This window comes from Synechococcus sp. MIT2312 (assembly GCF_059772315.1).
The window spans coordinates 867683-923482 of the sequence record NZ_CM186281.1 but is presented as its reverse complement, the minus strand read 5'-3'; the positions used below and the strand labels follow the sequence as shown (position 1 = coordinate 923482).

Sequence of the window (55800 nt, the reverse complement as noted above, 5' to 3'; positions counted from 1 at the left end):
CAGGTTGTGGGTTCCGTCATCCAGCTTGGCTGGCCCACGCAGGATGCGCTCCAGGCTTCCTGTGCTGCCAACGTTGATCCGGGTGCCGCGGGGCAGTACCGGACTCGGAGTGGCCATCCCCCAGTGAAAGCCACGGCCGGGTGCTTCGTCTGCGCGGGCGATCGGTGAGCCGATCATTACGGCATCAGCTCCACAGGCGATGCATTTGCAGATGTCTCCGCCAGTCACAATGCCGCCGTCGGCGACGATGGGAACGTACCGATTGCTTTCTTTCTGGTAGTCCTCGCGGGCTGCGGCGCAGTCCGCCACCGCTGTGGCCTGTGGGATTCCAACGCCCAGAACACCTCTGGAGGTGCAGGCTGCTCCAGGGCCGATTCCCACCATCACGGCAGCTGCGCCGGCGCGCATCAGCTGAAGAGCGACGTCATAAGTCACGCAATTGCCGATGACGACGGGAACTCCCAGGTCCCGACAGAGGGCTTCAAGGTCGAGTGTCTCCTGGCCCTCAGGGCCGACGTGATTCGTCGACACCACCGTGGCCTGCACAAAAAAGAGATCGGCTCCTGCGTCGGCGATCGCTTTGCCGAAGCGCAAGGCTGCGACCGGAGTTCCGCTGACAGCGGCGATTCCACCCTGGGCCTTGATGTCCTGGATGCGCTTGCGAATCAGGGACTCCTGCACCGGCTGGCTGTAGATCTCCTGCATCAGAGGAACGAACTCGTCCTTGCCAACGGATGCGATGCGATCGAGAACGCTGTTCGGGTCTTCGTAACGGGTCTGGACTCCCTCCAGGTTGATCACACCAAGCGCTCCCAGCCTGGAGAGATTGACGGCCATACCCACATCCACGACGCCATCCATGGCGCTGGCGATGATTGGGATCTCGCGTTCGATTCCTCCGATCGACCAGCTGGTGTTGGTCACCTCCGGATCCACGGTTTTGCCGCCAGGCACCAGTGCGATCTCATCGATGCCATAGGCCCGGCGTACAACTTTCGAGCGTCCGAGCTGAATGTCCACCGCAGGAGCTAACAGAGTCGGATCAAGCTACCAATCGATGCTTCGCGCTTCGTGACGATGCGGTTCAGGACTTTGAGCTCCCGCGCAAGCTGGTCCAGAGATCGTTCACGTTGGTCGAAATCTTTTTCCGCTCTTCAGCGCGGATCAAGCGAGTTGCTGCAAACCAGACTGCATAAAAGGTGCCGACCAGTTGAAACAGTCGGGGAGCCAGTGGAATCGTGGCGATGGCGTCGAGGATTCCTCCATAGATCCTCATCGTCAAGATGACGACAATCAGCCCGCCGAGCAGAAACAGAGGCTGGCGCAGGCTCTGCCATTGATCCTGAAGGTTGTTGGCTTCAAAGAACTGCTTGATGCGGTTGGACAGCAGATCCCATTCACCGCCGCCTGCTTCAGCGCTGCTGTCTGCAGGTGCCTGGGCTGGAACGCTGATGCGTTCTGCGATCGACGGTGAGGCTGGTGGTGTGACGGGTTTTGCGGCTGGTTCTGGAGCCGCTGGTGTCTCATCAACAGTTGTCTCAGCAACTGTTGCCTTGGAGGGTGCAGAAGCAGCAGTTTTGGACTCTGCAGCAACTGGGATTGACTCCGCCTCAGCTCCTTGGTCAGTGATGTCGCCCAGAGCCGGAAGATCCGGATTGGTGGATTCGGCAGGAGCCTGCGTTTCGGAGGGCTTGTCGGACGACATCGACTTCAGTCCAAGTGGCGAGGCCAAAGCGTAAGGGCCTGATCCGTGATTGATCCCACACAGACAGCAAAAGGTGACGCATTTGGTGTCATCCGATCGCGCATCCGCGATAAAGTGACAGGCGATCTACAGGTCTTGTATGGCGGATTCAGTGGGGCCCGGCAGCGGCGGTCCCGGCGATTCCGACGATCGGATCATCCAGACGGACCTGCGCAACGAGATGTCGCGCTCGTATCTCGAATACGCGATGAGCGTGATCGTCGGCAGAGCTCTGCCTGACGCCCGCGATGGTCTCAAACCTGTCCATCGCAGGATTCTCTACGCGATGTACGAGCTGGGCCTCACCAGCGACCGTCCTTACCGCAAGTGTGCGCGTGTGGTGGGTGAAGTGCTCGGTAAATATCACCCCCACGGAGATACAGCGGTCTACGACGCACTGGTGCGGATGGCCCAGAGCTTCTCCATGTCGATGCCCCTGATCGACGGGCATGGCAACTTCGGCTCGGTGGACAATGATCCTCCAGCCGCCATGCGATACACCGAATCGCGGCTGCAGGCACTCACGACCGACTCTCTGCTCGAAGACATCGAGGCGGAGACCGTCGATTTCATTGACAACTTTGACGGTTCGCAGCAAGAACCCACGGTTCTGCCATCACGGATCCCTCAGCTCTTGCTCAATGGCTCGGCCGGAATCGCCGTGGGCATGGCGACCAACATTCCCCCCCACAACCTGGGAGAGCTGATTTCTGGTCTTCTGGCCCTGATCGAGAATTCCGAGATCGGCGACCAGGAGCTGATGGCCCTGATCCCAGGCCCGGATTTTCCAACCGGAGGCCAGATCCTGGGTCGCACCGGAATCAAGGAGACCTATCTCACTGGTCGCGGCTCGGTGACCATGCGCGGTGTGGCCGGCATCGAAACACTCGAGGTGCCCGGCCGTCCTGATCGCGATGCGGTGATCATCACCGAACTCCCTTATCAGACCAACAAAGCAGCGTTGATCGAGCGCATTGCCGAGATGGTCAATGACAAAAAGCTGGAGGGAATTTCCGATATCCGCGATGAAAGCGATCGCGACGGCATGCGCATCGTCGTGGAGCTGCGCCGCGATGCCTACCCGCAGGTGGTGCTGAACAATCTCTACAAGCTCACTCCTCTGCAGAGCAACTTCAGCGCTTACATGCTGGCGCTTGTGAATGGTGAGCCGATCCTGCTCACACTGCGCAAGATGCTCGAGGTCTTTCTCGACTTCAGGGTCGAGACGATCGAGCGCCGCACGCGTTACCTGCTGCGCAAGGCCGAGGAACGCGATCACATTCTTCTGGGTCTGCTGCTGGCCCTTGACCAGCTCGATCCGATCATCGCCCTGATCAGGGCGGCCCCCGACACCGCCACAGCTCGTCAGCAGCTGCAGGACCGTCATGGTTTGAGCGAGGTGCAGGCGGACGCGATCCTGCAAATGCAGCTGAGGCGACTCACTGCTCTTGAAGCTGACAAGATTCGCTTAGAGCATGAGGATCTTGTTGCCAAGATCGCCGACTACAAAGATATTCTCGGTCGTCGGGAGCGGGTCTTCGGTCTGATTCAGGACGAACTCCATCAGTTGAGGGATCGTCATGCCGTTCCGCGCCGTACCGAGATTCTCGACCTGGGTGGCGGCCTCGAAGATATCGATCTGATCGCGAACGAGCGGTCAGTCGTGCTGGTGACCGAAACGGGTTATCTCAAGCGGATGCCGGTGAGTGAATTTGAAGCCACCAGTCGGGGCACGCGCGGTAAGGCAGGCACCAGAAGCCAGGGTGAAGATGCGGTCAAGCTGTTCATCGGCTGCAACGACCACGACACCCTGTTGTTGTTCAGCGACCGAGGTGTGTCGTACGCCCTGCCGGCGTATCGCGTCCCTCAATGCAGCCGAACGGCCAAGGGAACACCTGTGGTGCAGTTGCTGCCCATTCCCAGGGAGGAGGCGATCACATCGCTACTGGCGGTGTCCGAGTTCAATGACGACACCGATCTGTTGATGCTGACTCAGGGCGGATTCATCAAACGAACCCGCCTGTCGGCGTTCAGCAACATCCGCTCCAATGGTCTGATCGCCATCGGTCTTGAGGATGGTGATGCGCTCACATGGGTACGGCTCTCCGTCCCCGGCGACAGTGTGCTCATCGGCTCGAAAGCCGGAATGACCATTCACTTCCGCCTCAGTGACGATGAATTGCGTCCTCTGGGCCGCACCGCCCGTGGTGTTCGCTCAATGAATCTGCGGGCAGGCGATGAACTGGTGAGCATGGATGTGCTGCCCGTGGAGCTTGCCGATCAGATCGCCGCCAGTTCCGACGACGGTGATGACGAAGGCACCCCTGCCAGTGAGGGCCCCTGGGTACTCGTAGCCTCGGCTGCGGGCCTCGGTAAGAGGGTTCCGGTGACTCAATTCCGTCTGCAGAAGCGGGCTGGAATGGGTCTGAGGGCCATGAAATTCCGCACGGATGCTGATCAGCTGGTGGGGCTGAGCGTTCTTGGAGCAGGGGAAGAGTTATTGCTGGTGAGTGAAAAAGGGGTGATCGTCCGGACCAGTGCCGATGCCATCCCTCAGCAATCACGAGCAGCCACGGGCGTTCGCCTTCAGAAGCTCGACAAGGGTGATCGCCTCCTGAAGGTGGTGCTGGTTCCCCCGGAAGCCGAGACGCATGAGCTTGATGACGCCTCAGCCGACTCTGATTCCAGTGAGGCTGTCGACGTCAACTCAGAGAGTGCACCGGCGGACAGCTGACCTTGGCTAGCTGCGTTGATGTGCTGGTGCTTGGGGGCGGTCCAGCCGCCCTCTGTCTTGCTTCCGAACTGCACCAGCGCGGAGTTGCTGTTCAGGGCCTGGCTCCCGAGCCTGTGGATGCACCATGGCCCAACACCTACGGCATCTGGGTCGATGAGTTGAAGGCCCTCGACCTTGAGCATCTGATTGAGCATCGCTGGAGCGACACGGTCAGTTACTTCGGAGCTGGTGGTTCAGAGGCCGCAGATCAACCGCTGGTTCACGGCATCGACTACGGCTTGTTCGATCGGGCTGGCCTACAGCGCTATTGGCTGAAGCGGGCCGATGGCGTGGTCTGGCATCAGGACTCCGCCGAACGGGTCGAAGCAGGAGCAGAGCACACCCTGGTGAGCTGTGTCTCCGGCGAAGTGCGCAAGGCCAGGCTTGTCATTGATGCATCCGGTGCGAGCAGTCCGCACATCCGCAGACCTGATCAGGGACCGGTTGCTGGGCAGGCCGCCTATGGCGTCGTGGGGCGTTTCTCAGAGGACCCCATCAGCCGCGGACGTTTCGTGTTGATGGATTACCGCAGCGACCATCTCAGTGAGATGCAGCGTTTGGAGCCTCCCACATTTCTCTATGCAATGGATCTCGGTGATGGGGTGTTCTTTGTTGAAGAGACCTCACTGGCCTTGGCACCGGGAGTTCCCTACGACGTTCTCCAGCAGCGACTCAAGCAACGCCTCGCGCATCGCGGGGTTCAGATCACAGAAGTCCTCCATGAGGAGTTCTGTCTGTTTCCGATGAATCTGCCGCTGCCTGATCGCAGTCAGCCAGTGCTGGCCTTCGGTGGTGCCGCGAGCATGGTGCACCCGGCATCGGGCTACATGGTGGGGTCTCTGTTGCGTCGGGGCCCTGGATTGGCTGAAGCTGTGGCGGCCCTTGTGGCTGACCCGTCGCTCGGATCAGTCGATCTTGCGCGGCGTGGCTGGCAGGCGCTCTGGCCCACGGAACTGGTGCTGCGCCATCAGCTGTATCAGTTTGGTCTGGGGCGATTGATGGGATTCAACGAACAGCTGCTGCGCCGCCACTTCGCAACCTTTTTCTCGCTGCCGCGGGAGTATTGGTTCGGGTTCCTGACCAACACCCTGCCGCTGCCACGCCTGATGGGCGTGATGCTGCGACTGTTTGCCCTGTCCCCATGGCAGCTCAGGCGAGGTCTTGTGCTGGGAGTCGCGCAGCGGCAGGCGCCACGCTTCAGGCGTTGAGGCTGCTCCAGTCAGCCGGCTGAATCAAGGGGAAGAGAGCGTCTTCCTCCTCCAGCTCTTCTAGCCATCCTTCCGGCAGCGTCTCCCGGCGCTCGATTGCGGCGATCAAGCGCCAGAAGCGTTGGAGGTGACGCTCGATCCGCTCTCGGGCCAATTCCGTTGTGGTGCCGGCCCTGAGAATGAAACTCCAGTCCGAAGACTGAGCCAACAGCAGTTCCCGTCCGGCCTGATGCAACAGACGAAGATCAAGCTCGCTGCCCACACCGCGGCTGCAGCGATCCACCATGACTCGACCTGCTCGGCTCCATTCAGGAATGATCCAGGCGTTGGTTTCGTTGAGCCAATAATCATGAAAGCCACCCCTGCCCCAGCTGGATGGACAGGGATCGCAGACCTGAAGATTCGGTTGGGCATCCAGGACGCCACGCAGACTGGTGAATCGGATGTTCTGTTCCGGGGCCTGTTTGAACAGTTCGGCCAGAAAACCCGGACCTTCAAACCACCAGTGGCCGAAGAGCTCGGCATCGAAGGGTGCCACGAGCAGAGGTTCGATGGTCATCCCGGCGCTGAGCTGATCGAGCTGCCGCCGTCGGCCCTCCAGGAAATGCTGGGCATGGTCACGGGTGCGTGCGATGGCCCGTTCGGGCTGATAGGGCTGTTTGCCATCCAGGCCACCGGCAGGATCGCTGACGCGGTGCAGTTTCAGTCCCAACGGACGCTGGGCCGGCAAACCCATGGCTTCGATCTGTTCGGGGGGTAAATCCCAACCCAGATCCCGGTGAAATTCCCGGTACCAGGGATCGCCTGGATAGCCATCCTTTGCAGACCAGACTGGAAGGGTGGCATCACTGTCGCGACCGAAGAAGGCCACTCCCTGGCGGCTCACAATCGGTGCATACACCCCATAACGCGGACGGGGTTGGGCATGCAGAAGTCCGTGGCCATCGAGGACGGCGTAGCGCAGTCCTGCATCGCGCATCCAGCGATCCAGTCCTTCGTAGTAAGCGCATTCGGGCAGCCAGATGCCAAGAGGCCTCTCTCCCAGCAATCTGTGGTGCTCTCTAACGGCAGTTCGCAACTGGGCACGCACAACCTCCGGGTGCTCTCTCAGCAGAGGTAGATACCCATGGGTCGCCCCACAGGTGAGCAGATCAAGAACGCCCCGGCGCTGGAGTTCTGAGAAGCGTGGAATCAGGTTGCCGTCACAGCGCTGCCAGGCTGCGAGGTGGCGTTGGAAGCTGCTGGTCAGATGCTCCGCTGCCGCTCGTCGGTCGTCCGGGGCATGGCGTAAAAGATTGAGTCGCGCTTGGATCCAGGCGGGAAAACGCTGTCTGAGAGTGGGATCCGCCAGTAGTGACAGCAGTGTCGGCGACAGCCCCATGGTCAGCTGTGGTGTTTGCCCAGGATCAGCAGCAGCTCTTTCGAGCGTCTCCAGCAGGGGTAGATAGCACTCGATCAGAGCCTGGAAGAACCAGTCCTCTTCAAGCGAGTGAGCTTCCGCGCCGCGGACGAACGGCAGATGGGCGTGCAGAACAAGAGCCAGTGCCCCGTTGGCCACTTTTCCGTCCCATCAATCGTGTGAATGTACCGGGATTCCGGGCGGGATCTACAAGATCGCCACTGGCTTACTCGCTTAGAGTGGACTTACCCATAGTCATTCCGACTAAATCGCGTCGAGGCTTTTGCCATGGCCCACGACCCAGGCCGCGTTTTGATCTTCGACACCACCCTCAGGGATGGTGAGCAATCCCCTGGAGCCAGTCTCAACCTTGAGGAGAAACTGGCGATCGCGCAGCAGCTGGCTCGACTGGGCGTCGATGTGATCGAGGCGGGTTTTCCCTTCGCGAGTCCTGGGGATTTCGCAGCTGTCCAGCGCATCGCCCAGCAGGTCGGTGGAGAACAGGGGCCTGTGATCTGCGGGCTGTCGCGGGCATCAAAAGGCGACATCAAGGCCTGCGCGGACGCGGTGGCTCCGGCCCCACGCAGACGAATTCATACGTTCATCGCAACGAGCGATATTCACCTTGAGCACAAGCTGCGCAAAAGTCGCAAGGAGGTGCTGGCCATCGTCCCCGACATGGTGGCTTACGCCCATTCCCTGGTCGATGACGTTGAGTTCTCCTGCGAAGACGCAGGACGCAGTGACCCTGAATTTCTTTACGAAGTCATCGAGGCAGCGATCGCTGCCGGTGCCACCACCATCAATATTCCCGACACGGTCGGCTACACCACACCGACGGAGTTCGGAGCGCTGATCGCGGGCATTGATCGCCATGTTCCCAATATCGGCGAGGCGGTGTTGTCTGTTCATGGACACAACGATCTCGGTCTCGCCGTCGCCAACTTCCTAGAGGCTGTCAAGAACGGTGCGCGACAGCTCGAATGCACGATCAACGGCATTGGTGAGCGAGCCGGTAATGCTGCTCTTGAGGAGCTGGTGATGGCGTTGCATGTGCGCCGTCGTTATTTCAATCCATTCTTTGGCCGCGATGCGGACTCGCCGACTCCACTCACCGCGGTGCGCACTGAGGAGATCACCAAAACCTCACGCCTGGTGTCCAACCTCACCGGCATGGTGGTTCAGCCCAATAAGGCGATCGTGGGCGCGAACGCTTTTGCCCATGAATCGGGGATTCACCAGGACGGTGTTCTTAAGAATCGGCTGACCTACGAAATCGTCGACGCCCGCACGGTTGGGCTCAGTGACAACCGCATTTCCCTGGGCAAGCTCAGTGGTCGCAGTGCGGTGCGCGCTCGTCTTGAAGAGCTGGGCTACGACCTCAGTCGTGAGGATCTCGATGATGCCTTCGCTCGTTTCAAGGACCTTGCCGATCGAAAGCGCGAAATCACCGACCGCGACCTTGAAGCCATTGTCAGTGAGCAGGTTCAGCAGCCGGAGGCCCGGTATCAGCTGAAGCTTGTGCAGGTGAGCTGCGGCAGCAGCCTCAGTCCCACCGCCACGGTCACCTTGGCGGACGAGGATGGCAAGGAGCAGACCATGGCATCCATCGGCACCGGTCCGGTCGATGCCGTGTGTCAAGCACTCAACGGTCTTGCCGGGGTGCCCAATGAGCTGGTGGAGTTCTCCGTAAAATCTGTGACCGAAGGCATTGATGCCATCGGTGAGGTGACCATCAGGCTGCGCCGCGATGGTGAGTTGTATTCAGGCCATTCCGCCGATACGGATGTGGTTGTGGCTGCGGCTCAGGCCTTCGTCAATGCTCTGAATCGTCTGGTGGCTGGGTCTGCACAACCGGCTCTGCATCCTCAGAGGGACACTGCAGCTTTAGCTGCCCGCCCCACCCTCTGACCCGATGCAGTCCTCCGTCACTCGAGACCCAGCTGGCAAAGCTGGGCTTCGTGCCGGGCCTTTGCTCCAGCTGTTGCTGCTGATTCTGCTGGCACTGCTGGTGCTCATACCCCTTCTGTGGTTGGTCAGCACCTCACTGAAGGGCCCTGCAGAGGATATTTTCACCAGTCCCCCAGCCCTGCTGCCCTTACAACCCAGTCTTGACGCTTATGAAAGGCTGTTTCGAGACAACCCTCTGGGGCGCTATCTCTTCAACAGCACCGTGGTCAGCTTGTTGGCTGTGGTGGCCAATCTGCTGTTCTGCTCCCTGGCTGCCTACCCCCTGGCGCGCATGCGCTTCACAGGGCGTGGATTGGTTCTGGGGTTAGTCGTTGCCACCATCCTGATCCCGTTTCAGGTGGTGATGATCCCCCTCTATCTGCTGATGGTGCAGCTGGGTTTGCGCAACACCCTGATGGCTCTCGTGATCCCTCAGGCCGCAACCGCCTTCGGCTTGTATCTGCTTCGTCAGAGCTTTCTCGGGGTTCCAGCAGAGCTGGAGGAAGCCGCCCGCATGGATGGCTGCAGCAAGCTCGGCGAGTGGTGGAACGTGATGATCCCAGCCGCGCGAGCTGATCTGATCACGCTGGCCATGTTTGTGTTCATCGGAACCTGGAGCGATTTCCTCTGGCCACTGGTGATCCTGGATGACCCTCAGCTGTTCACGCTGCCGCTGGGTCTGCAGCAGCTGGCCAGCAGTTTTTCCCTCGATTGGAGAATTGTGGCCGCAGGATCTGTGGTTTCAATCCTTCCCGTGCTGCTGTTGTTCATCCTTTTGCAGCGCTTCATTCTCCCCAGCGCCAGCGGCGATGCCGTCAAGGGCTGAGGATTGGCCATTGGGATGAGGGCAGTTGAGATGACGGCTGTTGAGATGACCTCCGTCCGGGTGGTTCTGTTCGCTCGATGTCCCGGTTGTCTTGAAGGTCGACATTCGGATTGGCTGGGAACGGGGTCTCAAGCCTGTTCCAGAGGGCCCGTTCCCGTTCACCGGATGCACGCTGCCAGCTTTCCAGATTGCTGATCTGCCTCTGCAGCGTTTGTTGTCGTGTCTGCAGGACCCCCAGCTGCTGTTCGATCAGTTCTTGGTTTCCGCCTCTGTCGCGCAGCTCGGCACGTTCGAGTCCCTCGAGCTGCTGCGCCAGATCCTCAATGGTGCGGCTCTGTTGTTGCAGGGACTGCCAGAGAACAATGAACAGCACCAGCAGGAATGGAAATCCAGCTGCGGGGATGATGATCCAGAGCCGATCACGCATTGCTCTCTGGGATGGCTCAGTTGCAGCCCTGAACGGAAATGCGGTAGCTGAATCCTGTTGAGTTGGGATCGCTGCCCGCACCGATCTTGAAGTTCACCTGGTTGACCTGTTTGCCCTGGGGAACCGTGAATGGTCCGAACTGCTTGCCTGTGCCGATTGGCGGAGTCATGGATTCCTTCACCACGCGAAGATTGCTGCCGTCAGTGAATTTCAGGAATGCTTCCACTGGATATGTGCCGCTGGCTGTGGAGTCGGCTGTGAAGAAAAGCTTGAAGCTGCTGTAGGGAGCATTGACGGCAAAGTCAGTGTTCCAGTTGGTGCGGCCGATCAGCTTTTCTCTGCTGACCCGTTTTTTAACGATGTTGCTGCTGCCATTGCCTCCGACAGGGGGGAGGAAGTTGCAACCAGCCTGTGCCGCTGATAAGCCGGCTTCAAGGCTGATCAGGCCAGCACTGAGGCCGATCAGAGCAGTCGTGAAACGTTGGGTCCTCATGGTCTTCAAAAGTCCTTCGCGATGTCTAGCAATGGTCTGGTGGAATGGAGTTGTGATCACTGCACGCTGCTGTTCATGTCTCTTCAGGATCTCGATACCCTTCTCGAGCAACGTCATCAGGAGAAGGCGCTGGCGCAGCGCCTCTCGGAGCCGGTGTCTGTTGAAACCTTGATCGAACTCGGTCGTGAGCGCGGCCTTTCAATCAGTGAAGATGATGTGATCAACGCTCAGTTAAGGGAAGATTCCGCTGCTCCATCCGCTGAGCTGCAGAGGCGTATGGCTGATGAATCACGACGCCTCAGGCATTTTATCCAGGGTTAACTGAAAATCAAATTGCTATCTTGTTTTCGTGCACTAAATAATTGCGTGCTGTTCTGAATCATGGTGTTGAACACATTTGATCTGGACATGAACGAACATCGCGTGAAACGAACTGAGTGAGATCTCAGCACATAGTCTGAATGTTGTTTTCAGTCACAATGTTGTTTTTCAGCCACATCTAAACCATTTTCACCACGTCGGGCGTCTGTCCAAACACTTCACCAATCCAGAGTGCGTGCGTGATTGCCCCTTCGTGAGTATGAAATTCCCAAGCTGAATCCGGGCTGGAGCTGCGTTCAATTTCCTGGCTTTCGTCGTTGACCCGCAGGTAATGACCGGTGCTTGCGTAGCGCAGAACATACCGCTCAAGGAGTGATGATCTCATCATGAATCTCTGCGAGTCCTGAACTCTGCCTAGCCAGCTTTGTGCAGCTGGTGACGGTGACTTCAGCTTTTCGTGGGTTTTCCTTTGCCGGACTGATGGTCGATGTCTTGATATCGGCTGCTCCGGACCCAGGTCAGCGGTTCCTGCAGGGTTATCCGTAGTTGATAGCCGCCGTTGCGGAACCAGGGTTCGTCAGCTGGAGACAGCTGTGAGGGTTGGAGTTGCCAGCTCTGCTGGAGGTACGTCTCAAGGAGTGTCTGATCAGGGGGCTCATCACGCTGCCAGTGAACGAGCGCCAGCTCCGCCGTGCTGGATTGAAGAGTGGCAACTCTGCCGAGAGGGCCGGCCTCCTGATCGGCTTCCACCTGTTCATCGAGGGTCTCTTGCACCACGAAGAGGCGCAAAGGACTCTGGGTGGTCCGCCCATCCAGGCAGTATTTGTTGAGGTAAAGCTGTCTGGCTCGGGCGAACAGAGGCGCAGGGGCTCGGCTGAGAAGTGCTCCGTAAGCGTCAGTGAGAGCTTGGCTTGGCATCGCTCAAGGAGGTCCGGGCACACACTTCGTGATGGCGCGTCGCTCGACGCCGTGGAACACTGTAGACAGATGCAAAAGTGGTCCGATGCCTGAGCCCGGCTGCCCCCTCTACAGGCTCGTGGCATTGGACGGGCAGCCGCATCCGGTTTTGGATGCCCCTTATGAATCCATTGCTGCTGCGGAAGCGGCGGCCAGTCGGTGGTGCTCCGGACAGGGGCGTTCGATGTCTGTGGTTCAGCGAGGGATCGCTTTAGAGGTGCAAACGCGTTGCGGGGAATGGCGCACCCTCGGTTATCCCAGTGCCTGCCTTTTGGAATCGTGAGGCGGAGCCACGGTGCGTCGAGAGGCTTGTAAGCGCTTGCGCCCTGGCCTGGTCTCGTTCAACCATGACTGAAGGTGGCTGGTTGGCTCGTGCGGGTAAGCATTGATCTGTGTCTGGTTCCGCTCGGGGCGGGCGTGTCGCTCGGGCCTTGGATTGCTTTGTGCCAGGAGGTGATCAAGGCTTCCGGGCTTGATCATCAGCTCGGCCCCGATGGCACGGCCATCGAAGGGGAATGGGATGACGTCTTCGCTTGCGTGAAGGCCTGCCATGAGCGTTTGCATCAAGAGGGAGTGCAGCGGATCCACGCCACGCTTCGCGTCAACACCAGAATTGATCGCGTTCAGTCGTTTCGCGACAAGGTGGGCAGCGTGAATCGCCTGATGACCTGAAATTCAGGCGGAAGGGATGCCAACTTGGTCCAGCGTGTCTTGAATGAGACCAGGAACTGGAGACGTTGGTTTGCTGGGTCTGGCTCCGTCGGCTCGAGTGCGTGCTTTCGCTGCGCTTGCCCTCACGCTGTTTGCTCCATTTTTCTCCGGATCGTCCAAGGCTGAGACCTGGGATCGGATCGGAAGCTATGCCGCTCTGATTCGCCGAGCGGGAACTCACACCCTCGTGGCCAAGGATTGTCCGTCCGCCCTTCTGGGTGCCTTCCATGCCCCCCGCAATGCCCTGCTGATCTGTGCCAACAACATTGAGGACGATCCAAGGCAGGTCTGGGTCGTTCTTGCCCACGAGTCGGCCCATGTCATGCAGCACTGTCATGGCGGGCCGTTGCTCGCGGATCACCAGGTGGGTAATGCTCTCGCGCGCATCGAATCTCAATCCCAAACAACGTTCCAGGAGCTGCGTCTCTACCACCAGTCGCAGCGTCGGGATGAAATCGAGGCAAGGCTTGTTCAAGGGATGCCCCCTGATGAGGTGGAAGCCCTCTTTCGCAGTTTCTGTGCTGACCGTCTGAGTCATCGCAAGCTTGCTCAACCGCCTGATGCTCTTGGTTCTCCGCCCTGAGCAGTGAACTGGCTCAGGTGGATTGGGCACGGACCTTACGGTGTGCAGATGTATGGCATCTCTCCATGGGTCCGCGGCTCAACGGTTATTGGTTGATGACCTGGCTAGGCCTGGTGGCCAACCTGATCGCTCTGCCTGTGATCGGCCTGCTGGCATTCCGAGAAGGATCCTCTTCCGGCATTGCCATCACCAACATCAGCCTCGCCTTCTCTCTGGCTTGGCCCGCTGCGATTGTGGGCATCGTGGCCTCAGCTGGCTTGCTGGCACAGCGACGCTGGGGTGTGATTCTGGCCATCGTGGCCCTTTCCATGAGTCTTGCCGGAGCCATTCCCTATGGCCTTGTTCGCCTGGTTCTGGGGCTTGAGCCCCAGACCATGGGATTGGGACCAGTGGTGCTCGGGCTGATCAATGTGCTGGCGCTGATCTATTGGTGCCGCCCTGCCCATCGCCGTGGCGTCAGGCTTTGATGCCTTGGCAGCAGCTGTTCCTCAGCTCGCGGGCTGTGCTCTCGTGCTCGAGCACCCTCAATATCTGGTGGTCGATAAGCCATCCGGCCTGCTGAGTCAGCCTGGTCTGGGTTTTCATCAACGTGATTCCCTGATCACGCGACTTCAGGACTGTTGCCCTGAGCTTCGCTTGGTGCATCGCCTCGACCGGGATACCTCTGGACTCGTTCTTGTGGCCAGAAATCAGAGCAGCTTGCGATCGCTCAGTGCTCTGTTTGCCGCCCGCAGAGTTCACAAGCTTTATCTCGCTGATGTGGTCAGTCCTTTGTTGGGACGTGGGGGAAGCATTCACCTGCCCCTGGCCAGGCTGCAGCGCCATCCGCCTTTGTATGGACCGCATCCTGAGGGCAAGCCCTGTTGCACGCTCTGGCGCAAGTGGACGCAGTCAACCGATTGCACACGTCTGTGGTTGCGGCCTCTGACCGGCCGATCCCATCAATTGCGGGCGCATCTGGCTGCCGTGGGGGCTCCCATCCGTGCGGATCGCATCTATACCGCTTCCGACGTTCAGGGCCCGATGCATCTGCATGCGTATGCGCTGAGCTTTCAGGACCCGTACGAACAGCGACGGGTTCGTGTGCGTTCTGCACTTCCGAGCTGGGCGCAGGCTGACTGGGCTTAAGCGGAGAAGCTGCGCTTTGCGGGAATGGGATAGGGAATGCGGCGATGACGCATTCTTCGCCAAACACGGACGAACGACTGCATCACCAGTTCCAGTTCGGCCCGAGTGAGGCTGCTCTGGCTGAGTTGTCCGTCGCTGATGCGCGCCTCAACGATTCGTTTGACCGTGTCACGAGCTTCCTGATCACTCGTGTCCGGCGGCAGTGAGCGCAATGCAGCCTCGCAGCCGTCCGCCAGCATCATGATTCCGGTCTCCTTCGAGCGAGGCGTCGGTCCGTGATAACGGAAGCGTTTCTCAGAGATGTTGGGATTCTGCTGACGGGCCTGATGCAGGAAATATCCCATTCGCAACGTGCCCTGATGTTCAGGAATGAAGTCCGCAATCGGGCGAGGAAGCCGATAGCGACGTGCCAGTTTCAGCCCTTCATCCACATGGGCTTGGAGCACTCCTGCACTGGCCAAAGGGTCGTTGAGCCGAGTGTGCGGGTTTTCCTCACTGGTTTGATTTTCGATGAACCAGTTGGGGGCATGAAGCTTGCCCACATCGTGATAAAGGGAGCCTGTTCTGATCAGGTCGACATCGGCGTCGATCGACCGCGCACCCTCCTCGGCAAGACCGCAGATCATCAAGGTGTGCTCAAAGGTGCCTGGGGCTTCTGAAGACAGCCGCCGCAGCAACGGGCGCTCCTGATCAGCAAGTTCCATCAAGCGTGCTCGTGTCAGCAACCCGAAGGAGCTTTCCAGCAGAGGAATGACCAGGATCGCCAGCATCATTGCCAGCCCAAGCAACAGGGCTTCCGAGGCGAGTTCTCCGGCATCGGATGGCAAGCGGATCCATGACCCAGCAAGCGGTTGGCCCTCTCGGCTCATCAACACCAGCTCGGCCAGCCATGCACCCACCGGCAGCAAGACGGCGAGCTGCAGCAACTGTGCTCTGCTGCGCAAGCGACCTGCTTGCAATGCAGCGACGGTGGCGGTGGCCGCGGCGATCAGCAGGCGTCCTTCGCCCAGGCCAGTCACTGGGGTTGGCCAGAGAAGACTGGTCACAGCCATCCAGGCCAGTGCACTAGTGGTGCCGAGGCCCTGAGCCAGGAGCAGAGTGGGCGGCACGATCACTGCCAGGGGGCTCACCGAAGCACCAAACCAGAGTTTGCAGGCCTGACTCAGCAGCAACAGACCCAGAGCCAGAAGGCCATGGGGTGCCTCCAGGCAGGGACGTTCGCGGCGCATGACCAGCAGCAGAACTCCGCAGCTGGCCAGTGCTTCTGTGAAACGTGTGATCCAGATGCCCAGCTTCGGCCGGCGATTCACCATCCCGAAGAAATCGAGAACGTCGTAGGCCTGTGAGCTGATCGACTCTCCCTTGCGGGTGATCAGATCGCCGCGATTCACTTCAATGGTGGGGATTCCTTGCTGGGTGATCAGCTCCTCGATCAGTCGCTGGCTTCGCAGTGGATCGGTTTGAAGGTTGCTGGCGCCCTGAAGCGTTGTGGTCAGCACCTTGCTGCCCAGACTTCGGCCTGCTGGCGCGCCCTGGTTGAGGTCTTCGAGCTGCAGGTCGCTGGCCCGTTGAAGCTGTTCAAGTGCCAGGCTGTTGACAAGCCCCTGACTGAGCATCCGGTCGAGCGCGCGGCGAAGCGCCATATCCCAATCCCGACGCTCATCCTGGGTTCGTTTCTCCAGCCATCGCTGCTCGTTGAGAGACAGATTCACAGGACCGATACGCTCGGCATCGTTGCTGTTTGCGACCCGTTCCAATTCGCTGAGGTGTCGCTCCAGCCGCATGCGGATCAGCTCGTTTTCCTGGGGGTCCAGAACCTGCACGAAGGTGCTGGATCCCAGGCTTGAACGCCTCTGCTCCAGGGCCTCGCTATCCACAACCCTGGCGTCCTTCGGTGCCTCTGCATCAAAGGGAGCGGCCAGACCTGGCCGCAGGTCGGGTTCCACCAGCCAGGGCCAGCTGGACACCAGTGCCACCAGAACACAGAGGATCAGCAGTGTGGCTTTCTGGAACCTGTTCCAACGCAGCACCGGCCGGCGAGGTGATTCGCTCCTGAGCCAGGACCTCCAGAGACGTGCAAGGCGATGCGAACGCAAGTCAGCCGGGAGCATCCAGCACAAACGCTAGCTCTGTCGGAGCGGCATGCTGGATTCACATACATCAGATGGCAATGGCCCTCAGGTTGGATGGCAAGGCCCTGGCCAAAACACTCGAGCTACGCCTGCAGTTTCAGGTCCAATCTGCAAGCCAGGCCGCCGGTCGCCCGCCGGGCTTGGCTGTCTTGCGTGTGGGCGACGATCCCGCCAGTGCGGTCTACGTGGCCAATAAGGAAAAGGCCTGTGCCCGTATCGGTGTTGAGAGCTATGGGTCTCACCTTCCAGCAGAGGCCACGCCTGAGCAGGTGTTGCAGGCGATCCGTGCATTGAATGCGGATCACAGGGTGGACGGGATCCTGTTGCAGCTTCCGCTCCCGCAGGGACTGGATGAAACTCCCTTGTTGGCTGAGATTGATCCTGAAAAGGATGCCGATGGTCTGCATACGCTCAATCTCGGCCGGTTGCTCAAGGGCGAACAGGGTCCCCGGAGCTGCACCCCTGCCGGAGTGATGGCGATGCTGCGCAGTGCGCACATCGATCCTGCGGGCCGTCGTGCCGTGGTGATCGGGCGCAGCATTCTGGTGGGGCAGCCCATGGCTCTGATGTTGCAGGCCGCGAACGCAACGGTGACCATTGCCCACTCTCGGACGAAGGATCTCGCTGCTCTGACGCGTCAGGCAGAGATTCTCGTGGTGGCGGCCGGCCGCCCGGAAATGCTCGGAGCAGAGCATGTGAGCCCAGGCACGGTTGTGGTGGATGTCGGAATCCACCGGCGTCCTGAGGGCGGACTCTGTGGTGATGTGAAGGCAGCAGAGCTGGAGCCCATTGCCGCCGCGCTTTCGCCGGTACCCGGAGGCGTTGGTCCCATGACCGTCACGATGCTTCTGGTGAACACCGTTGTGGCCTGGTGCCGTCGTCACGGGGTCGATCACGATCTGGCCGACTTGATCATCTGATGGTGCTTGGGTGCCCGCCGGCCTGACAGAATTCGCCCAGCATTGCGCTCCCCATGACCGCCACGGCGACTAGCCCTGAAGGCGTTCCGCCGCCGGGTGAGCCTCAGCAAAGCTTTGATTTCAAGGTTTATCTGAACCGGTCTCGCGAGCGGGTCGAAGCTGCCTTGGACGCCTCGATGGGGCCTGAACGGCCCGAATCTCTCAGGGAGGCGATGCGCTATTCCCTGCTGGCGGGAGGAAAGCGATTACGACCGATTTTGTGTCTTGCGGCTTGTGAGCTTGTCGGTGGCGATCCCTCTCAGGCCATGCCCACGGCGGTTGCGGTCGAAATGATTCACACCATGTCGCTGATCCATGACGATCTGCCGGCGATGGACAACGATGACCTGAGGCGTGGCCGGCCGACGAATCACAAGGTGTACGGCGATGCCATGGCGATCCTCGCCGGAGACGCGCTGCTCAGCCGCGCTTTCGAGATGGTGTCGGTGCGAAGTGCCGATGTGCCTGCCGAGAGGTTGGTGAAGGTGGTCGGAGAACTGGCGATGGTCTCCGGAGCTCCTGGTCTGGTGGGGGGACAAGTGGTGGATCTGCAATGCGAAGGCAAACAGGTCGACCTGGAGACGTTGGAATACATCCATCTGCACAAGACCGCTGCACTGCTGCGGGCCTGCGTGGTGACGGGTGCCTTGATCGGCGGCGCCAGTGATGCCCAAGTTCAGGCCATGCGCACTTACGCCAATGGCATCGGCCTTGCGTTCCAGATTGTTGACGACATTCTCGATGTCACGGCCAGCAGTGAAGTGCTGGGCAAGACCGCGGGCAAGGATCTGCTTGCTGACAAGACCACTTATCCCAAGCTGCTCGGCCTAGAGCCTTCGAGAACCCGCGCCCTCGAGTTGGTGGGAGAGGCCAAGGCTGCCCTGCAGCCCTGGAAAAGTAAGGCTCAACCTCTTCTTGCATTAGCCGATTACGTGGCCAGTCGGGACCGTTGACGATGGATGACGTCTCTCTCAGCATCCCTCTGCAGATTCTTGATAATGGAGTTCTGGCCTGGGGGCTTACAGCTTGCGGTCTGGCTCAGCTGTCGAAGTTGGTGATTGAACTCATCGTCTTTCGCCGCTGGAGGCCTGCGGTGCTGATCGAAACCGGTGGGATGCCATCAAGCCATGCAGCACTGGTGAGCGGTACGGCTGCGGCTGTGGGCTGGCAGGAGGGATTTGCATCCTCCGTTTTTGCCCTGGCCGCCACTGTGGCGTTCGTGGTGATGTACGACGCCAGCGGTGTGAGGCGTGCCGCCGGTTTCACCGCAGAACGGGTCAATGCCTTGCCGGAATCGCTCTGGAAGACACCTTTCGAGAAACCACTCAAGGAACGACTTGGACATTCCCGAACGGAAGTACTGGTTGGGAGCCTGCTGGGCCCGATGATTGCCTTGCTGGGCCTCAACTATCTGGGATCGCCGCTTCAATTGACGCAACTGATCACCAACGCTCTGGGTTGACGTCATTTCCCCACGCTGAACTGAGCCTCACCGAGGATCAACACAAGGCCGCAGAGGCTTTCTCCGACTGGCTGCAGCAGCAGGACGCTGGCCTTCCCTTCGTCCTCAGTGGCTACGCCGGCAGTGGCAAGACCTTTCTGTCGATGCGCTTGCTGAGGCAAGTGGAAAGCAGCGGCCTCTGCTGGACCGTTGTGGCTCCAACCCACAAAGCCGTGGGGGTTTTACGTCAGGCTCTCAGTCTCGAAGGTCTTCAGCCCACTTGGTACCCCTCCACCATTCATCGCTTGCTGCGTCTGAAGCTCAAGCGACAGGGTGATCGGGAGCTGTGCGAATCCACTGAACAAACGGCCGCAGCGTTGGAGCATCTCGGCCTTGTGCTGGTCGACGAGGCCTCGATGGTCGACAGCTCGCTGCTGTCCATTGCCTTGCAGTGTGCTCACCCGTTCAAAACAAGACTGGTGTTCGTGGGTGATCCGGCCCAGTTGCCACCGGTGGGTGAAAGCGAAAGTCCGGTGTTCGGCATGAATCGTGCTGTTTCCGCCTGCTTGCGTGAGGTTGTGCGTCATCAGGGCCCCGTCCTGCAACTGGCCAGTTGTCTGCGCGACGGTCGCTTGCCCTGCGAGGTGCCACCGCTGCTGCCTCCCGTTCGATCGGATCTCGGTCAGGTGGGAGTGCTGAGTCGAGGTGACTGGTTGTCGCGTGCTCAGGAGGGTCTGCGCCAGGCCTCGGCCTGCGATAACCCCGATGCGGCGCGAATCCTCTGTTACACCAATCGCCGCCTGGACGCGTTGGTCCCCCACGCTCGCAGGGCCATTCATGGAGAGATGGCGGATCAGATGGCTGTGCTGCCGGGTGAGGTGTTGATCACGCGGACTGCGGTGATGGCACCGGCCTCCAGCGACGGAGGCGAGACCGGCGAGGAACCCGATCTGGTGTTGGGTTCCAACCGAGAACTCGTGGTTGAAGACGTGTCTCCGGAACGCTGCGATCTGGCGGAGTTCGGCGTTGCTGGTGAATCTCAGCTGTCGTTGGCCGGACTGGGCGTGCCCGTGATTGAGACCCTCAATGCGAGGGTACGCAGCGGCGAGCTTGAGCTCAATCTGCGCCTTCAGCCTCCTTCCGGCAGTCAGGCGAGGGAGCAACTGGATGCACTGCTGAAGCGTCTGGCTCAGGAAGCAAGGAACGCCGGGAAACGTGGCGGGCGATCGCTCTGGCGCCGTTACTTCCTGGTGAGGGATGCTTTTGCATCACTTGGGCCTGCTGCAGTGCTCACGGTGCATCGCAGTCAGGGCAGCAGCTTTGGTGAGGTTTTTGTTGCTGATGATGTGTTCCCTCGCAGCCTTGAGCGTCTTGCGCCGGAGAGGCAGGTGTTCCATCAACAGCTGGCTTATGTGGCAGTCAGTCGTGCCAGGCATGGGGTGTACTTGGTGGGTGATAGCCAAGGCAATGCAGCCTCCTGGAGCAAGGCATTACGCGGGATTGACTAATCGGTCATGACCTTGCCACTGAGGGCTCGCGGTTCGGTTCAGATCGCTGTTAGCCCGCTCACACCCTGCCATCCCAGGTAGATCCCCAGCCCCAGACTGACTCCACCAACCACAAGACTTCCCCGGGCAAACAGCACCTCTTTCCCTTTCTCGAGAAGGGGAACGACCTTGTCGCGGCCGATCACAACGGCAACCAAAGGAGTGAGCAGAAACAGGCTGGCCCCGAATGTGAAAGCAACCAGACCGACCGCTTCCTGCCAGGTGGGCAACTGCGCGGACAGAACCACTCCAGCTGACTTGGCGAACAGCACGATGTCGTCGGGGCTGATGACTTCGCCGACGGAACCCAGCAACAACAGCAGCGGCAGCGGCATGGCCAGGAAACGGTCGATGCCTTTGGTCCAGGCCGGTGGCTCCGAACCTTCGGTGAAGGATTTGATCAGTTCTCGTCCACCGATGGCGACCAGCGCTCCGCCTGCCAGTAGATCCAGGCCCGTGCGGTGATGGGAGCCATGACTCATGTCCAGCACAAGCGAATGGCCGACAGTGACCAGAAGCGTGGCGGCAAGCAGTGTGGTGATCACCCAGCTTGCGACGAACCAACCGCCCCGTTTGACGGGATTCGGGCCCAGGAGCAGCAGCAAGAGAACGGCGATATGAATCGGCGATAGGCCAATGCCGGTGCCATAGGCCAGCAGTTCCGCCCAGAGGGTTGTGTCGCTCATCAGAACCGGCCGTCAGCAGGCGCATTCCAGCGCACGATCGCATGATTTCCATGCTCGAAACCGAGCACACAGAGACTTCCGGTGCTCAACATCAGCAGCCTGCCGCCCACGGCTCCCAGTCCAAGCCAGGTCCCGGCCAAGGCCCGCAGAAGATGTCCATGGGCAAACACTGCAACGTCTCCATCTCCCGGAGATTCCATGGCAATCCGAATCGCGGCTTCACAGCGTTGTTGCACGGCCTCAGCGTCTTCGCCATTCGGACAGCCATGAGTGAAAACATTCCACTCGGGCACCTTGCGCTGAATTTCAGGGGTGGTGATGCCTTCGTAATCTCCGTAATTCCACTCCAGCAACTCCTTCATCACGGTCATGCTCCCGCCCAGCCCTGCCAGTTCGCAGGTTCGCCGAGCGCGTTGAAGAGGTGAGCTGAAGACCGCTGCGAAATGCTGTTGGCTCAAGACAGGAGCCAGTTGCCTTGCTTCGTCCTCTCCCTCCGACAGCAGGGGGATGTCGGTGTTGCCGGTGTGACGTCCGGTTCGAGCCCATTCGGTGGCTCCATGGCGAAGCAGCCAGAGCTGGCGTTGATTGGTCATGGCCAGAAACAGCCGTCTCTGTTCAGATTGTGACCATCAGTGGTTGATTTGGCTTCGCCTAGAACCCCTTGCCGACTCACTCTCAGTGACGGATTTCGAACCAGTCGGCACCGGTGATCGGCAGCTGGCAGGGCCGAACAAGACGAACCCTCGCTTCGCTGGGACCCTGTTCACACCAAAGCCTCAGCTCGTTGAGGGGGAGCTGATCACCTTCGGCCTGCACCTCCACTCGGCCGTCATCCAGATTGCGAACCCAGCCGCTGAGACCGAGTTCGAGAGCACGTCGACGACAGGCCTGCCGAAAACCAACGCCCTGAACGCTTCCTTCCACCAGAAAACGCCAGCGTTCCTGAAGAGTGACCGATCTCTGTCGGGTTTGGCGGGTCACAAAGCGGCGACGTTCCGCTTCGCTGCGCAGCCGAGCGCGGCGCGCCATCTGCAGGGGATCATCGAGGATCCTCCCCAGTGGAGGTGGACCCAGCTTGCGTGGAGATTGGGCAGGTTCCATCCCTCAGCTCTCCGCTCAACTTTCCAACCTTCAACCTGCCACAGCGCCCCCGAGCTGCCAACGCTTTCATCCGATTCACGGCACAGTTGCCAGCGATGGAATTCATGGCCTCTGAGCCTTTCACCCCTGCGCAACAGCAGACTGTCGCTTCGAGCCTGCAGCTGTCGGTAGCCCACCTGCAGTCGCCCTCGTCGGGCTTCAAACGGCAGGAGACCAGCCATTGCATGCAGTGTCCCGTCTGGATCGGCCAGGCCTCGACCTAGCAGCAGCATCCCTCCGCATTCGGCGTAGATCGGCTTGTCGCGAATCCATGCGTGTAGGCCTGAAAAGGTTGTTTTGCATTCACTCAGCTGGTTGGCATGCAGCTCTGGAAATCCCCCGGGGAGGATCAGGCCGGTCGCTTCCGCTGGTGGAGCTGTATCGCTCAAGGGACTCCACGGAAGCACCGGCATCCCCAGCAGCTCCAGGCACTCCTGCATCTCGGGGTAGCGGAAGTGAAAGGCCTCATCCTGTGCGACGGCCACGGGCAATGATTGTTGTTGTGCTGTCTCCAGGTCTGGAGACAGGACATGTCGAATCGGGTCAGGACCGGGCCTTGGTGCTTGCAGGAGATCGCGGAACACTTCCATGTTGAGGTGCTGCTCCGCCAGAGCAGCCCAGCGCCGCAGTCGTTTCTGCAGGGAGTTCAGTTCATGGGCGGGAGCAAGACCGAGATGACGGTTGGGTAGCTCCAGGTTGGGATCCCCTGGCAGACAGCCCAGGCAGTGCACTCCGATGTCCGTGAGCACCTCCTCCAGCAGCTCCCGATGCCTGGGACTGCTCACACGATTCAGCACGACGCCAGCAAGATTGAGGCGTGGATCCAGATCTCTGAAACCTCGGACCAGTGCGCCGAGAGACCGGGCCTGCCCACCAGCATCCACCACCAGCACCACTGGAAGGCCCAGGCTCACAGCTACATCGGCAGTACTCCCTTCGGAGCTGGATCCAATGCCGTCGAACAGGCCCATCACGCCCTCAACCAGGGCCATGTCACAACTCCCTCCATATCCGTTGAAGCTGAGCTGCACCCAGTCCGCGCCGCAAAGCGGAAGGTCAAGGTTTCTGCAGGGCTGGTTCGCCGCTAACGAGAGCAGCTGCGGATCGAGATAGTCGGGCCCGACCTTGAAGGGCTGAATCCTTTGCCCAAGCTCGCGGGCCCAGGCAATCAGGCAGAGGCTGAGCAGGGTTTTTCCGCTGCCGCTGGCCGGAGCAGCGATCACGCAGGCCATGGTGTGAGCGGAGATGGTTGGAGCGGAGCGACAGGAGAGACCCCGCTCAGCTGGGAGTTAGCTGATCAGCTTGGCAGCCAGCGGGGCCGCTGCAGCCAGCAGAGGGTTGGTGGAGTCATGTCCCCCTTCCAGTTGGCGAGACACATCCGCCTCCACTGGGGAATGTTGCACTGGAACGACCTCTTCAATCAGTTCCATGCTGGCCATTCCACCGGCTTCGAGTCGCATGCAGCCCCCGGACTCAGCGCAGAGAATCACGCAGATCGGAGGCTGGTTGTCTGGTTTGCAGATCAGTCGCAGACCCACAATCTGACCAGGATGAATGCTGGGTTGTCCCATGGGAACTGGCGACACGCGCATCTGAACATCAGTGCCGTCAGCTCGTTTGAAGTTCGCGCTGATGCTCTGGTCAGGGTTGCGCTGGGTGTGCTGCAGCTTCCAGCCCAGACGGTCGGCGATCCAGGATCCGAGCAGCAGCCCCTGGACTGGATGGTCGCCTTCGACATCAATGTCGAGCTGAACCACGTGGCCCAGGGCATCGCGGCGATGCGGTGGATCGAAGACCATGGCCAGGGTCTGATGCCAGCTGCCAAGGCGCAGCCAATTCAGATCGTTGACCGCCTGCCCCGCTTCGATCCTGGAGGCCAACAGGTTGAGGCAGAAACCAGGCTCTCCCAGGGCGGAATCGAGAATCAGACGACGCGGTGAGCTGGCCAGTTGTTGCAGCAGCTCAGGGGCTTCATCAAGGGCTCCGTTCCACCACACCCAGGAGGGGAGTTCCTCTGGCAACAGAGGATCGAGGATCGCGAGACCCTCCTGGAGGGCAGGCTTGCCTCCACGCAAGACCACAACATCCCCGCAGGCTGCCGTTCCACCGCCTTCTTCCGGAAGCGGACAGTAGGCAGCCACTAGGGTTTCAAGCGGCTGTTCGGAATCAAGGCTTGGAGCCAGAGTGATCAGTCGCCTTGGGCGCAGGTTGCTGAGAGCGGCATCCACATGCTGGCCTCGCAGATCCTCACTGGTATGCCCCCCGTCCATCTGGCCGAGACACGTCGCCACTGCTTCGGTGAGCGGTGGTGTGCTGATGGGCAGATCGCCGTCCACCACAGCCTGACGTCCTGCCGCAATCAGCTGCGATCTCTGCACACCGGTGATCGGCCCATCCAGGCGGCCAGTGCGCACCAGTTGTTGCTCAACCCAGGCCGGTTGCCAGATGAGCAGGCAGAACGTGTGGGCACCGACGTTGTTGGGCTGATCCCGCGACCAGAGCTGTTCGAGATAGCCCGGAACCTCAGAGGGCGGCAGTTCGAGAGGGGTTTGGAGTGTGAGCTGGGGGGACATGGTGCAGCCGGTTGATTGGGACAGGTGTGGTCAGTCGGATCTGGTCATGGACGTCGCCAGAGCAAGCCATCACGGGCAAGGAGGGCATCGGATGCTGCAGGTCCCCAGGTTCTTGACTCATAGGGGTGGATCGGCAGCTGCCAGGGGCTGTCTTCAATCAGCTCCAGAAGAGGGGTGTAGAGACGCCAGGCTGCTTCCACCTCATCACTGCGGGTGAACAGCGTGGGATCCCCGAGCATGGCGTCGGCCAGCAGGCGCACATAGCCCTCATCAGATGGCTCTCCGAATGATTCGTCGTAGGAAAATTCCATCTCCACAGGTCGGCTGCGCATGCCGGAGCCCGGAGACTTCACTTCAAAACGGAATTCAGCACCTTCATCGGGCTGAATTCTCAACACCAGTTGATTCGCGGTTGGCCCTCCTCCTGCGGCATCAAAAAGATGCACCGGCGCCTCCCGGAAGGTCAGCACCACCTCGCTGAGGCGTTTCGGCAGTCGTTTGCCTGTGCGGACATAAAAGGGCACGCCCTGCCAACGCCAGTTGTCGATGAACAGTTTCATCGCCACATAGGTTTCTGTGGTGCTGTTGGCATCCACGCCATGTTCCTGTCGATAGCCCGGCAAAGGTGAGTCCTGGGTTCCACCCGGGCCGTACTGACCGCGGATGCAGCAGTTCCAGGGTTCGTTTTCATCGGCGAGCCGTGCCGCCTGCAAAACCTTCGCTTTTTCGCTGCGGATCGCTTCCGGATCAAAGCGTCCAGGCGTTTCCATCGCTGTGATCGCCAGCATCTGGGTCAGGTGGTTCTGCACCATGTCCCTGAGTGCACCTGATGTTTCGTAGTAGCCGGCCCGCTCCTCAACACCGACCGTTTCCGCAGCTGTGATCTGAACACTCGAGATGTAGTTCCGGTTCCAGATCGGCTCGAAAATCGTGTTGGCAAACCTCAGAACCATGATGTTCTGAACGGTCTCTTTGCCCAGATAGTGGTCAATGCGGAAGATCTGATTTTCCTGACCACAGCTCTGCACCACTCGATTCAGGTTTTGGGCACTTCCGTAATCCCTGCCGAAGGGCTTTTCGATCACCACACGACTGCGTTGCGGATCCTTCAGCAGTCCTGCATCGGCCAAAGAGCGGCAGCCGCTGCCATAGAACTTGGGTGAAACCGATAGATAAAACGTGCGGTTGCTGCGGGTCGCTCGCGTCCTGTCGATCTCATCGAGCCGGTGTCCGAGTTTGACCAGATCCTCTGGCTTCTGCAGATCCACCGGTTCATAGAACATACCTGCTGAAAACTGCTCCCAGGCCGCACGGTTCTCATTCACCGTGGTCTGCATGGCTTCCGCCATTTTTTGGCGGAATTCCTGATCACTCCATGGGCGACGAGCACATCCCAGCAATGCGAATTCACTGGGCAGGCGTCGCTGTCGAAACAGCTCGAACAGCGCCGGCACCAATTTGCGATGCGTGAGGTCACCACTTGCGCCGAAGATCACCAGGCATTGGGGAGCGATCACTCGTTCCTGACGCAGGCCTACCCTCAGCGGGTTTGTCATCGTTGCGCTCATGACATTGGAAGCTCTGACGAAGGTTTAACCAGGAATCTCCGCGCTGACAGTGCTCCTGAACATCCCGCCACGTTTTGTCGTCGTCTCGGGACAACCCAAACAAAAAAAAGCCCACCTTGCGGCGGGCTTTTGTCTTGAAACTGACTGTAAAGACTCAGTAAGTCTCAACGTGCCAGCGATCTGCCTTCTTCAGCTGAGGACGTAACTCAGACCAGTCCAATCCCTTGGAGGATGCAGCGGCTGTCATGGCTTCATCGATGCCGGGTTCCATTCCACGCAGTCCGCACATGTAGACGTGAGTCTTGGAATCTTCGATCATGGAGAAGATTTCATCGGAATGCTCCAGGACGCGATCCTGGATATACATGCGACCGCCTTTGGTGTTCTTCTGTTCACGACTAATCGCTTTCGTGTAGCGGAAGTTGTCAGGAAATTCAGACTGATACTTCTCGAAATCGTCGTCGTAAAGGAGGTTTGGAGTTTTGGGAGCACCCATGAACAGCCATGCTTTCCCGCGGAACTTCCAACCGTTTTTGTCACGTTCGCTGGCTTCAAACATGCGACGCAGATAGGTGCGCATCGGAGCGATGCCGGTGCCAGTGGCAAACATGATCACATTGGCTTCTTCATCCTCAGGAAGCAGCATCTCTTTGCCCACAGGGCCTGTGATCTTGACCTTGTCACCAGGGTTGATATCGCACAGATAGGTGGAGCAGACCCCTTTGATCTCTTCTCCGGCCTCGTTCTGATATTCGAGTTGGCGCACGCAGAGTGAGACGGTCTTACCCGCCATGTTGTCTCCATGGCGCGTGCTGGCAATCGAGTAGAGACGCAGCTTGTGAGGCTTGCCTTTGGCGTCGGTTCCTTCAGGAATGATGCCGATTGACTGGCCTTCGACGTACTCAAGATGCGGATCACCACCACTGAGGTCGAAGGTGATGTGCTGGACCCGTCCAATGGCACCTTCCTGCAGAAGGCTGTAGTTGTCCAGAACGGTTCCCACGAATGGGGTTTTGGGCTTGTAGAGATTGACGGGAACCGATTGGTGAGCAGGCTTTGCAGGAGCCTTGGAAGCATCCACTTTGGTTACGGGCTTGGTAGAAGCTTTAGCTGCAACTGCTTTGGAAGCAGGCTTTGCGGAAGCCTGTTTGGCTTGACCCTTTGAGGCGGAAGCCTTCAAAGAGGAAGACTTCGAGGTGGAAGCCTTCGAGGAAGAAGCCTTGGCAGCAGCAGCCTTAGCGGTTGTAGCTTTTGTAGCCTGCTCCCCAGCCTGGATTGGCTCATTGTTTGGAATCACAGACTGAATCCGGCCACCTCTGGCATTGATTGCCTGAACAGTGGTTTGCAGGCGGTCGTAGGACACGGTGATGCGTTCTTCCGATCGAATGTGTTTGCCGGCCTGCAGCCAGACAACGACCAGCGTGAACATCCGTTCGTTGTAGCTGCTGGTACCCGCCGAGCTGACACGCATGGAATCTCGGTTCCCTTGAAAGTTCGCGCGATCATAGTCGCGTTATCGACGTCGGCTCTGAGTCGACCAGACCTTCACATCAGATTGCGGTCTGGCCTTCAGTCTGACTTTCATTAGGATTCCGTTGTTACCTTCTTCGGGTTGAACTTCGCCGACTCCTTGACGTCTCTTCAGCGAGCAACCAGAGGCCGTCAGCAGACGATTGAGCAGACCATTGAGCGTTTGCCCCAGGGAGTTCGTCGGTTAGCTGTTCAGCTGCGAACCGATCAAACAGTGGATCACCTTTGGCAGGTGCTCACTGACTATGAAGGTCTCAGCAATTTCATTCCCAATCTCAGCAGCAGCAAACTGATAGAGCGTTCCGGGAATCGAGTCACTCTCTCCCAGGTTGGCAGTCAGCAACTGGTTTTAGGTCTGAAATTCTCGGCTGAAGTCCAGCTGGAACTCACGGAGCATCGTCCTGAAGGACTGCTTCAATTCAGAATGCTGAAAGGTGATTTTCGGCGTTTTGAGGGTGCCTGGCGTTTGCAGGCTGTTCCCAATCAAACACTTGTTCTCTACGAACTCACTGTTCAGGGATGCCTGGGCATGCCCGTTGCACTGATCGAACAACGTCTACGACAAGACCTCAATGACAATCTCCTTGCGGTTGAGCAAGAAACGATTCAGAGATTCACTGAGGCATGAGGTTTCCTCTTGAATAGAACTTTTTTGGTTCTTAAATGAGCTCCTCAAGTCATGATCAATTGTCATAAAAAAACATCCATGCACTGGATGTGATGAAGCTCGAGGCCAATCAATCAATACCCCCAAGGGGATTCGAACCCCTGTCGCCTCCGTGAAAGGGAGGTGTCCTAGGCCTCTAGACGATGGGGGCGAGGCCGTGCTCTCAGGTGTTCTCCCGGGCACCAAATGAAATTACGGTTCCGACTGACCCTCCGTCAAGGCAGCGGCCAACTTCTCCTGTCCTTGTCCTTGCCAGACGGGAACATTGAAGGTGAAGCAAGCTCCTTTCCCTGGTTCAGAGACAACTCCAATGCGTCCGCCATGGACCTCAACGATTCGTCGGCAAACGGAGAGTCCAACTCCAAAGCCCGATGTTCCTCCAGAGGTTTGGGGCAGTCGTACACGGTCCAAAAAAATGCGTTGCTGTTCTGCTTCAGGGATGCCAGGACCGCTGTCGCTGATACTCACCTGCACCCACTGACTGGTGCGATGCACCATGCCCAGTGCAATCGTGCCGCCGTCCTGGGTGTATTTCAGCGCGTTCTCCAGAAGATTGAGCAGCACCTGACGCATGCGCCTCTGATCCGCGAAGACGAGCGGCAAATCGGCCGGGATGTCTGTGTTGATGGTCACGTCCCTGCCAAGCCAGAGCTTCTCCAGTTCAAGGATGGCTTCTGCGGCAATGCTTGCCAGGTCAAGTCTCTGGGGGTTGAAGAGAGCTTCCCAGCGTGTGCTGCCCACCTCCAGCAGATCCTTGGACAGCAGAGCGATTTCATCGAGGCGTCGTTTCAGGACGTCGCGAAATCGGTTGAGATCAATCTGACCAAGTTGCTGGCTCTGAAGTGCCAGCGTCGCGGCTGTCAGGGGCGTTCGAAGTTCATGAGCCACCATTCTCAGGAGCCGTTCCTGAGATTGCAGTCGGTCAATCAGGGTTTCATTCTCCTGCCGCAGCACCAGCAGCTGATCCTCGAGTTGAAGCTCGCGTTGGGTACGACTTCCGTCGAGTTCCGTGGGCTTCAGGCTCAGGCCGAGTCCGCTCACGACTTCATCCTGTTGCCAGCGGGGTACCCAGCCTCGAAGTTGCTGAAAAATGCTGCTACCCGCAAAAACCTGCTTAGGCATGGGCTGAAGCTTCACCAATGCAGGCGTGACCACCAAGCGGTGGAGCTCCAGCAATTCTGGGTGCTCCACAGGATCAGCCACCTGGAGTGTCACGTCAAAACCGCAGTCCTCCTGTTCCAGGAACTGGATCAGCGAACGCAGATCACCGCTGGAGAGATGGTGACGACCTGCGACCAGGAGCAGAGTCAGCTGCTGACGTGGTGTGGGATCGATCCCGCCCACCAGGTGTTGCTCCAAAAGATGAGCCTTACCTTATGGGTTTTTGCAAAGGTCAGCAGAACCGCTAAGACGATTTTGAACAGACTGTTGTCAGTCAGGACTTTTCATGGCCCTTCTCCCTGTTGAACGCCGTGGTGCTCCACCCCCGGATGGTGAGTCTCCGGCTTCGCAGCGGGTTTACCTCGACAGCAATCTCAGACGTTGGTTTGCGCGCAACCTCGGCCTTTGGCGTTCACGCCGTCAATACGTTTTTAAAAATGAGGAGGTGCTGTTCCTGGACATGATGATCCGGGTGGAGATCTTTGCTGAATCCCGGGTGGGCAAGCCTCACTACCGCATGAGCTGGTGGCCTGAACACGAAACAGATTTCTTCGATCGCAAACCCCGTTACCAGCGTGAAGGTGTCATGGAAGCAACACTGATGGGCCATCAGTTGCTGCGTAGTCGTGCCTATCTCGAAGAAGTCGAATCGCGAACTCGGATTCGCCAGGTGGATGAACATGAAGTGGTGTTCGAATCGCATTACCTCGACTGGGATGTTCAGGAATACACACGATTGATTGACCAGGACCGTTTCCGATCACGCGCGATCTACAGCTGGCAGAAAGGTGAGCTGGAAATCGTGGAACATCACCACGAAACCCGTCTTGAAGATGCTTCCGCTCCGATTGACAACTGATTGAGTTGAGCTGTCTTCGCGGTCATGCGTCGGTCCCAGCCAGAGCGATTCGCGCGCTCAGAATGGTTGTCTCGTCATCAAAGTCCTAATAAGCCCTGGCCGGCTTGACGGTATTGGAGTGGCTCGAGCTGAGTGCCGAGCAATGACATGACTTGAAGTCCGGTTCTGTTCCCGAACTGGAAGCACCCGGTGGCCCAGAGATTGAGCAGTGCCGCTGTTGGTCAGGGATGGATCTTGTCGCAACAAGTTCCTAGCCATTTTTCGCTGATATGAGGCAGCATGGGGCCGCTCCTCTAAGTCTGTCAGTGCGTATCACCCGTCCCAGTCTTCCGAAGGCGTTCAGAACTGCTCTGCTCCTCGCAGCGCTTCCTCTCAATACTTCCATTGCATTCGCTCAAGGGGCAGGTGGAGCAACGAGCCCGGCCACAGCGATTGAGATCGAGCGGATGGTTTCAATCGCATCGATCAATATGTGCATTTTGTCGAAAAGCAAGGTTCCATTCTTGACTGCAATGCAGGCCAATATGGTTCCGATGGTCAGTTACATCAAGGAAGTCAACGGTTCCAAGATTTCAGGGGTCAAGAATGGACAGGCTTTGTCTCCTGAGGAAGTCGCGAATGGTCTGGCGATGCAATTGCTGCCAGTCGTAGGCATTCGTTGCGGCAAGGATTTGCCACAGGAGTACAAGAAAGAGGTGACCAAGGCCGAGGAGCTGTTGAAGTCTCAGGCAGGAAGCTGACCATTGATGGACCAGGTCTGTTCCAGTTGAGCTGGTTCAGATCTGGTATCTCAATATGTTTGTTTTTGGTGTAATCAATCGCCAGTTAATTCGCTTTCTTGGTTGAAAGTCGATATTGACCGCCTGACAACCGTTTTCTCGTGTTTTTGTTGACCGTTTAATTTTCAGGACACTCAGAACATCGCTGGTGTAACCCATTTGTTGATGCCAGCACTTTCTGATTCGTTCTGGGTGCTTCTTGTTTGAGATTTGATTTCGAAACTTGGGCTCTCGTTAACTGGTGAGGTTTTCCCTCCCGCCACCTGTTGATCGGGAGAGCCAGGATTTAACAAGAGTGAGCTGTTCATGGTTTCCACCGCGTCCTCTGAGTCGACCGTCAGTTGGGCTGGCGTTGCACCGCCCAAGCGTTTGTCCGACTACCGGCCTTTCCCATTCGCCATTCCCAGGATTGAGCTGAATGTGGTGGTGCATCAGCCTGATTCGGTTTTGGTCACGGCTGATCTGCATCTTGAGCCTTCTGATGCGAAGACAGCCACCCCACTGGTCTTGCGTGGAGTTGATCTTGAGCTGATTTCGATTTCCATCGACGGACATCCGCTGGAGTCGAGCTCCTATCGCTTGAATGATGAACAGCTTGAAATCCCCTCACCTCCGACTCAGCCGTTCACGTTGACGACTGTCAGTCGTCTTGATCCCCAGGCCAACACCTCGCTTGAAGGCTTGTACGAAAGCGGGGGAATGCTGACAACGCAATGTGAGGCTGAAGGCTTCCGTCGCATCACCTTCCATCCAGATCGTCCAGACGTGTTGAGCCGCTATCGGGTTCGGATCGAGGCGGATCGCGCACGGTTCCCTGTGCTGCTCTCCAATGGAAACGAAATCAGCGCTTCGGCTCTCAAAGACGATGCCTCTCGGCACGAGGTTGTCTGGGAAGATCCCTTCCCCAAGCCCTCTTACCTGTTTGCTCTCGTTGCAGGTGACCTGCGCGAGATCAGGGATCAATACGCCACGGCTTCCGGACGGGACGTCACGCTGCGTCTGCATGTTGAAGCAGGTGATGAGCCCTTCACAGCCCATGCCATGGCGTCGTTGAAGCGTTCCATGGAATGGGATGAGTCTGTTTATGGTCTCGAATACGACCTTGATGAGTTCAATACCGTCGCGGTGCGTCATTTCAATATGGGCGCAATGGAGAACAAAAGTCTGAATATTTTCAATTCCAAGCTGGTTCTTGCTGACGCAGAATCCGCAACTGATGGGGAACTAGAGCGGATTGAAAGTGTTGTTGGACATGAGTATTTTCACAATTGGTCTGGTAATCGAATCACCTGTCGTGATTGGTTCCAGCTGTCGCTGAAAGAAGGTCTCACAGTGTTTCGTGACCAGTGCTTTACCGCTGATCTGCATTCAGAACCTTTGAAGCGGATTGAAGATGCAGCGATGCTTCGCAATACGCAGTTTCGAGAGGATGCAGGTCCAACAGCCCATCCGGTCAAGCCGGACTCCTATCAGGCCATTGATAATTTCTACACAACCACGATTTACGAGAAAGGGGCGGAACTGATTCGCATGTTGCGGACTCTGCTCGGGCCTGAGCGTTTCATGCGAGGTATGAGCTTGTATTTCCAGCGCCATGACGGAGAAGCCGCCACAACAGAGGATTTTGTCAACGCGATCGCGGATGGCGCGGGAGCAGACGGTCAGCCTCTCGGATTCGATGTTGAGCAATTTCGGCTCTGGTACCACCAGGCGGGAACGCCTCATGTCACGGTGAAATCTCACTGGGATGGCGAAGCCGGACGTCTGAGCCTGACGTTGCATCAGTCCACGGCTCCAACGCCAGGTCAGGACAGGAAGCAAGCATTGGTGATTCCTGTTCTTTGGTCTGTCTTGCAGGCCAATGGAGGTGCCGGAGAAGAACGGCTGTTGGTGCTTGATCAGGAGACACAGACCGTTGTCCTGGAGGGATTGTCCCCTGCTGCACAGCCTCCGGTTGTCTCGTTATTCCGACGTTTTTCAGCTCCGGTGACCTGGGCTTCCGGCCAGACCCTCGACGATCTGTTTGACCTGTTTGCCGGTGATAACGACGCCTTTGCCCGCTGGGATGCTGGCCAACAGCTGTGGAAGCGGCTGATTCTTCCCCGTGCGGCAGGCACTCCTGAGTCAGAACTGGAGTCACGGATGCTGGATGCCCTTGGCCAGCTCCTCGCTGGTGACGGCGAACAGGACCCTGCCGTACTGGCCACTCTGCTGGCTTTTCCTGGTCCTGCCGAGCTTGAGTCACTGCAAGTGGAAGCAGACCCTCCTGCTCTGGAGAGAGCCGCTTGTGAACTGAGACAGCTGCTCGGATCCCAGCTCGCACCCTTGCTGAGGTCCAGGCTCGATGGCGTTGCGTCCAGCCTCGACCAAGCCTGGCCTGCTGGCCAGGGTGAGCGCCAGCTCACGGGTCTGATCTGGAGCTGGTTGGCTGCTGCCGGTGATTCAGTGGCGCGCTCCGATGCCGCGCAGGCAGTCCAAGGTCCCTCGATGACATTGGCGCGTGCAGGCCTGCGGGCATTGCAGCCGATTGACTGTGATGAGCGTGATCAGGCTCTGCGATCGTTTCACGATCGCTGGCAGGAGCGTCCGGTGATTTTCGACACCTGGTTTTCGCTTGAAGCTTCAACGCCTCGCGCGGATGCTCTTGAGAGGGTTGCGGCTTTGTTGGAACACCCCCGTTATGACCCGATGGCCCCTAATTCAGTGCGTGCTGTGCTGGGTGGGCTTGTGGGTAATCCACGTGTCTTCCATGCGCTTGATGGCAGTGGATATCAGTTCATGGCTGAACAGATCATCGCGGTGGATCAGCGCAATGCCATCACAGCATCGCGGCTCGCCAAGGTGTTTAGTCGTTGGCGCACCTATGGCAGCGAACGTCAGGCTGCCGTGAAGCGGGCATTGTCGACACTGGCTGCGGCGGATCTCTCCACAAACACCCGTGAAGTGGTGACGCTGATGGAAGCCTGACCCTGTTTTCATCTGTTGGGCTTGATCAGGTGGGTAGTCGGCCGGGTCAGTTCAATTCAAGCTTATGTTCGACGTGGAACGTTAAGGAGTTTTGAACGTTTGGGTGGTTTTTGGCGCTCCTCATCACGGCTGCGTTACGCCCTGTGAAACTCAATTGACTCGGTAATGACGCTCTCTAGGTTGCGTTGACTTGCAAAGGAGGCATGAGCAGCGAAGTTCTGGAGGATCTCCTTAAAAAAGACATCCATGAAGACACCTGGGAATGGTGGAAAGCTCAACTCTATTTTTTAAGGGAAGATAAAGACTTTCACGAAGCGGAAGCCGTCTTCAAGGAGTTCAGTATGTATAGAAGCAGCACTAGCGGACTCGATTCTTAGTGTCAATCAGAGTCGAATCGCGCTGGTTTTGTTGACGAGCAATCTTGTTTGTTCGAGGTCATCAATTCAGCAGAGACCTGATATCACTTTCAAACGTGAGAATGCTGTGACTCTGACCCTCCTGCCCTGGTAGCAGTGCAATCGCGCTGATGGCCTTGGGGAACGCCGCCTGACTTCTGGCGACAAATGATGAGAGGTCATCAGCAGACCAAAGGCCTTTAATTCCGGATCGACGTTCTTCAATCAGTCGTTCGTAAGCCTCGTTAAAGCGTTTGGCGCGTTCCTCATCGCCATCCAGCATCTCGGCGAAGGCCACCTCGGGACTCTTCTCCGTGGCGATCCGAAGCCATTCTTTGACCTCTGGATGATCGATTGCGGCTGATGTCGGCACCAGGTTGCCAATGCTCCCCACTCCGATCACCACTGCTTTGATCTCATCCGTACGACCATCGAGAACGACGCAAGGACAGGAGAAATCCCATACGCTCACGGCGCTGACTTTGATGGCTGCTTCCACGAACGTCTCCCGGCACTCAGACACCAAGACGTCCAGACGGGCTCGATTTGATGACATGTGCGCTCTTGGTTTGACCCCAGTCAGACGTAGCTGCCAATTCTCTCGAACGATCATTCAGCGTTGTGGATCAGCTGGATTCAGGAGAGCCAGCTGGAATCCACTGAAAACGTGAGAACGCCGTGATCATCTGTCTCGTTCCCCTCGGTGATGGCGACGCAGGCAATTTCGCCTTGATCGAAACACTGCTTGGATTTGAGGGCGAATTTGGCAGCCTCGGAATACGACCAAACAGCGAGTCCATGACGATGGCGTTCATCGGCATATCGATCCCAGAGCATGGAGAAGTGTTCTGCTTCCGGACCATGCATGAATTCATCAAGGGCTTCGTCAGCGCCCACCTCCTTGTAACGAGCCAGAAATGATCGCAGCAGTGGATTGTCGATCACATTGCTTGTGGTGATGGTTCCAGTGAGACCTCGCACCGAAGTTTTCAGAACGCGCTTGGGATGCTCTCTGGCATCAATGACAATCACAGGGCATTGCAGATCCCAGCTGGCTCGATTACGCAGTTCCCGCGCAGCATCCGACATCTCCTCGCGAAGCTCGCTGATGAGCTTTCGAACAATGAGGGTCGGATCCTTCATGGTCTGAATTTAAAGCTTGTACTGGCCAGAAGAACAGTTGGGGCGTGTCTTCAACTCATCCCACTCCTGAAGCTGGGTAGTTCAGATTGGTTGAAAAATAATGGACGGCTGACCAGAACAGAATCAGTTTTCATGATTCATCGATTCAGTCTTTTCAGGTCAGGTTTGTCAGCGACAATGACATCCAAGCTGTGTTGACTCTGGTTGACTCAGTACAGGAAGGGGCAAGTTTCGATGAGGTGTAATGTCCGACGTCACTTAAGAGCATCAAGCTCTGTCAGTGATGGCTGGCAGAGCTTGGTGGCATTGAACGGCTCTGGGCGATGACCAATCAGCCAGTGAAACGCTCCCAAACGCTGCGACTGGTGTTTTTCACCCTGGTCAACGACCGGGTGGCACGCACTCTGATCCTTTGCATCCTCCCTTTCATCGTCGTTCGCTTCCACCTCTCGGGGCTGATGCTTGGTCTGGTCATGGCGAGCATCACCTTGACCTCTGCAGTTGCGGCCCCCATCGCTGGAAGGTTGAGCGATCGTTGTGGTCGTCGACCGATTCTGCTCGGTTGCCTTGGCATCAGCACCGTAGGCATGTCCATTTTTGGCGTTGCATCAACCGTTCCTGCCTTGTTCTTCGGGCGTTTGGTTGATGGCCTCGGCGGTGGCAGTGAAGCGACTTCGGAGGCTGTGATGGCAGATATCACTCCTCGCAAAGATCAGACGAAAACGTTCGGCTTGGTGGCGATGGCCAGCGCGGTTGGCCTGATTGTTGGCCCTGGTCTGGGAGGTCTCTTTGCCACTCTCAATGTGCGCCTGCCTGTCTGGATCGCAAGCTTTATGTTGTTAATGAATGTGATTTTGATCGCTGCTGGATTTCAGGAAACCAGGCGTTCTGATTCGCCCAAACAATCATTAGCTCAGCCAAATCGCTCCTGGCCAAAACTTGTCGGTCTTGCTTATACCTGTCTGATGATGGCTGGTTATGGCGGGCTCTATGCAGCAAGTCTGATGTTGCACGATATTCATCAAGTGACTGTGAGTACTGCTGGGTTTGTCTTCAGTGTTGCGGGAGTCCTCAGCGTGCTTCAGCAGTGGCTGATTCTTCCTCGTTTAAGTCGCGTTTTAAGCGATCATGGAATTTTTCGAATCGGTTGCTGTTTAATGATTGCTGGGGCTGCGGTGATCTGGGCAGTTCAAATTCCATTGAACTTTATCAATACTGTGGTGGGTGTGAGCTTGATGTCGATGGGCTTTGCACTGATTTCCGCTTCGGTCTGCTCCTTGTTTGTCCGTGGTTCCTCCACCGGCCAGTCCATGGGCACACTTCAGTTGTTAAAGAACATCGGTATTGGAATCGGCCCTCCTCTGTTGGGTTATGCTTTCGATGTTGCGCTTCAAGGTGCATTCTTGATGGTCTTGCTTCTCGCTCTGGTCGGGCTCGTGTTGGCTTTCATTGCACCAAAACAGAATCAGATCATCACACTTGCGAGCACTTCGTGAATTCTTTAATCTAGCAAGTAATCGTGAATTTCTTGATGATTTTAATTTCAAGTTGTTGAATAAGTCATCACTTCGTCATTTGCTCCGTCATTTGCTCCGTCATTCACTGCGGCGGCCCTGCTGTTGATTTCCAATTCACGCTTACTGGTTTTGAGAACCCATTTCCTGCAGAGCTTTGCGTCGATAGATCGATCCTTCTTTGCCGCTATGGACTCCCCATAACCCTTCCCAGTAGAAGTAAATCACTCCATAACCCTGTTCATTGCTGAGTCGTTTTTTTTCTGCGAGCACAGGGATGGGTGTAGTCCTTTTCCCGAAACCGGCAAGAACACCGATCTGTACCGGCAATCCCCACTGACGCGCTTTACGTAAAGCAGGTTGATTGAGATCCTTGGCAAAACCCTTGAGTGAATAGGCGTAGTTCTGCACGACAAGATCATCAATCAGTTCTCCGACTGCCCAGAGTTCCCAGTCCTGCAACCAGTGGTTGTAAGCGAATCGAAAAGGTCCGGGCGAAAGGCTGATTTTTTGAGGCAGAGATTCTTTCTCCAAGCGTTCTCTCAGTGCCCTCAACAGGCCTGTCAACTGACGACGCCTCCAGGTCATCCAGTAGCGATTGGTGTGATCCTTCGGCGGTGGTGCACCGGTCTGCGTTTCGTATAGCGCAGAGGTGTAAGGGTCGTATCCCAGTTTCACTGGCCAAGCGAAGTGGTCATCGAGCTGCAGGCCATCCATGCGGCAGCGTTTCATCACCTCCACCACCAGGCCGATGAAACGTTCGCGGACCTGGGGATGCGCAGGGTTGAGCCAAACCATGTTCTTGCCATGCATGGTCATGACGGTGCTGCCGTCTGCACGAGCTAAAACCCACTCAGGCTGCTGACGCACGATCTCCGCATCAGCGGGCTCCATCAGTCCATATTCAAACCATGGGATGACTTTCATCCCGCGTTGACGAGCCTGTTGCGTCAGGGTGCAGATGGGATCGAGCTGGAGCCCGGCTTTCTTCAACGCCGGTTCAACCGGCGCGAAACGACTGCGATGAAAGGTTGTGCCACGACTCCACACATTGGGATAGATGGCATTGAAGCCTGCCGCTTTCAGCTCATCCATGGCCTGGACGAGCTGTTGACGGTCGTAGTAAAGACGACTTGGACTGTTGGTCAGCCACACCCCCAGCGTGCGTTTGGGCTGAACGGAGGGCAGCTGTGCCGATGCCGGAGCTGCAGCGCAGAGGCTCAGAACTCCAGCCATCACCCCTGCGGTCGTCCGGCGGAGCTGCTGCTGAGTTCTGGTCACGGAACTAGCGGAACATCGAGCTGACGGAGCTCTCTTCATGAATCCGCCAGATCGCTTCACCCAGCATGTTGGCGACCGAGAGCACCTGCAGCTGCGGGAACACGCGGTCTGAAGGGATGGGAATCGAGTTGGTGACTACCACCTGCTCAAACAGACCCTCGGCAGAGAGACGCTCTGCCGCAGGTGGTGAAAACACAGGATGCGTAGCGCAGGCGATCACCCGACGCGCCCCCTTGTCTCGCAGCAGACGCGCACCGGCGCAGATGGTGCCGCCGGTGTCGATCATGTCGTCGATCAGGATGGCGGTCTTGTTCTGCACATCGCCAATCACGGTGAGGCTCTCGGCCATGTTGTGACCTGTGCGCCGTTTATCGATGATGGCCAGAGGCGCATCATTCATCTGTTTGGCAAAGGCTCTGGCGCGTGCGACACCGCCCACGTCGGGAGAGACCACCACCACCTCGCCCAGGTCTTGATCCGAAAGGTAGTCGACCAGAACGGGAGAGCCGTAGATGTGATCGCAGGGAATGTCGAAGTAGCCCTGAATCTGTGCGGAATGGAGATCCATCGCCAGCACTCGATCAACACCGGAGGTCACCAGCAGATTGGCGGTCAGCTTCGCGGTGATCGACTCACGGCCTGCTGTTTTGCGGTCAGCTCTGGCATAGCCGTAGTACGGCACGACAGCGGTTACCTGACGGGCGGAGGCGCGTCGGCAGGCATCCACCATGATCAGCAGCTCCATCAGGTGATCATTCACTGGAGCACAAGTGGGCTGGATCAGGAAAACATCGCAGCCACGGATGGATTCCTGAATCTGCACATAGAGCTCGCCGTCAGCGAAGCGTTTGCAGACTCTTGGGCCATCCGGTACGCCCAGATAGGCGGCAATTTCGCGCGACAGGGCAGGGTTGGACGTCCCAGTGAAAAGCCGCAGACGCCGCGTGTCGTGCTGGATCTTCTCCTGTTCGGCGCGGGCTGCAGTCAGGAATCCGGTCACGATGCCCGCGAACGAGAAACTGGTTGTCCGATCGTAAAGGTGCACGGTCCCGTTCACTCTGGGCGTTTCCTGAATCGCTCCTCTTAACGTGCCGGGATGTCCCAAAACCTCCTGGTTGTTATCGGCGCAGGTTCTCTGCCTGAACTGCAGATGTCCGCAGCCTGCCGCTCTCTTGCAGACGAGTTCGGCGCTGTTCTGCTGGAAGAAGGTTGCGGCCTGGCTCCGAACCCACTGCTCAAAGAACTCACTTCAGAGATCAGTGCTTCCAAGGCGTTGACCTTGTTGAGGTTGAGCGGTGATGCCGGCGTTGATGAAAGCGGGGAGGGCAGCTGGTTGGAAGCTCTTGCAGCCTGGCGAATCCCCGTGCTGATGCTGGCTCAGCCGAGACCTGATGGTCGCTTTGCTGGGATCGTCCCAGCGTCTGTGGCTTTCGCTCGAGCGCTCAACCTCTCCCTGCTGGGACTGGTGCAACTTGGCGGCGAATGGGATATTCCTCTACGGCGCACCGATGGTCTTCCCTGGTGTGGATGCCTGCAAGGTCCTGATGATGACCCAAGAGGGTTGATCAGTTGTCTGCAGCATCGCCAGGAGGTGCTGGCCAGAGGGGAAGCGGCTGGTTCGGTTTGAGTTCCCGCATCACCTGCTGTCCTGTTCGGGGCGCCAGTTCCAGCTGAGTGATCACCGGAGGCTGATCGCTGCTGAGCGCCGCTGCTGCCAGGCTCATCATCTCCGTGGGCGTGAGATCTGTTTCCATCTGGGAGCTGACTTCGCCAATCACAGAGGGCAGAAGCACGATCGCATTGGGTTGATTCAGCTGCTCGTGAATCCCTTTCAGAAGGCTTTGTTGCCGACTGCGCCGTGCTTGATCATTTTTGGGCTCAGGTCTGAAGCGGGCCAGCTGTTCGGCTTGCTGGCCGTTCAATGTTTGCCGTCCTGCCTGCAGGTTCACGCTGTAGTTCTGGGCCGAGTCCTTGTGCTCATACGACTGATTGAGCGTGACTTCGACTTCACCCAGTCCGTCCACGAGACTGCGAAGAGCTTGGCGGGGCATGACCACGAACCGTTCCGGTTCTCCTTCCTTCAATCCCACCACTTCAGTGACGACATCGGCAGTCAGGGCCACACCGCCAAGCGGATAGGCATCAGCGAGCGACTGGACACTCTTGCGCCCAGGCAGATTCACAGCGAGTTCTGTCGGCAGCTGCAGCACTTGCACAGGGTCGCCGGCGCTGATCTGGACGAGCATCAGACTGTCGGCATTGGCCGGGCCTTTGGGAGCGGCTCTGTTGCTGGAATCGTTGATGCCATCCGCATCAATGCCCACCACCAACACCATGACCGCTCGCTTGGGAAGCGGCCCCAGGCTGGCGGGATCATCTGCGGAAGGCGGTTCCGCTGCCATCGGGTCAGGTTTAGGCCAGATCACCCCGAGCCCTCCAGCGATCAGGCTGGCTCCCGCCAGAGCAGCGGCGATTCTCAGAATGGTTCTGAAGGGATGGCTCCCGAACCATCGCTTCAACCGGCTCGGTGAAGGATCACCTGTCGGTCCCTCGTCCTTCATTGCCCCGAATCCTCCAGAACTGAGCCGCAGTCTCGCCTGGTTCTAAGCGAATAATGGATGGTGTCGACCCCGTGCTCATGCTTCTGAACGACGACTTCCGAGACCGTTCGCCGGACAAGGTGCGTGTTGTGGTCTTTGGTGCGACGGGATATATCGGTCGTTTCGTGGTGAAGGAGCTGATCTCGCGCGGTTACAACGTTGTTGCGTTTGCGCGTGAGCGCAGTGGTGTGGGTGGCCGTCAGAACCAGGACAGCGTGAGGGCTGATTTCCCCGGCGCTGAGGTTCGTTTCGGTGACGTCACGAATGCTGATTCACTCGCTCGTCATGCCTTTGATCAGCCAGTGGATGTGGTGATCAGCTGCCTCGCGTCACGCACTGGCGGTCGCAAGGATTCGTGGGCCATTGACTACGAGGCCACTCTCAACACTTATCAGCAGGGAAAGAAGGCAGGACTCTCGCATTTCGTTCTGTTGTCGGCGATCTGTGTGCAAAAACCTCTGTTGGAATTTCAGAAGGCGAAGCTTGCCCTTGAGGCTGAGCTTCGCGATGGCAGCGATGTCACCTATTCGATTATTCGGCCGACGGCTTTTTTCAAAAGCCTTGGAGCGCAGGTTGAAAGTTGTCGCAAGGGCGCTCCGTACGTGATGTTCGGAGATGGTGAGCTGGCAAGTTGCAAGCCCATCAGTGAGTCTGATCTGGCGTCTTTTCTCAGTGATTGTGTTGTTGATCAAGACAAGATCAATCAAATTTTGCCGATTGGAGGACCCGGAGAGGCACTGAGTGCTCGACAGCAGGGCGAGATGCTCTTCAAGGCTTTAGGCAAAAAACCTTGGATGCTTTCCCTGCCGATTGCATTGATGGATCTTCCTGTTGGTTGTCTTGAATTTTTATCCGGGACGTTCCCCTCGCTTGAGGACGCCGCTGAATTCGGCAAGATCGGCCGCTACTACGCTGGAGAGTCAATGCTTGTCTGGGACGAACAGCGTCAGCACTACGACAGTGCAGCGACGCCCTCCTATGGCAACGACACGTTGGAGCAGTTTTTTGAACGCGTTGTGCGCGACGGGATGGACGGCCAGGACCTTGGTGATGCCGCTCTGTTCTGAGGCCTTGTCATTGGCTTGTCAGTCGTTGGCTTGCCAAGCGGGTCCCGCGTGACCTCTGCTTCTCTGCCGCGTCGTCGCGTCGGTGTTCTGTTGCATCCGACTGCCCTTCCAGGCTCACCGGTCTGCGGGGGGTTGGGGGCTCCTGCCCGCGATTGGCTCAAGGCTCTTGCTCAGCACGGAATCGGCGTGTGGCAGATCTTGCCACTGTCACCACCAGACGGAACGGGGTCTCCCTACAGCTCTCCATCCAGTTTTGCCATCAACCCCTGGCTGCTGGATGCCAAGGATCTCAGCGACCAGGGATTTCTTCAACCTGGTGATTTAGGGGCTCTTCCTGGTGTTGAGGCAGCCGACCCACGACTGGATTTCCGCCTCGCAGACAAGCGTGCTGCTGCTTTGGCCAGGCAACTGCGCCAGCGCTGGAAGCAGCTGCCTCACACTCACCATGCGGACTTTGACCGCTGGCGACGGGATCAGTCCCGCTGGCTTCAAGATCACGTTGCCTTCATGGTGCTGCGTGAACAGAACGAGGGACGTCCCTGGTGGGAGTGGCCTCAAGAGCTGGCCGTTCACGATCAGCCCGCACTGGGGGACTGGCGCAAGGCGCATGGCGATCGTCTTCTGGAGCAGGAGCTCCTTCAGTGGCATCTGAGCCGGCAATGGACGCGGCTGCGCCAGCTTGCCTGTGAACTCGATGTGGAGATTCTCGGGGATCTTCCCTTTTATGTGGCTCGCGACAGCTCTGATGTCTGGAGTCATCGCTCGTTGTTTTCCATTGCTGCGGATGGAAGGCTGCGTGAACAAAGTGGTGTCCCGCCTGATTATTTCTCCGCGACCGGACAGCTCTGGGGCACTCCTGTCTACAGCTGGCCCCGCCATCGCAGCACAGGCTTTCGCTGGTGGAGGGATCGTCTGCGGCGTCAGTGGCAGCTTGCCGATCGACTGAGGCTTGATCATTTCCGTGCGCTGGCGTCCTACTGGTCTGTTCCTGGTGGGGACACCACAGCCATGAACGGCGCCTGGCGACGTTCTCCCGGTCGTGAGTTGCTCAGCTTTCTGCGTCGCGATGCAGGCGGGCGCTTACCTCTGGTGGCCGAAGATCTCGGGGTGATCACTCCGGATGTGGAGCAGCTGCGTGATCGTTTTCATCTGCCTGGAATGAAAGTGATGCAGTTCGCTTTTGATGGCAATCCCCAGAATCCTTACCTGCCGTCCAACGTCCATGGCACGGGATGGGTGGTCTATCCAGGAACCCACGACAACCCCACAAGTCTGGGCTGGTGGCAACGGCTTGATGGCGACTCCCGTGCTCGATTCGCCAGTTGTCTTGATTGTCCGATTGAGGCTCCTGGCTGGCAGCTGCTGGAGCTGGGTCTGGCGACAACCGCGCAGTTGGTGGTTGCACCGCTGCAGGACCTGCTGCACCTGGATGATGTGGCCCGCTTCAATACCCCCGGCACGGTTGGAGGCAATTGGAGCTGGCGCTTACCGGTGTTGGACGATTCGGTTGAAGGCGCACTTCAGGGTTATGGATTGCGCGCTGAAGTCTGGTCCAGGCGATAGATCCCCGGTCGATTCTGCAGCGCCTCCTGCGGGAGACCGTCCCATCGCACATCTCCAGCGGATGGTGCTGGTTGAACGCTGAGCTGAAGAGGTGGCAACAGCTGAAGGGTGAGCGTGCCCGTTGCCCCTTTGAGCGAACTGCGATCGCCCCCTTCACTGCTGAGGGTCAACGTGCTCGGTTGCTTGAGGGTGACTTCAAGCACTCCCGGCAGCGGTTGATCGCCCAGGAGCTCTTCAACGGTGTCAGCCGGTTGCTGTGATCTGAGCTCAGCGAGCGGGCGCAGGCCTTGCAGCAGTGCATCGGAATCCTGCTGAAGATTCAGGGGAACAGGAGTGAAGGATTTGGTGTTGTCGATCGCAAGTTGTCGTTGCTGTTGATTCAGCGCGAGCAAAGACACGCTGATGACAACGATGTACACAAGGCTTCCCTGCCAGGTGGTGAAGATGTCAATGCTTCCAAGCGTGAAGCGTGTCCGCCGCTGATCCTGCGGCAGCTTTTGTTGAAAACAGTCTTCAGGCAGTGCTCCGCTCAGACTGTTGGGCTCGAGCTGGAGGTATTGCTCCAGACGGTGCAGCATCGCCACCAGGTAAGCCGGTTCCGGCAGGCGGTCTGACCAGCCCCGTTCCAGTGCTTCCAGCACCGGTGTGGTGATGCGCACCTCCCGAGACAAATCCCTCAGGCTCAGCCCGCGTTGTTCGCGGTGCTGTCTCAGACGTTGGCCAGCCTCGATCAGCGGGGCCTCTTTGGTCGCTTGATCCGTTGCATTGGCTTCACTCTGGCGCCTTCGACGCCAGCGCCATGGGAAGGAACGTTTCAACAAAGCCATGGCCGGTTTACGCCTCACCTGCCTGAGAGCTGATCAGGCTTCGCCATTCTTGCCTGGATAGCTCGCGCCAGCACCCTTCTTCAGTCGATCCAAGATCCAGTCCAGCGATTGCAACCCGCTGCAGGTCGATCACGGAATGACCGAGCAGCGAGGCAATCCTGCGGATCTGCCGCTTGCGTCCTTCTCGCAGAATCACTTCCAGGGTGCTGTTTCCATGCTTGCTGTGGAGCAGTTTCACGCTGGCAGGGAGGGTTCGAGAGCCATCCAGTTCCATGCCGTGTCGCCATCGTTCCAGCTTCGAGTGATCCGGTGTTCCGGTCACCGTCACCCTGTAGGTCTTGCTGTGGGCATAGCGGGGGTGTGTGAGCTTCAAGGTGAGCTCTCCCTGGTTGCTGAGCAACAAAGCTCCACGGCTGTCGGCATCCAGACGCCCGACGGGATGCAGTCCTTGCCGGAGCTCGGCAGGGATCAGGTCCAGCACGGTCTTGCGACCCTGAGGATCATGGCAGCTGCTGATCACACCGGGAGGTTTGTTGAGCAGCAGCACTCGTTCCGCAGTCAGCTTGGCTAACGGCGTCCCATCCACGCGGATCAGATCCGTTGTGGGATCAGCCTGATCTCCGAGTGCTGCGATCGTTCCGTTGACGTCAACTCGACCCTGACGCAGCAGTTCCTCTGCCTGACGGCGTGAGCAGTGCCCCGCGGCGGACATCAGTTTCTGAAGTCGCTGGCGCATTCAGCTCGGTTTTGTCTTAGTGGTCACCGCGCGGTAGCAACAGTTCAATCGATGTGCCTCCGTCAGGGTGATTACGAGCCTGAATTCGGCCTCCATGGTTCACGGCGATCTGTTGGACGATGGCCAGTCCGAGGCCGCTGCCACTTTGGTGGGAACGGGCCCGGGATGGGTCGCCGCGGTAAAAGCGCTGAAACATGTTGCTGAGATCACTTTCACTCAGCCCCGGGCCATGGTCCCGGATGCAGACCAGCCACCATCCCCCACTGGGGAGGATCTTCACGTCAACGGCGCTCCCCTGAGGTGAAAAGCACAAGGCGTTATCGAGCAAGTTGAGGACGGCTCGATGCAACCGGCGTTGATCTCCAAGGAGTGGTCCTGGCTCTTGGGTGTTGATCGAGAGCCTCACCTCGCGCTGATCTGCAAGCGGACGGATGCTGTTCCAGGCGGCCTCCACCAGCTCTTCAAGATTGACCGGTGAGTACCCCTCCTGCTCATGGGGAAGGATGTTCTCCAGCCTGGAGAGCTCCAGCAAATCCTCCACCAACAATTGCAGACGTCTGAGTTCCTTCTGCAGACGCTCAACAAGAATGGCGTCATCGGCTGAGACTGCCGTGTCCAGTCGATCGCTCACGAGCATCAGGGCCGTGAGTGGTGTTTTCAGTTCATGGGCAACATCGCTCACCCAGCGTTCCTGTTGCTCCTGCTGCGCTTCCAGGGATTGTCTGTTCTGGAGGAGAACCAGCAACCACTCGTCCGAACCGGGCAGCACGATGGCTTCGAGAGGCACTCCTTGCTGTTCCCATTCACAACGTTGCGGCCGTTGTTGATACCGCACACTGACAATCGCCTCGTCAAGCTGAGGCACGCTGAGAACCTCGTCGAGGGCCTGTCCGCGCACGAGCTGATTGCTGGAGAACTGCAGCAACCGTTCCGCTCTTGAGTTGATGAAACCGATGGTGAGATCCGGTGTGAGAACGAGCCATCCCTGGGTGGCTGCATCGATCCAGGCCAGCAGTTGCGCTGTACTCAGCGAGTGCCCGGACAACACCGGCGAGATCTGTGCTGAGTGCCGTCGGGAACCGGCGTGCAGATTGAAGCGGCTGCGCAATGCCCAGCCGCTCACCACACCGACCGTGATGCCAAGGATGAGAGAAGCACCTGAACTCACATCAATCAGCCGAATCGATAACCGAATCCACGCACGGTTCGGATGTGGTCAGGAGAGGAGGGAGTGGTCTCGATCTTTTCTCTCAACCATCGGATATGCACGTCGACGGTTTTGGTGTCTCCGACGAAGTCGATGCCCCAGATTTGTTCCAGCAGTTGATCGCGGCTCCAGACACGCTTCGGGTTGCGCATCAGCAGTTCCAGAATCTTGTATTCCTTGGGGGCAAGGCTGAGATCCTCTCCGTCCCGCGTCACCCGGCATTCCTGGCAGTACAGACAGAGGTTGGCGTGTTCAATGACGTCAACCCTGTCTGTGGATTCGGGGCTGATTCCCTGGGAGCGGCGCAGCAGGGCGCGGCATCGGGCCACCAGCTCCCTGAGCCCGAATGGTTTGACCAGATAGTCATCAGCACCCACCTCGAGGCCGAGGACTCGATCGGTTTCGCTGTCTCTGGCGCTGATGACAAGGATCGGGGTGGTGTTATCGAGTTGCCTGAGCTTGCGGCAGAGCTCGAGTCCACCCATCCCTGGAAGCATCAGATCAAGGACCAGAGCATCAATGCTGTCGGCTTGCGGTCCGGTGAGCATGGCCAAGGCTTCGTTTCCATCCCCGCAGGCGCTCACCTCAAAACCCTCGGCGCTGAGCGCCTCCTTCACGGTTTCTCGGATGGAGGTGTCGTCTTCAACCACCAGAAGGTGAGCAGCGCTGACTCTCTTGGTGCTTTTGTTGTTGGCGGTTTTGCTGCTGGCGGTCGCTGAGGTCACAGGGGACTCCAGGAGTGCCCTCATTCTGACCCTGGGTCTTTTCTGGAGTTTCCTTAGCGAGGAACTCCTGTAAACGATGGTAAATTAAGAAACGGATAGGTTTCGTAATTAGTTGATGTCGCCCTTGGCCCTGCTACCGGATGCGGACCTGGTGCGTTCCTACCTGCGTGACATCGGCCGTGTGCCGCTGCTGAGCCATCAGCAGGAGATCACGCTGGGTCGTCAGGTGCAGGAGCTGATGGAGCTGGAGGCCCAAGAAGCAGAGCTGAGTGATCAGCGTGGCGGCGAGATCGTGCCCCCTGCAGAGCTGGCCAAGGCAGCAGGACTGAGTGCAGCGCAACTGAAGCGCAAGCTGCAGGCGGGTCGCCGCGCCAAGGAGCGGATGGTGGCCGCGAATCTGCGCCTGGTGGTGAGTGTCGCCAAGAAGTACACCAAGCGGAATATGGAACTGCTGGATCTGATCCAGGAGGGAACAATCGGTCTGGTGCGGGGTGTGGAGAAGTTCGACCCGACGCGGGGCTACAAATTCAGCACCTATGCGTACTGGTGGATCCGTCAGGGGATCACGCGCGCGATTGCGGAGAAGAGCCGGACGATCCGGTTGCCGATCCACATCACGGAGATGCTGAACAAGCTGAAGAAAGGTCAGCGTGAACTGAGCCAGGAGCTGGGACGGACACCGTCGGTGACGGAACTGGCGGGCTTTGTGGAGCTGCCGGAAGAGGAGGTGAAGGAACTGATGTGCCGTGCGCGCCAGCCCGTGAGCCTGGAGATGAAGGTGGGCGATGGTGATGACACCGAGCTGCTGGATCTGCTGGCCGGTGATGGTGAACTGCCGAGCGAGCAGGTGGAAGGCGAGTGCTTGAAGGGAGATCTGCGCGATCTGCTGGGTCAGCTGCCTGAATTGCAGGAGCGTGTGCTGCGGATGCGCTACGGGATGGACGGGGAAGATCCGATGAGCCTGACAGCGATTGCTAAAGCGTTGAAAATGAGTCGTGATCGCACTCGCAAGCTCGAACGCGAGGGTCTGGAAATGCTGCGCCGTGGTGATGTTCAGCTCGAGGCTTATGTGCTGGCCTGACACCCTCTGATTGAACGGAGGCGATCAGAAGAATTCGTCAAAGTTGTCGAAGTCAACGGCTTTGAAGTTTCCAGCTTCGACCTGGGTCATCAAGCGCTCAAGTTGAGCCCAGAGTGCACCTCCGGTGAGGATCGAGAGCACGAGTGCGCTGAGATAGGCCGCACCGGAAGCAAAGCCGAAAACCTGGAGTGAGCCCCCGATGAACAAGGTCACGCCGATCAGGATCCCCGTGTAGCTCATCACGGTTTCGATATTGCCGAGGGGAAGCAGTGGCAGCCTGTCTTTCTTCCAACCGTCGAGGCGGTTCTGAACCAGCCTGGAGAAAGTGAGTCCGCAAACCACGCTGATCGCCAATCCCAGCCCTGCCATCGCGTAGGGCGGTTGCTGCAGGTTGGCGTAGTCGAGCAGGATGTCATCCATGCTGAGACCACCGAATGCTTCGGTCAGCAGGTCGATCTGAGCCTGATCGAGCTCGATGGGAGCAGTGTCGGGCGCGATCGACATAAGTCAGGGAAAAGATCGTTGAGATGCCATTATCGCTGCGCAACTGCAGGGATGAAGGGTGTCAAGCCCTAATCAGGCTGCGAGCGGATTCAGGCGTTGCATCACACCCTCGGCGATCTGACGAGGCCCAAAGGTCTTTCGCATCAGTGCAGTGAGCTCTTTCAGATCTGAGAGGTTCAGGCGGTCGTCCTTGATCAGGGTCAGCAGGAGTCGCTGACGCAGGTCTCCACCATCTCGACTCAGCAACAGACGCAGACCCGCCCCGGCCACCGGCAGCAGTTCTCCGCTGCTCTGACCTCCCGAGTAATTGCCGACAACATCGAGGAGACTTTCAAGTCGCTCAACGCGCAGATTTCCCTGCTCGTCAAAGATGACTTCCATCAGCTTCTCTCGCATTTCTCTGGTGTCGCCAGCGAGCAGTCTCTTGGCCACATAGGGGTAGGCCACCGCAATGATCCGGAACTCGGGGTCAAGTCTGAGAGCCAGGCCCTCCTGGCTCACCACGGCTCGGATGATCAGAGCGAAGCGTGCAGGCACCCGGAAGGGGTAGTCGTACATCAATTCCGAGAAACGATCGGTGATCGCCTTGAAGTTGAACGAACCGACGGAATCTCCAAGACTTCCTCCCAGGGCATCTTCCAGGGCCGGAATGATCGGTGTCAGATCAGCATTGGGCGCAAGGAATCCGAGTTCCTGGAAATCTCTGGCAACCGCCTCGAAATCACGGTTGATCAGATGCACCACAGCTCCTGTGAGCGTCAGTCGATCCTGATCACTGATGGAGTCCATCATCCCGAAGTCCACGTAAGCCACGTGTCCGAGATCGCCGCTGCGCCCAGGAAGTGCAAAGAGGTTGCCCGGGTGGGGATCGGCATGGAAGTAACCGAACTCCAGGAGTTGCTGGAGTCCGCTGATCACTCCTGTGCGGATCAGAGCCGCGGGATCAAGGCGCTGGGACTTGAGCTCCTGTGAATCACGAAGCTTGCTGCCTTGAATCCAGCTGGTTGTCAGAACGCGACGGCTTGAGAGCTCTTCGTCGACATCGGGAATGGTGACCGCGTCATTGTCAGCGAACAATCGTGAGAAATGCCGGGCGTTGTCTGCCTCGCAGCAGTAATCGATTTCTTCGAACAGACTTCGACCGAACTCATCGATGATTTCTCCGAGTCCAAAGCCAAGATTCAGTGGCAGAAAGGGAGCGGCCAGAATTCCGAGACTGCGGATCAGCACCATGTCCCGCCGCAGGATGAAGGTCAGATTGGGTCTCTGAACTTTGACTGCAACCCATCGTTGAGTCCCGACCCGGGCCTTGTAGACCTGCCCAAGACTTGCTGCTGCAACCGGTGTTTCAGGAAATTCCTCGAACAACTGATCCACTGGAGCGCCCAGTTCCGTTTCGATCGTGTTCAGAGCGATCGCATGGTCGAAGGAAGGCAGATCGTCTTGAAGTCGTGTCAGCTCGTCAAGCCAGTCGCGACGGATCAAATCCGGTCGTGTCGACAGGGCCTGTCCGACCTTGATGAAACAGGGCCCGAGGTTGGTCAGGGTGCGCAGCAGGGTGCGAGCCAGATCGCGCTGAACACGAGGGTCGCTGCTGCCGCCCCTCAGCAGCAAGCTCAAGACCAGTCCCAGCAGAGCCCAGAAGATCTGGATCAGGCGCGGGATGCCTATCCATGGGCGCAACAGGAGCCATCGGACATCTCGGCCCGGGTTGTAGCGAAGCGAATCCACGCCCAGCAGTGCTAGGGAGTGTGGATCCTAGAGAGTCCGAAAGGTTTCACGATGCCTCTCTGTTGCAGAGATCTGACCGATCAACGTCGATCAGTCCCGACCAGCAGCTGCAGCGGTTGCCATGCTGCATCGGGAAAGTCCATCTGAAATCACCGGGCCGGTGATGCCGCGCTCTCTCGTCTATTCCCTGTGCTCATGCCGTCGCTTCTCGAGCTTCTGCGACCGGATCGACGTCTGGCCTTGCATCTTCCTGTGCATGGTCGTGGAGCAGCTCTGCCGCCGCTGTTGCAGCGTTTGCTGCGTCAATCACCGGGTAGCTGGGACCTGCCTGAGTTGCCCGAGATCGGCGGCCCGCTCGAATCACAGGGAGCTGTGGCCATCAGTCAGGCGCGGCTGGCTGCAGCTATGGGTGTTGATCACTGCTGGTTTGGCGTGAATGGTGCCACGGGTTTGCTCCAGGCCGGTCTGCTTGCGATGGCGCAACCGGGAGATGCTGTGCTGCTCCCTCGCAATGCCCATCGTTCATTGATCGCTGCCTGCGAGCTGGGGGGAGTGATGCCGGTGTTTATGCCGGTGCCGTTTTTTGCCGATCGCGGTCACGCCGGTGCGATGACCGCTGAGGGCTTGCGGCAGAGCCTGGACCCCTGGCCTGATCCAGGTCGCCCTATTGCTGGTGCTGTTCTTGTTCACCCCACCTATCACGGCTACTCCGCTGAGATTGTCGAGCTGATCGAGCTGCTCCACCGCAGGGGGTTGCCGGTGATGGTGGATGAAGCCCATGGCACCCATCTGGCCTTCACTGCCGAGCAGGACAGCCCTGTGTCTGCTCTTGCCGCCGGAGCTGATCTGGTTGTGCATTCGCTGCATAAATCCGCGCCTGGTCTGGCACAGACGGCAGTCCTCTGGCATCGCGCTCAACGATTGGACCATGAACAGGTTCAACGTTCTTTGGCCCGACTTCAGACCACGAGTCCCAGTTCCCTTTTGCTGGCTTCTTGTGAGACAACCCTCGATTGGATGCTGTCCAGCCGCTGGACGTCGCTCTTCGAGGCTCGTCGGCAGCAATCCATCCAGCTGATCCATGCTCTGCGAGAGCAGGGAGTCTTGCTTCACCCCAGTGATGATCCTCTGCGACTGATCCTTGCGACGGGAGAGCTTGGCCTGAGCGGCCTGGATGCAGATGATTTCTGCATGCGTCAGGGCGTGATCGCTGAGTTGCCTGAGCCTCTGTGTCTCACGTTCTGTCTTGGATTCGCTCGGCATCGGGGTTTGGCCAAGCGACTGCTGAGGATTTGGCAGGCGCTGGCTCGTGAAGGAGATGGTGTGCCGCTGCCTGTCATTCCTGATCCACCCTTGCAGAGCACGTCGATTCCTGAACTCACCCCTGATGAAGCACAACGGCTTCCCCACTGCATTCGCCCATTGACTGAGTGCGTTGATCAGATCGCTGCTGAGCTGATTTGCCCTTATCCACCGGGAGTTCCCCTGCTCGTCCCTGGAGAGAGAATCTCCGCAGATCGAAGCCAGTGGCTGCAGTCGCAGCATTTGCGATGGCCTGATCAGGTGCCCGGTATGGTGAAGGTTCTGGCCTGAAGGGCCCTGGGATCTGACAGGTGATTTCAGACGCCACAACCGGGAAGGCCTTGAGCAAGCGGCGAGTTGCCGATCACAAACGCCTGGTCAGCGGGTTGCTTGTGGGTCTGTTTGGCCTGGTGGTGGTGGGTCTGGGTGGTTGGTGGTTCACGATCGCCTTGGGGGTGATTGTGCATCTGGGTTTGCTGGAGTTCTTCCGCATGGCCCAGTTCAAAGGCATGCGTCCAGCCACAAAAACCACACTCGTGGCCTGCCAGTTACTGCTGATCAGCACGCAGTGGTCTGTGAACGGAGGCATCGCGTCTTCTCTCGCTGATGCGGTGTTGCCTCTCTCTGGAGCTGCCATTTGTGGCTGGTTGCTGCTGCAACCGATCACCGGTTCGATTGCGGACATCGCCGCATCGATCTTTGGACTGTTTTATCTGGGGTTTTTGCCCAGTCACTGGTTGCGGCTTCGCAACCTTCAGGCTGCGGATATCGCCCCGCTGGTGGATCGCATCTCCTGGAACTGGATCAGCTCCGGTCTGCTGATCACTCTGATGGCCTGCCTGATGGTGGTTGCGAGTGATATCGGCTCCTACGCCATTGGTCGCCGCTTCGGTCACCACCCTCTCTCTCCGATTTCCCCAGGCAAAACCATCGAAGGTGCTTATGGAGGACTGGTTTCTGCGGTGCTGCTCGGTGCTCTTGGCGGTGCATTGCTGGAGTGGCCCTACGGACCTTTGACCGGTGGTTGCTTGGGTGCGCTCGTAGCCCTCTTTGCTCTGGTGGGTGATCTCACTGAATCGATGATGAAGCGGGATGCCGGCGTGAAGGATTCCGGGGATGCCCTGCCGGGCCATGGCGGAATCCTGGATCGGATCGACAGCTATCTGTTCACACCAGCGGTGGTGTTCTACGTGGTGACCCTGGTGATGCCCGTGATCGCTCGGGGTTGAACGGTTCAGGGTGAATTTTCAGGAGTGAACTTTTCAGGGTTGAACGGTGGCATTGCCTTTGATCACCAGCTGACCGCCCTGCAGACGGGCATCGATGATTTGGATGGAAGGATCCATTGGCAGCAATAACTCCCCTTCCGCATCGCAGTGGTTCACTCTGATCGTGCCCCGAACCGCGCAGAGGGAGAAGCTTCGCTGCACCGGGTCTTTGCCTGTGATCACATCAGCGGTGAGCACCAATCGATCGTTGTCGATTGCCAGTGAGCGCAGCGGCGTCAGCCCCATCAGCTGTTCAGCCAGTAGATCCGCCAACCATCGCCAGCGATCAGTCGCCAGAGCTTTGTTGAGATCAGTTCCGCTCAGCACCACCTCCCCCTCGATGCTGAAAGGGTCCTTGAGCTGCAGCGGCTGGTTGGGTTGCCCAGGGCGGAAGATTGTTTTCAGTTCGCCGGATTGCAATTCGGCGCGCAGCAATGGCAGCTGTTCAAAACTCACTCTGCGTGCCTCGAGCGAGACACCTTTCAACCGACCTCTCAGCAGCTCAATGGCTGAACCCTCAAGGGCCAGGTTCAACTCCTCAACAGAGTCGCACTGCTTGCGAATCCAGCGTTGAAGACCACTGGCCAGAAGCTGGAGAACGGGGCCTGAGCTGGTCTGGGGCATGAAAGCTGGGCACCACGATGGCAGATCAGAACCTCATCATCCGACGAGGTCCGATGGACGGCTGATCAACAGCGTCGATTGGAACCAGTTGAGACAGCGTTCGGCAACTCGATCGGGCTGGTCAATGTGCGGAAGATGTCCGCAATCCTCAAACTGTTCAATCCTGTCGGTGAGGATCAGAGCCGCCGCTTTCTTTTGCGGAGCCCTGAGGATTCTGTCGTTGTCTCCCCAAATCACGTGCAGAGGCTGATCGGGAAGCGGTGTGCCGCAACCTGAAAATCCTCCGCTGCGTGCAAAAGCTGCGAGTGCCTCTGCCCAGCCGGGGCACTGCAGATGCAGTGAAGCGATCTGTTCTTCCGCGGCACCCACGTTGGCGTCGGGATCGGCAAAGGCCTGGCGGCAAAGACCTCGACGCACTCCTGGTCGACTGAGGAACCAGGCGCCGAAGCGATCTAGCAGGGGGGGGACAGGCATCGGTTTGCCGGTGAGTCCTGCTGGAGCAAGCAGCATCAACGACTTGATCTGATGCGGGTGACGGCGCGCCATCTCAACGGCAACGGACCCTCCCATCGATGCTCCGATCAAGCCGCACGGAGCTGTCTTCGGGATGTGCGCAAGCACGGCATCAAGATGACTGAGCACCTGTTCGGGTCCGTAGTTCACATCGAGGGGACGCGGTGAAAAGCCAAAGCCGAACAGATCGGGAATCAACAGTTGAAAGTGTTGACTCAGCAGTGGGGCCAGGCGCCGATATTCCAGGAAACTGCTGTCGAACCCGTGAAGCAGCAACAGAGGGGGACCCTGCCCCAACACTGCGACAGGAAATGGTGCGTCAATCTTGAGTTCTGGCAGCTCCCACCACTCGAGATGCTCCGCCAGGTTGCTGGCCTTGGGGTCCAGCAGTTCGCCTTTGATCGAAGCCAGCAGAGCTTTCAAGGCAACACTGCGCTTGTTTCAGCAGCTCCAACAAGAGCTTTCATCAAGGCGCCTGGAGTGACTTCAAAGGGAAGATGATGCAGATCAGATCCGTCTCGACAAGCGAACTGGCAGACCTGCTGCAGTTGATTGAGGCTGGCATGACCCAGCCCTAGATCATCGAGGCAAACGGGCAGACCCAGTTCGCGCAGCAGTGGCAACAGCTGGCGATGGGCCTGCGCCGCTAAACGATTGCCGCCGAGACGCTCCTCGAGGCGCAACTGAACGAGCACCCCAAAGCCCACCTTCTCGCCATGAAGAACGGAATGGCACGCTTCGAGCTGAGTCAGGCCGTTATGAACGGCGTGAGCGGCCACCGTTCGACAGCGAGCACCACCGAGACCCCCGATCACTCCTGCAGTGAGTCCGCAGGCATCCACAACCCGTTTCCATGCTTCGCAGCCAGGTTCTTGGATGGCCTCGATACTGTCGATGAGCAGCTGGTCCCGCAGAACTCGGGCCATCTGCACAGCCTGCTGAATCACTCCGTCCCGACTCGAGCCGCTGCTCACGGAGGCTTCGTACCACTTGGCGAGAGCGTCGGCGATCCCACTGGCAAGAGTGCGTGTCGGTGCCTTCAGCAGCAACTCGTGATCGAAAACCAGCAGGTCAGGGCAGCCCTTAAGGCCTTGATCGCGCTCAAAGGCGCCATCGGGGCTGTACAGATTCGAGAGAGCGGTCCAACCGGCGCAGGTTGCTGCACTAAGTGGAACCGTGACACAGGGGAC

55 protein-coding genes and 1 tRNA gene (2 of these 56 only partly in view) are annotated in these 55800 nt (G+C 58.4%); 25 read left to right on the top strand and 31 right to left on the bottom strand.

What is annotated here, in order from left to right:
- A protein-coding gene (locus AC6EI9_RS05520) for a GuaB3 family IMP dehydrogenase-related protein (protein ID WP_498469516.1) crosses the window boundary here: on the bottom strand, positions 1-1020 show its 5' portion. It extends 144 nt beyond the left edge of the window; only the first 1020 of its 1164 coding nucleotides appear in the window; the start codon lies at positions 1018-1020; the stop codon falls past the left edge of the window.
- Between the two features lie 64 nt (positions 1021-1084).
- A complete protein-coding gene (locus tag AC6EI9_RS05515; protein WP_498469515.1) occupies positions 1085-1705 on the bottom strand; it encodes a CAAD domain-containing protein in 621 nt (206 codons plus the stop codon).
- Positions 1706-1844: 139 nt separating this feature from the next.
- Here AC6EI9_RS05515 and gyrA point away from each other — a divergent pair, with 139 nt between their 5' ends.
- Both gyrA and crtL read left to right on the top strand, forming a co-directional pair.
- Positions 1845-4478 (top strand): DNA gyrase subunit A, encoded by a 2634-nt coding sequence (gyrA, locus tag AC6EI9_RS05510; RefSeq protein WP_498469514.1) that lies wholly within the window; start codon positions 1845-1847, stop codon positions 4476-4478.
- Positions 4479-4480: 2 nt separating this feature from the next.
- Positions 4481-5725, top strand: coding sequence for a lycopene beta cyclase (gene crtL, locus AC6EI9_RS05505; RefSeq protein WP_498469513.1), 1245 nt, complete (start codon positions 4481-4483; stop codon positions 5723-5725).
- On the opposite strand, the gene AC6EI9_RS05500 is transcribed toward crtL, so the two are convergent.
- Positions 5715-7283, bottom strand: coding sequence for a glycoside hydrolase family 57 protein (locus tag AC6EI9_RS05500; RefSeq protein WP_498469512.1), 1569 nt, complete (start codon positions 7281-7283; stop codon positions 5715-5717). The two genes, crtL and AC6EI9_RS05500, sit on opposite strands and share 11 nt — an antisense overlap.
- Positions 7284-7412: 129 nt before the next feature.
- Here AC6EI9_RS05500 and AC6EI9_RS05495 point away from each other — a divergent pair, with 129 nt between their 5' ends.
- On the top strand, positions 7413-9035 hold the full coding sequence (locus AC6EI9_RS05495) for a 2-isopropylmalate synthase (protein WP_498469511.1): 1623 nt from the start codon (positions 7413-7415) through the stop codon (positions 9033-9035).
- Positions 9036-9039: 4 nt separating this feature from the next.
- Positions 9040-9900 (top strand): carbohydrate ABC transporter permease, encoded by an 861-nt coding sequence (locus AC6EI9_RS05490; RefSeq protein ID WP_498469510.1) that lies wholly within the window; start codon positions 9040-9042, stop codon positions 9898-9900.
- On the opposite strand, the gene AC6EI9_RS05485 is transcribed toward AC6EI9_RS05490, so the two are convergent.
- On the bottom strand, positions 9890-10327 hold the full coding sequence (locus AC6EI9_RS05485; RefSeq protein WP_498469509.1) for a signal protein: 438 nt from the start codon (positions 10325-10327) through the stop codon (positions 9890-9892). The two genes, AC6EI9_RS05490 and AC6EI9_RS05485, sit on opposite strands and share 11 nt — an antisense overlap.
- Before the next feature lie 16 nt (positions 10328-10343).
- Positions 10344-10820, bottom strand: a complete 477-nt coding sequence (locus AC6EI9_RS05480; RefSeq protein ID WP_498469508.1) for a hypothetical protein — start codon at positions 10818-10820, stop codon at positions 10344-10346.
- Positions 10821-10841: 21 nt separating this feature from the next.
- On the opposite strand from AC6EI9_RS05480, the gene AC6EI9_RS05475 reads away from it, so the two are divergent.
- A complete protein-coding gene (locus AC6EI9_RS05475) occupies positions 10842-11141 on the top strand; it encodes a Nif11-like leader peptide family natural product precursor (protein WP_498469507.1) in 300 nt (99 codons plus the stop codon).
- 447 nt (positions 11142-11588) lie between these two features.
- On the opposite strand, the gene AC6EI9_RS05470 is transcribed toward AC6EI9_RS05475, so the two are convergent.
- Positions 11589-12059, bottom strand: coding sequence for a hypothetical protein (locus tag AC6EI9_RS05470; RefSeq protein ID WP_498469506.1), 471 nt, complete (start codon positions 12057-12059; stop codon positions 11589-11591).
- An 85-nt stretch (positions 12060-12144) separates the two neighbouring features.
- On the opposite strand from AC6EI9_RS05470, the gene AC6EI9_RS05465 reads away from it, so the two are divergent.
- From AC6EI9_RS05465 to AC6EI9_RS05445, 5 genes are all read left to right on the top strand, one after another.
- On the top strand, positions 12145-12381 hold the full coding sequence (locus AC6EI9_RS05465; protein ID WP_498469505.1) for a hypothetical protein: 237 nt from the start codon (positions 12145-12147) through the stop codon (positions 12379-12381).
- Between the two features lie 89 nt (positions 12382-12470).
- Positions 12471-12770 carry an MTH1187 family thiamine-binding protein gene (locus AC6EI9_RS05460; RefSeq protein ID WP_498469927.1) on the top strand — a complete coding sequence of 100 codons (300 nt, stop codon included), beginning with the start codon at positions 12471-12473 and terminating at the stop codon, positions 12768-12770.
- A gap of 43 nt (positions 12771-12813) precedes the next feature.
- Entirely contained in the window at positions 12814-13392 is a 579-nt protein-coding gene (locus tag AC6EI9_RS05455) for a DUF8637 domain-containing protein (RefSeq protein WP_498469504.1), read from the top strand.
- 65 nt (positions 13393-13457) lie between these two features.
- Positions 13458-13859, top strand: coding sequence for a hypothetical protein (locus AC6EI9_RS05450; protein ID WP_067097773.1), 402 nt, complete (start codon positions 13458-13460; stop codon positions 13857-13859).
- Entirely contained in the window at positions 13843-14520 is a 678-nt protein-coding gene (locus AC6EI9_RS05445; RefSeq protein WP_498469503.1) for an RluA family pseudouridine synthase, read from the top strand. The genes AC6EI9_RS05450 and AC6EI9_RS05445 overlap by 17 nt, the downstream gene beginning before the upstream one ends.
- Here AC6EI9_RS05445 and AC6EI9_RS05440 read toward each other — a convergent pair.
- Positions 14517-16631 (bottom strand): HDIG domain-containing metalloprotein, encoded by a 2115-nt coding sequence (locus AC6EI9_RS05440; protein WP_498469502.1) that lies wholly within the window; start codon positions 16629-16631, stop codon positions 14517-14519. The two genes, AC6EI9_RS05445 and AC6EI9_RS05440, sit on opposite strands and share 4 nt — an antisense overlap.
- A gap of 59 nt (positions 16632-16690) precedes the next feature.
- On the opposite strand from AC6EI9_RS05440, the gene folD reads away from it, so the two are divergent.
- From folD to AC6EI9_RS05420, 4 genes are read left to right on the top strand one after another with little or no spacing between them, the layout of a single operon-like run.
- Complete coding sequence (folD, locus tag AC6EI9_RS05435; RefSeq protein ID WP_498469926.1) at positions 16691-17572, top strand: bifunctional methylenetetrahydrofolate dehydrogenase/methenyltetrahydrofolate cyclohydrolase FolD; 882 nt, start codon at positions 16691-16693, stop codon at positions 17570-17572.
- A gap of 53 nt (positions 17573-17625) precedes the next feature.
- Positions 17626-18564, top strand: coding sequence for a geranylgeranyl diphosphate synthase CrtE (gene crtE / locus AC6EI9_RS05430; protein WP_498469501.1), 939 nt, complete (start codon positions 17626-17628; stop codon positions 18562-18564).
- Between the two features lie 2 nt (positions 18565-18566).
- Positions 18567-19073 carry a divergent PAP2 family protein gene (locus AC6EI9_RS05425; RefSeq protein WP_498469500.1) on the top strand — a complete coding sequence of 169 codons (507 nt, stop codon included), beginning with the start codon at positions 18567-18569 and terminating at the stop codon, positions 19071-19073.
- On the top strand, positions 19070-20560 hold the full coding sequence (locus AC6EI9_RS05420; RefSeq protein WP_498469499.1) for an ATP-dependent DNA helicase: 1491 nt from the start codon (positions 19070-19072) through the stop codon (positions 20558-20560). The genes AC6EI9_RS05425 and AC6EI9_RS05420 overlap by 4 nt, the downstream gene beginning before the upstream one ends.
- 38 nt (positions 20561-20598) lie before the next feature.
- Here the strand turns inward: AC6EI9_RS05420 and AC6EI9_RS05415 are convergent, their stop codons facing one another.
- From AC6EI9_RS05415 to AC6EI9_RS05385, 7 genes are all read right to left on the bottom strand, one after another.
- On the bottom strand, positions 20599-21285 hold the full coding sequence (locus tag AC6EI9_RS05415; RefSeq protein WP_498469498.1) for a GAP family protein: 687 nt from the start codon (positions 21283-21285) through the stop codon (positions 20599-20601).
- Entirely contained in the window at positions 21285-21878 is a 594-nt protein-coding gene (locus AC6EI9_RS05410; RefSeq protein ID WP_498469497.1) for a histidine phosphatase family protein, read from the bottom strand. Before AC6EI9_RS05410 ends, AC6EI9_RS05415 begins: the two co-directional genes overlap by 1 nt.
- 82 nt (positions 21879-21960) lie before the next feature.
- Positions 21961-22314, bottom strand: a complete 354-nt coding sequence (locus AC6EI9_RS05405; RefSeq protein WP_498469496.1) for an acylphosphatase — start codon at positions 22312-22314, stop codon at positions 21961-21963.
- Positions 22263-23657, bottom strand: coding sequence for a cobyrinic acid a,c-diamide synthase CobB (locus AC6EI9_RS05400; RefSeq protein ID WP_498469495.1), 1395 nt, complete (start codon positions 23655-23657; stop codon positions 22263-22265). The genes AC6EI9_RS05405 and AC6EI9_RS05400 overlap by 52 nt, the downstream gene beginning before the upstream one ends.
- Before the next feature lie 57 nt (positions 23658-23714).
- Positions 23715-24998: a glucose-6-phosphate dehydrogenase assembly protein OpcA gene (locus AC6EI9_RS05395; protein WP_498469494.1), complete on the bottom strand. Its 1284-nt coding sequence runs from the start codon at positions 24996-24998 to the stop codon at positions 23715-23717.
- Positions 24999-25042: 44 nt separating this feature from the next.
- On the bottom strand, positions 25043-26566 hold the full coding sequence (gene zwf, locus AC6EI9_RS05390; protein WP_498469493.1) for a glucose-6-phosphate dehydrogenase: 1524 nt from the start codon (positions 26564-26566) through the stop codon (positions 25043-25045).
- 154 nt (positions 26567-26720) lie between these two features.
- Positions 26721-28037 carry an FAD-binding oxidoreductase gene (locus AC6EI9_RS05385; RefSeq protein ID WP_498469492.1) on the bottom strand — a complete coding sequence of 439 codons (1317 nt, stop codon included), beginning with the start codon at positions 28035-28037 and terminating at the stop codon, positions 26721-26723.
- A 159-nt stretch (positions 28038-28196) separates the two neighbouring features.
- On the opposite strand from AC6EI9_RS05385, the gene AC6EI9_RS05380 reads away from it, so the two are divergent.
- The gene (locus AC6EI9_RS05380) at positions 28197-28724 is read left to right on the top strand and encodes an SRPBCC family protein (RefSeq protein ID WP_498469491.1); all 528 of its coding nucleotides are present in this window, start codon (positions 28197-28199) and stop codon (positions 28722-28724) included.
- A 117-nt stretch (positions 28725-28841) separates the two neighbouring features.
- Here AC6EI9_RS05380 and AC6EI9_RS05375 read toward each other — a convergent pair.
- Both AC6EI9_RS05375 and AC6EI9_RS05370 read right to left on the bottom strand, forming a co-directional pair.
- Positions 28842-28914: transfer RNA gene (locus AC6EI9_RS05375), tRNA-Glu, on the bottom strand.
- 41 nt (positions 28915-28955) lie between these two features.
- Entirely contained in the window at positions 28956-30107 is a 1152-nt protein-coding gene (locus AC6EI9_RS05370) for a histidine kinase (RefSeq protein WP_498469490.1), read from the bottom strand.
- Positions 30108-30210: 103 nt separating this feature from the next.
- Between AC6EI9_RS05370 and AC6EI9_RS05365 the strand changes: the two genes are divergently transcribed.
- The gene (locus AC6EI9_RS05365) at positions 30211-30783 is read left to right on the top strand and encodes a hypothetical protein (RefSeq protein ID WP_498469489.1); all 573 of its coding nucleotides are present in this window, start codon (positions 30211-30213) and stop codon (positions 30781-30783) included.
- Positions 30784-31229: 446 nt separating this feature from the next.
- Positions 31230-31523, top strand: a complete 294-nt coding sequence (locus tag AC6EI9_RS05360; RefSeq protein ID WP_498469488.1) for a DUF8650 domain-containing protein — start codon at positions 31230-31232, stop codon at positions 31521-31523.
- A 173-nt stretch (positions 31524-31696) separates the two neighbouring features.
- Here AC6EI9_RS05360 and AC6EI9_RS05355 read toward each other — a convergent pair whose 3' ends face one another.
- Entirely contained in the window at positions 31697-31870 is a 174-nt protein-coding gene (locus AC6EI9_RS05355) for a hypothetical protein (RefSeq protein ID WP_498469487.1), read from the bottom strand.
- Here AC6EI9_RS05355 and pepN point away from each other — a divergent pair.
- On the top strand, positions 31869-34529 hold the full coding sequence (gene pepN / locus AC6EI9_RS05350) for an aminopeptidase N (RefSeq protein ID WP_498469486.1): 2661 nt from the start codon (positions 31869-31871) through the stop codon (positions 34527-34529). The genes AC6EI9_RS05355 and pepN overlap by 2 nt on opposite strands.
- A 438-nt stretch (positions 34530-34967) precedes the next feature.
- Here the strand turns inward: pepN and AC6EI9_RS05345 are convergent, their stop codons facing one another.
- The gene (locus AC6EI9_RS05345; RefSeq protein WP_498469485.1) at positions 34968-35480 is read right to left on the bottom strand and encodes a hypothetical protein; all 513 of its coding nucleotides are present in this window, start codon (positions 35478-35480) and stop codon (positions 34968-34970) included.
- An 80-nt stretch (positions 35481-35560) separates the two neighbouring features.
- On the bottom strand, positions 35561-36067 hold the full coding sequence (locus tag AC6EI9_RS05340; protein WP_498469484.1) for a hypothetical protein: 507 nt from the start codon (positions 36065-36067) through the stop codon (positions 35561-35563).
- Between the two features lie 323 nt (positions 36068-36390).
- On the opposite strand from AC6EI9_RS05340, the gene AC6EI9_RS05335 reads away from it, so the two are divergent.
- Positions 36391-37563, top strand: a complete 1173-nt coding sequence (locus AC6EI9_RS05335) for an MFS transporter (protein WP_498469483.1) — start codon at positions 36391-36393, stop codon at positions 37561-37563.
- Positions 37564-37704: 141 nt separating this feature from the next.
- Here the strand turns inward: AC6EI9_RS05335 and AC6EI9_RS05330 are convergent, their stop codons facing one another.
- Together AC6EI9_RS05330 and AC6EI9_RS05325 are read right to left on the bottom strand one after the other, a co-directional pair.
- Complete coding sequence (locus tag AC6EI9_RS05330; protein WP_498469925.1) at positions 37705-38817, bottom strand: glycoside hydrolase family 10-like protein; 1113 nt, start codon at positions 38815-38817, stop codon at positions 37705-37707.
- A gap of 49 nt (positions 38818-38866) precedes the next feature.
- Entirely contained in the window at positions 38867-39862 is a 996-nt protein-coding gene (locus tag AC6EI9_RS05325) for a ribose-phosphate pyrophosphokinase (RefSeq protein ID WP_498469923.1), read from the bottom strand.
- Between the two features lie 96 nt (positions 39863-39958).
- Between AC6EI9_RS05325 and AC6EI9_RS05320 the strand changes: the two genes are divergently transcribed.
- The gene (locus tag AC6EI9_RS05320; RefSeq protein WP_498469482.1) at positions 39959-40489 is read left to right on the top strand and encodes a hypothetical protein; all 531 of its coding nucleotides are present in this window, start codon (positions 39959-39961) and stop codon (positions 40487-40489) included.
- On the opposite strand, the gene AC6EI9_RS05315 is transcribed toward AC6EI9_RS05320, so the two are convergent.
- The gene (locus AC6EI9_RS05315; RefSeq protein ID WP_498469481.1) at positions 40428-41423 is read right to left on the bottom strand and encodes an LCP family protein; all 996 of its coding nucleotides are present in this window, start codon (positions 41421-41423) and stop codon (positions 40428-40430) included. The genes AC6EI9_RS05320 and AC6EI9_RS05315 overlap by 62 nt on opposite strands.
- A 77-nt stretch (positions 41424-41500) precedes the next feature.
- Here AC6EI9_RS05315 and AC6EI9_RS05310 point away from each other — a divergent pair, with 77 nt between their 5' ends.
- A complete protein-coding gene (locus AC6EI9_RS05310) occupies positions 41501-42529 on the top strand; it encodes an NAD(P)-dependent oxidoreductase (protein ID WP_498469922.1) in 1029 nt (342 codons plus the stop codon).
- Positions 42530-42577: 48 nt separating this feature from the next.
- A complete protein-coding gene (gene malQ, locus AC6EI9_RS05305; RefSeq protein ID WP_498469480.1) occupies positions 42578-44092 on the top strand; it encodes a 4-alpha-glucanotransferase in 1515 nt (504 codons plus the stop codon).
- Here malQ and AC6EI9_RS05300 read toward each other — a convergent pair.
- The 4 genes from AC6EI9_RS05300 to AC6EI9_RS05285 form a co-directional block, all read right to left on the bottom strand.
- A complete protein-coding gene (locus AC6EI9_RS05300; RefSeq protein WP_498469479.1) occupies positions 44056-44937 on the bottom strand; it encodes a helix-turn-helix domain-containing protein in 882 nt (293 codons plus the stop codon). The two genes, malQ and AC6EI9_RS05300, sit on opposite strands and share 37 nt — an antisense overlap.
- On the bottom strand, positions 44927-45631 hold the full coding sequence (locus AC6EI9_RS05295; protein ID WP_498469478.1) for a pseudouridine synthase: 705 nt from the start codon (positions 45629-45631) through the stop codon (positions 44927-44929). Before AC6EI9_RS05295 ends, AC6EI9_RS05300 begins: the two co-directional genes overlap by 11 nt.
- Before the next feature lie 40 nt (positions 45632-45671).
- Positions 45672-46745, bottom strand: a complete 1074-nt coding sequence (locus AC6EI9_RS05290; RefSeq protein ID WP_498469921.1) for a sensor histidine kinase — start codon at positions 46743-46745, stop codon at positions 45672-45674.
- A gap of 83 nt (positions 46746-46828) precedes the next feature.
- Positions 46829-47587, bottom strand: a complete 759-nt coding sequence (locus AC6EI9_RS05285) for a response regulator transcription factor (RefSeq protein ID WP_498469477.1) — start codon at positions 47585-47587, stop codon at positions 46829-46831.
- Between the two features lie 115 nt (positions 47588-47702).
- Here AC6EI9_RS05285 and AC6EI9_RS05280 point away from each other — a divergent pair, with 115 nt between their 5' ends.
- On the top strand, positions 47703-48668 hold the full coding sequence (locus AC6EI9_RS05280) for an RpoD/SigA family RNA polymerase sigma factor (RefSeq protein ID WP_498469476.1): 966 nt from the start codon (positions 47703-47705) through the stop codon (positions 48666-48668).
- Positions 48669-48692: 24 nt separating this feature from the next.
- Here AC6EI9_RS05280 and AC6EI9_RS05275 read toward each other — a convergent pair whose 3' ends face one another.
- A complete protein-coding gene (locus AC6EI9_RS05275) occupies positions 48693-49172 on the bottom strand; it encodes a hypothetical protein (protein ID WP_498469475.1) in 480 nt (159 codons plus the stop codon).
- A gap of 72 nt (positions 49173-49244) precedes the next feature.
- Positions 49245-50903 carry an ABC1 kinase family protein gene (locus tag AC6EI9_RS05270; RefSeq protein WP_498469474.1) on the bottom strand — a complete coding sequence of 553 codons (1659 nt, stop codon included), beginning with the start codon at positions 50901-50903 and terminating at the stop codon, positions 49245-49247.
- A 195-nt stretch (positions 50904-51098) separates the two neighbouring features.
- Between AC6EI9_RS05270 and AC6EI9_RS05265 the strand changes: the two genes are divergently transcribed.
- Together AC6EI9_RS05265 and AC6EI9_RS05260 are read left to right on the top strand one after the other, a co-directional pair.
- A complete protein-coding gene (locus AC6EI9_RS05265) occupies positions 51099-52496 on the top strand; it encodes an aminotransferase class I/II-fold pyridoxal phosphate-dependent enzyme (protein ID WP_498469473.1) in 1398 nt (465 codons plus the stop codon).
- Between the two features lie 20 nt (positions 52497-52516).
- Positions 52517-53434 carry a phosphatidate cytidylyltransferase gene (locus tag AC6EI9_RS05260; RefSeq protein ID WP_498469472.1) on the top strand — a complete coding sequence of 306 codons (918 nt, stop codon included), beginning with the start codon at positions 52517-52519 and terminating at the stop codon, positions 53432-53434.
- Positions 53435-53467: 33 nt separating this feature from the next.
- Here AC6EI9_RS05260 and AC6EI9_RS05255 read toward each other — a convergent pair whose 3' ends face one another.
- The 3 genes in view from AC6EI9_RS05255 to AC6EI9_RS05245 are tightly spaced (at most 36 nt apart) and all read right to left on the bottom strand, a layout consistent with a single transcriptional unit that may run on beyond the window.
- Positions 53468-54097 (bottom strand): LmeA family phospholipid-binding protein, encoded by a 630-nt coding sequence (locus AC6EI9_RS05255; protein WP_498469471.1) that lies wholly within the window; start codon positions 54095-54097, stop codon positions 53468-53470.
- A gap of 36 nt (positions 54098-54133) precedes the next feature.
- Positions 54134-55033, bottom strand: a complete 900-nt coding sequence (locus AC6EI9_RS05250) for an alpha/beta fold hydrolase (protein WP_498469470.1) — start codon at positions 55031-55033, stop codon at positions 54134-54136.
- A protein-coding gene (locus AC6EI9_RS05245) for an iron-containing alcohol dehydrogenase family protein (protein ID WP_498469469.1) crosses the window boundary here: on the bottom strand, positions 55030-55800 show its 3' portion. The gene runs 354 nt beyond the window's last position; only the last 771 of its 1125 coding nucleotides appear in the window; its start codon lies off the right edge, out of view; its stop codon occupies positions 55030-55032. The genes AC6EI9_RS05250 and AC6EI9_RS05245 overlap by 4 nt, the downstream gene beginning before the upstream one ends.

Excerpts from the sequence above, each read along its gene's own strand:
- AC6EI9_RS05385 (WP_498469492.1), bottom strand. The coding sequence starts at position 28,037 with ATGCGTGTCAGCTCGGCGGGTACCAGCAGCTACAACGAACGGATGTTC.
- crtE (WP_498469501.1), top strand. The coding sequence starts at position 17,626 with ATGACCGCCACGGCGACTAGCCCTGAAGGCGTTCCGCCGCCGGGTGAG.
- AC6EI9_RS05320 (WP_498469482.1), top strand. The coding sequence starts at position 39,959 with ATGTCCCAAAACCTCCTGGTTGTTATCGGCGCAGGTTCTCTGCCTGAA.
- zwf (WP_498469493.1), bottom strand. The coding sequence starts at position 26,566 with ATGAGCGCAACGATGACAAACCCGCTGAGGGTAGGCCTGCGTCAGGAA.
- AC6EI9_RS05465 (WP_498469505.1), top strand. The coding sequence starts at position 12,145 with ATGCCTGAGCCCGGCTGCCCCCTCTACAGGCTCGTGGCATTGGACGGG.
- AC6EI9_RS05255 (WP_498469471.1), bottom strand. The coding sequence starts at position 54,097 with ATGCCCCAGACCAGCTCAGGCCCCGTTCTCCAGCTTCTGGCCAGTGGT.
- AC6EI9_RS05490 (WP_498469510.1), top strand. The coding sequence starts at position 9,040 with ATGCAGTCCTCCGTCACTCGAGACCCAGCTGGCAAAGCTGGGCTTCGT.
- AC6EI9_RS05265 (WP_498469473.1), top strand. The coding sequence starts at position 51,099 with ATGCCGTCGCTTCTCGAGCTTCTGCGACCGGATCGACGTCTGGCCTTG.
- AC6EI9_RS05410 (WP_498469497.1), bottom strand. The coding sequence starts at position 21,878 with ATGACCAATCAACGCCAGCTCTGGCTGCTTCGCCATGGAGCCACCGAA.
- AC6EI9_RS05340 (WP_498469484.1), bottom strand. The coding sequence starts at position 36,067 with ATGAAGGATCCGACCCTCATTGTTCGAAAGCTCATCAGCGAGCTTCGC.
- AC6EI9_RS05455 (WP_498469504.1), top strand. The coding sequence starts at position 12,814 with ATGAGACCAGGAACTGGAGACGTTGGTTTGCTGGGTCTGGCTCCGTCG.
- AC6EI9_RS05295 (WP_498469478.1), bottom strand. The coding sequence starts at position 45,631 with ATGTCCGCCGCGGGGCACTGCTCACGCCGTCAGGCAGAGGAACTGCTG.
- AC6EI9_RS05330 (WP_498469925.1), bottom strand. The coding sequence starts at position 38,817 with ATGGCTGGAGTTCTGAGCCTCTGCGCTGCAGCTCCGGCATCGGCACAG.
- AC6EI9_RS05280 (WP_498469476.1), top strand. The coding sequence starts at position 47,703 with ATGTCGCCCTTGGCCCTGCTACCGGATGCGGACCTGGTGCGTTCCTAC.
- AC6EI9_RS05335 (WP_498469483.1), top strand. The coding sequence starts at position 36,391 with ATGACCAATCAGCCAGTGAAACGCTCCCAAACGCTGCGACTGGTGTTT.
- AC6EI9_RS05365 (WP_498469489.1), top strand. The coding sequence starts at position 30,211 with ATGGCCCTTCTCCCTGTTGAACGCCGTGGTGCTCCACCCCCGGATGGT.
- AC6EI9_RS05400 (WP_498469495.1), bottom strand. The coding sequence starts at position 23,657 with ATGGCCTGCGTGATCGCTGCTCCGGCCAGCGGCAGCGGAAAAACCCTG.
- AC6EI9_RS05440 (WP_498469502.1), bottom strand. The coding sequence starts at position 16,631 with ATGCTCCCGGCTGACTTGCGTTCGCATCGCCTTGCACGTCTCTGGAGG.
- AC6EI9_RS05475 (WP_498469507.1), top strand. The coding sequence starts at position 10,842 with ATGTCTAGCAATGGTCTGGTGGAATGGAGTTGTGATCACTGCACGCTG.
- AC6EI9_RS05310 (WP_498469922.1), top strand. The coding sequence starts at position 41,501 with ATGCTTCTGAACGACGACTTCCGAGACCGTTCGCCGGACAAGGTGCGT.
- AC6EI9_RS05485 (WP_498469509.1), bottom strand. The coding sequence starts at position 10,327 with ATGCGTGATCGGCTCTGGATCATCATCCCCGCAGCTGGATTTCCATTC.
- AC6EI9_RS05470 (WP_498469506.1), bottom strand. The coding sequence starts at position 12,059 with ATGCCAAGCCAAGCTCTCACTGACGCTTACGGAGCACTTCTCAGCCGA.
- AC6EI9_RS05450 (WP_067097773.1), top strand. The coding sequence starts at position 13,458 with ATGGGTCCGCGGCTCAACGGTTATTGGTTGATGACCTGGCTAGGCCTG.
- folD (WP_498469926.1), top strand. The coding sequence starts at position 16,691 with ATGGCCCTCAGGTTGGATGGCAAGGCCCTGGCCAAAACACTCGAGCTA.
- AC6EI9_RS05275 (WP_498469475.1), bottom strand. The coding sequence starts at position 49,172 with ATGTCGATCGCGCCCGACACTGCTCCCATCGAGCTCGATCAGGCTCAG.
- pepN (WP_498469486.1), top strand. The coding sequence starts at position 31,869 with ATGGTTTCCACCGCGTCCTCTGAGTCGACCGTCAGTTGGGCTGGCGTT.
- AC6EI9_RS05425 (WP_498469500.1), top strand. The coding sequence starts at position 18,567 with ATGGATGACGTCTCTCTCAGCATCCCTCTGCAGATTCTTGATAATGGA.
- AC6EI9_RS05415 (WP_498469498.1), bottom strand. The coding sequence starts at position 21,285 with ATGAGCGACACAACCCTCTGGGCGGAACTGCTGGCCTATGGCACCGGC.
- AC6EI9_RS05355 (WP_498469487.1), bottom strand. The coding sequence starts at position 31,870 with ATGAACAGCTCACTCTTGTTAAATCCTGGCTCTCCCGATCAACAGGTG.
- AC6EI9_RS05345 (WP_498469485.1), bottom strand. The coding sequence starts at position 35,480 with ATGTCATCAAATCGAGCCCGTCTGGACGTCTTGGTGTCTGAGTGCCGG.
- AC6EI9_RS05405 (WP_498469496.1), bottom strand. The coding sequence starts at position 22,314 with ATGGCGCGCCGCGCTCGGCTGCGCAGCGAAGCGGAACGTCGCCGCTTT.
- gyrA (WP_498469514.1), top strand. The coding sequence starts at position 1,845 with ATGGCGGATTCAGTGGGGCCCGGCAGCGGCGGTCCCGGCGATTCCGAC.
- AC6EI9_RS05495 (WP_498469511.1), top strand. The coding sequence starts at position 7,413 with ATGGCCCACGACCCAGGCCGCGTTTTGATCTTCGACACCACCCTCAGG.
- AC6EI9_RS05480 (WP_498469508.1), bottom strand. The coding sequence starts at position 10,820 with ATGAGGACCCAACGTTTCACGACTGCTCTGATCGGCCTCAGTGCTGGC.
- AC6EI9_RS05395 (WP_498469494.1), bottom strand. The coding sequence starts at position 24,998 with ATGTCCCCCCAGCTCACACTCCAAACCCCTCTCGAACTGCCGCCCTCT.
- AC6EI9_RS05315 (WP_498469481.1), bottom strand. The coding sequence starts at position 41,423 with ATGAAGGACGAGGGACCGACAGGTGATCCTTCACCGAGCCGGTTGAAG.
- AC6EI9_RS05360 (WP_498469488.1), top strand. The coding sequence starts at position 31,230 with ATGGTTTCAATCGCATCGATCAATATGTGCATTTTGTCGAAAAGCAAG.
- AC6EI9_RS05515 (WP_498469515.1), bottom strand. The coding sequence starts at position 1,705 with ATGTCGTCCGACAAGCCCTCCGAAACGCAGGCTCCTGCCGAATCCACC.